Source organism: Kitasatospora sp. NPDC005856 (assembly GCF_040629945.1).
Classification (GTDB): domain Bacteria; phylum Actinomycetota; class Actinomycetes; order Streptomycetales; family Streptomycetaceae; genus Kitasatospora.
This window is the reverse complement of the sequence record NZ_JBEXWT010000008.1, coordinates 115344-161159: the sequence shown is the minus strand read 5'-3', so window position 1 is coordinate 161159 and position 45816 is coordinate 115344. Positions and strand designations below refer to the sequence as shown.

The window sequence follows — 45816 nt, the reverse complement described above, 5'->3', positions numbered from 1 at the left end:
ACCACACCCGACTGGACCACCTACCACTCCCACCAACAACGCCACCGCATCCCCCTCCCCACCTACCCCTTCCAACACAAGCACTACTGGCTCGAGCCCCAGATCCCGCAGGCGGCGGTCCAGCGCACGCCCGGCCCGCACCCGTTGCTGGACCAGGTCCTGCTCCGGTCGATGGGCCAGTCCGTCTTCCTCACCGAGTTCTCGCTGGAGCTGCACTGGGTACTCTCCGAACACAAGCTGCTCGGAGAGGCGATCGTCCCCGGAACCACTTACCTGGAGATGGCCCGCGCCGCCGCCTCCCTGCACTTCGGCCGGCCGGTCACCGAGCTCTGCGACGTCACCTTCCTCGTCCCGTTGCTGGTGCAGGAAGGAGCCCCACGTACCGCACACACAACCGTCCGGGAAATCGACGACCTGCAGGCCGAGTTCACCGTCGCCAGTCACGACCCGGCGAGCGACCACTGGACGGTGCACGTCCAGGGCACGGTGAGTGTCAAGCCGCACACCGCACCCGCGCCGCTGCAGGATCCGGCAGCTCTGCGTGAGCTCTGCTCACTGGAGAGCGTGGACATCGCCCGGCGACAGACCGAGCACAAGGTGATGGAGTTCGGCGATCGCTGGCGGAGCAGCCTCCCGACCGTGCACCTCGGCATCCAGGCCGCCCTCGGCATACTCGACCTGCCCGAGCAGTACCGGGCCGAGTGCCAGGACCACCTCCTGCACCCGACCCTGCTCGATCAGGCCACCGGCTTCAGTGGCTTCGCCGTCCTGGAGACTCCCGATGACCGTCGACTCGCCCTCGGCGAGAGGGACTTCTTCCTCCCGGTCGGCTACGACTCGCTGCTCCTGCACGGCCCGCTGCCCGCTCGGGGCCTGAGCTTCGTCCAGCCGCACCCGGGCTACGTGAACAACGCCGAGTTCCGCAAGGTCGACGTGGTGATCTGCGACGAGTCGGGGGCCACCGCGGCCGAGATCCGCGGCTTCACCGTCAAGCGCGTCACCGACGCCAAGCGCACGGTCGCCCGGCTGCGCCCGCACAACCGCCACCACACCCTCCGCTGGGTCCCGGCACCGGCGCCCGAGGAGCCCCAGGCCGCACCCGCCCGGGTCCTGGTGATCGGCGAACAGGGCGGCATCGGGGCCGAGTTGAGCTCCGCACTGCGCGCGCACGGCATCAGCGTCACCGAGGCGGCCCTCGCGGACCGATGGCAGCAGTCCGCTCCGGACCGGTACGAAGTGCCGCCCACCCAGGAGGGTTTCGGCCGGCTGCTGGACGCACTCGGTGCGGAGCTCCCGGACGAGGTCGTGCACGTCGCAGCCCCTGCCGACGGCGGCGTCCAGCAGGATCTGGCGGTCCTGGAGGCGAGGCTCGACCACGGCGTCCACAGCCTGTTCCACCTGGCCCGCAGCCTCTCCGAGCGCGGCGTCGGCCCGGCCAGGCTCAGCGTGGTCGCCCCCTCGGTGGCCCGGGTGACCGGCACCGAGCCCGAGACGGCCGCGGTCCACGCGACGCTCTTCGGACTGGCGAAGGTGATCGGCCAGGAGCACGAGAACACCGACGTGTTCTGCCTCGACATCGCCGGCGACACCGGCGCCGAGGCCGTCTGCGCCGAACTGCTCGGAGCCCGGACGCCCACCTCCGTCGCGTTGCGCGACGGGCTCCGCTACGTCGCGGAGCTCGCGCCGGTGCAGCTGCGGGAGCAGCCGAGGTCCGTGCCGGTGCGCCCGGACGGGGTGTACCTCATCACCGGCGGCCTGGGCGGACTCGGACTCGCGGTCGCCCGCCATCTGAGCCGCTCGGGGCCGGGTGTACGGCTGGCCCTGGTCAACCGCACCGAACTGCCGCCGCGCGAGCGGTGGGACGAGGTCACCGACGCCAAGCTGCGCGGGCAGATCGAGGCACTGCGTGAACTGGAGCGGAACGGCGCCGAAGTTCGCAGTTACTCCGGTGATGTCACCGACCTGACGGTCATGGAGGGAGTCGTCGCGAAGATCCGCGCCGATCTCGGCGCGATCGGCTGCGTCGTCCACGCGGCCGGCGTCGCCGGGGACGGCTTCCTCTTCCGCAAGGACGCGGAGACCTTCCGTCGTACTCTGAACCCCAAAGTGCTCGGCGCCACCGTGCTGGACCTCGTCACCCAGGACGATCCGCCGGATTGCATGGTCAACTTCGGTTCCACGGTGGCGATCTTCGGCGCGGCCGGGCAAGGCGACTACACTGCCGCCAACAGCTACTTGGACCAGTTCGCCGAGCAGCGCTCCGCGCGCGGCCGGTGGACGGTGACGGTCGACTGGAGCGACTGGCTGGAAACCGGCATGGCCTTCGACCACGGAGTCCAGCAGGACCAGGGCTTCTTCCGGTCGGTGTCGGTCGAGGACGGTCTCAGCAGCTTCGAGGAGATCCTCGCCTCGGCCTGCACCCCGGTGATCGTCGGCGAGGTCAACTACCGCAAGCTGGGCGGGTCCAGCGAGCTCGCGGAGCTGCTGCGTCGCGCGCCGCTGGTGCTGGCCGTCCCGATCCAGCAGGCCATCGCCGCGGCCCGCAGCAGTGCCGGCGAATCCGCCGCGCCGTCGGACGGCGCGGCGTCCGACGGCGAGCCAAAGCTCTTCGGCAAGGAGAGCGGCGAGTTCAGCGACACCGAGCGCGCGCTCGCCCGGATCTGGGCCCGCGAGCTCGATCTCACCGAGCTCAACGTGCATGACACCTCGTTCGCGCTCGGGGTGGACTCGCTGGCCGCACTCCGGATCGCCCAGAGCATCCAGAAGGTCATGGACATCCGGATCTCCATGGTCGACCTGTTCCGCTATGTCACGATCGCGGATCTCGCCGATCACCTGGACACCAGGGACGCCCAGGCCTGACCAGGCACCCCCACTCCCCCTTCTATCCCGCAAAGGCGGTATCCCCGTGAGCATCCGAACCGTAGGAGTGATCGGCGCCGGCACGATCGGCCGCGGCGTCGCCCAGTCCTTCGCGGAGTCCGGGTTCGAGGTGATCCTCGTGGACATCTCACCGGCTCAGCTCGACAGCGCGGTGGCCCAGATCGGCCGTGACCTGCTGGTCCAGCCGATGCTGCTCGGCAAGCCGCTGAAGGAGGACGCCAAGACCGTCCTCGCCCGGATCACCACCGGCACCGAGCTCACCTCGCTGGCCGACGCCGACTTCGTGGTCGAGAACGTCACCGAGGACTGGGACGTCAAGCGCAGGGTGTACGAGCAGATCGACACCATCTGCCGCCCTGGAGTGATCTTCGGCGTGAACACCTCGGCCGTGCCGATCACCCGGGTGGGCTCGGTCACCGGGCGACCGGCCGAGATCCTCGGGCTGCACTTCATGAACCCCGTCCCGATGATGGACACCGTCGAGGTCGTCCGTGGCCACTTCACCAGCGAGGAGACGCTGAGCACCGCGCTCGGGCTGCTGTCGGACATGGGCAAGGAGGGCATCGTCGTCCAGGACGCCCCCGGCTTCATCACCAACCGGGTCCTCATGGTGACCATCAACGAGGCCATCTTCTGCGTCCAGGACCAGATCGCCTCGGCCGAGGACGTCGACAAGATGTTCCGCGGCTGCTTCGGCCACAAGATGGGGCCCCTGGAGACCGGCGACCTGATCGGCCTCGACACGATCCTGAACTCGATCACGGTCATGTACGAGAGCTACAAGGACAGCAAGTACCGCCCTGCCCCCCTGCTCCAGAAGATGGTCGACGCACGACTCCTGGGTCGCAAGACCGGCCAGGGCTTCTACACCTACTGATCATCGAACTACCCAAGGAGAAACCTGATATGACGAACGACGACGTGCGCGCCCGGGTCCGCGAGTTCCTCGCCCCGCACCTGGCCGGCCAGCCGCTCGCCGACAACGACGACTTCTTCGCCCTCGGCTACGTCAACTCTCTCTTCGCGATGCAGCTCGCGCTCTTCGTGGAGAAGGAGTTCGCCCTGACCCTCAGCCCGGCGGACATGGACTTCGACAACTTCCGCACGGTCGACGGTCTCGTCCGCCTGGTCACGTCGCGGACGGCTACGGCGGCCTAGTCCCACCTACGGACGCGCGGCGGCCACGCCGCCGCGCGCCGGCCCGTTCGACCGTTCTCCCATCGGCGAGGAAAGAACCACGATGACGCACCCCAACGAGGTCCTCACCCGGATCGACCTTCACAGCCCGATCCCCGAAGCGCTGGCCGCCGAGATCGAGCGCCGGCTCTTCTTCGTGTCGCCCGAGATCACCGGCTTCGTGGTGCCCGTGGAGGGCGACGAGGTGCGCTCCGTGACGCTCCGCTCCGAGCAGCCGCTCCCGCACGACGCCCTGACCGAGAAGGTCAACTCCATGGTGGACAACGACGTCCGGAGGCAGTGGGTGACGCCGGCCAAGGCCGTCTGGACCTCGCCCCACCAGCGCACCCCGCACCAGGACGTCTTCGAACTCCTCTCCGAGACCGGCGCGGTGACGGAGGTCGGTGAGGGTCAGGTCGCCGTCGGCGAGCCGCTGCTCTCTCTCTTCACCTACTTCGACCGGGCCGTCTGTGACCTCCTGGCCGAGGACCACGAAGTCCGGGAGTACCGTTACCCGACTCTGATCAGAACGAAGGCGCTGGAGACGGCGGGCTACTTCAAGGCCTTCCCGCAGCACCTGATGTTCGTCACCAGGCTGCGCAACGACCTCGACGTCTACCGCGCCTTCCAGGAGCGGCAGGCCGTCACCGGCATCGACTCCGCGGTGCTGGACTCCTGCGGCAACGTCGACTACTGCCTGCCGCCCACGATGTGCTACCACACCTTCAACCAGTACAGCGACCGCACGCTGGAGGCGGGCCGGCTCCACGTGGTCACGTCGCGCGGCAAGTCGTTCCGCTTCGAGGCGGCATACGCCACCAGCCTGGAGCGGCTCTGGGACTTCACCATCCGGGAGATGGTCTTCATGGGCTCCCGGGAAGACGTGCTGGACTCCCGTGAGCGCTTCATGCGGAAGGTCTTCGCCTTCGTCGAGGAGCTCGGCCTGAGCGGCTTCTGCGAGGTGGGCAACGATCCGTTCTTCTGCGGCACGGACACCTCCGAGCGGATCTGGTCCCAGCGGCTGATGGAGCTCAAGTACGAGCTGCGGCTCCACGTCGCGCCCGGGAAGACGATCGCCGTCGGCTCCTTCAACTTCCACAACGACCTCTTCGGCAAGGCTTTCGGCATCGACCACGGTGCGAACGGCCCGACCCAGAGCGGCTGCGTCGGATTCGGCCTGGAGCGGCTCGTCTACGCCTTCCTCTGCCAGTACGGCCTCGACACCGCGGCGTGGCCCGCCCGGGTCCGCACCGCCGTCAGCGGGAGCTGACCATGAGTGAGAAGAAGGGTCGCGCCCCGCGAGGCCAACGGGAGGAGATCCTCTGCGCAGTGTTCGCCCAGGTGCTCGGGCTCGACCGGGTCACCATCGACGACTCCTTCTTCGAGTTGGGCGGCCACTCCCTGCTGGCCACCCGGCTCGCCGGTCGCATCCGGGCCGCCCTGGACGTGGAGGTCCCGGTCCGGACGATCTTCGAGGCCCCGACCGTCGCCCAACTCACCGAGCACCTGGAGCAGGGCTCCGGCAGCCGACGCCCGCCACTGCGCCCCCGGGGCCGTCCGGCGGAGATCCCGCTCTCGCAGACCCAGCGGCGCCTCTGGTTCCTGAACCGCCTGCACGGCGCGGCCGGACACTACAACATGCCGATAGCCTACCGGCTGCGCGGCGACCTCGACCTGTCCGCCCTGCGACTCGCCCTCGACGACCTGGTCACCTGGCACGAGAGTCTGCGCACCGCTTACCCCGACTGGGACGGCCGACCCCAGCAGGTCGTCCTGGACCCGGACGAGGCTCCGGTCGAGCTGCCGGTCGACGGCGTCACCGAGGCAGGCCTGTCCGAAGCGCTGAGCGCTGCGGCCGGTTACGCCTTCGACCTCACCGCCGAGACGGCACTACGGGCCCAGCTGTTCCGGCTCTCCGCGGACGAACACGTCCTGCTCCTGACCATTCACCACATCGCCTGCGACGGATGGTCGCTGCTCCCCCTGAACCGCGATCTGGCACTCGCCTACGCCGCGCGCCGTCTCGGACAGGAGCCGGCCCGGCCCGAACTACCGGTCCAGTACGTCGACTACACGCTCTGGCAGGACGATCTCCTGGGCGCCCCGGAGGACCCCAACAGCCTGGTCAACCGCCAGCTCTCCTTCTGGGAGAGCGAGTTGGCGGGAATGCCCGACCGCCTACGGATCGATGTGGCGGCCCCGCGTCCGGACACCCCCTCACACCGAGGCGGCCGAGTCCCCTTCCGCGTCACGCGGGCGACCCACCGGGCACTGCACCAGCTGGCGCGGGAGACCGGCACCAGCGTCTTCATGGTCGTGCAGGCCGCCCTTGCGACCCTGCTCACCAGGCGCGGAGCCGGCACCGACATCGCCATCGGCATCCCCACCGCCGGGCGCACCGACGAGGGCCTCGACGACCTGATCGGATTCTTCGTCAATACGCTGGTGCTGCGCACCAGGACCGACAGCGACCCGACCTTCCGGGAGCTGCTGTTCCGGGTGCGCAGCACGGACCTGGCGGCCTTCGCTCACCAGGAGGTGCCGTTCGACCACGTGGTCCAGACCATCAACCCGCCGCGCTCCCCCGCGTGGCACCCGCTCATCCAGGTGATGCTCGCATTCCAGAACAACGCGAGCGCCGAGCTCCACCTTCCCGGCCTGGAGGTCCGGACCGAGCCGGTGACGGAGGGGATCACCCGCTTCGACCTCCGCTTCGAGCTGTTCGAGGGCTTCACCGAACAGCGGAGACCGGACGGCATCGACGGCAGCCTCACCTACGCCCTCGACCTGTTCGTCCCCGCGGAGGCCGAGCGGCTGGCCCGGGAGTTCACCGAGCTGCTCGACGCCGTGGCCGCCGCTCCGGGTCGCCGGCTGAGCGAACTCGGCGGGGCAGCCGTCCGTGAGCCGACCAGCAGCCCGTCCGCCGGGCCGGAGCTCGCCGCTGCGGACGGCACCCGGATCGCCTTCGTCTGCTCCCCCTACGGCCAGCAGTGGGTCGGCATGGGGCGGACTCTGTTCCGCACCGAACCCGCCTTCCGCTCGGCCCTGGAGGAGTGCGACAGCGAGCTGGCCCGGCACACCGGCTGGTCCCTCGTCCACGAGCTCTTCCTTGACGAACCCGAAGCCAGGACGAACGACGTCGGCGTCATGCAACCCATCGTCTTCGCCATCCAAGTGGGCATCGCCCGCTGGCTGGAGGAGGCGGGCGTCCGGCCGGCCGCTGTCACGGGTCACAGCGTCGGCGAGATCGCCGCCAGCGTCATCGCAGGCATCCTCGACCTGCCGGACGCGGTCCGGCTCGTCCACCACTACAGCGATCAGCAACGCCGCGTGGCGAGCCCTCACAGCGGCATGGCCGTGGTGGAGCTCTCGGCCGTCGACCTCTCGAAGCACCTGCGAGGGCTTGAGGGGAGCGTGTCCGTCGCCGCGCGGAACGGCCCGCGGACCACCGTGCTGGCCGGTGACCGGTCCGAATTGGAGGCCGTCGTCGCCGAGCTCCAGGCCGCGGACGTGCTGTGCGCGATGGTCCGAGTCGACCTGCCGGCCCATAGCCCGGCGATCGATCCGATCCTGGCGGACCTCGAACGGGCCATAGGCGAGCTCACCCCCAGGCCCGGCCGGATCCCGATGGTCTCCTCGGTCACGGGGCAGGCGCTTGACTGGCGGCAGGCCACCGCGGGCTACTTCGCCCAGAACCTGCGGCGGCCCGTCCTGCTGGCCGACTCCACCGCCGAGCTCCTGACGGGCCATGACGTACTGGTCGAGGTCAGCGCTCACCCGGTGCTCGCCCCGGCACTGTGGCAGAGCGTCGAGGAGTCCGGTACCGCCGCGACCGTCCTGACCACCATGCGCCGCGGCCAGGACGACCGGACGGGCCTCATCGAGGTACTCGACGCCCTCGAACAGCTCGGCCTGAAGGTGGACTCCTCGGGCCGGCAGACTCGGTCGGCGTAGGTCCGACGAGCCGCGCCCACGCCGCAACCCTCAGGAAGTCTGCCGGCCGCTCGGCCGTCACTGCTGGAAGGGGCTGCGCTCCCAGGCCTTCCCTCCGATCGGGTAGCTGTAGAGCGGCCGGCCCTTGACCGCGCTGGTGCGGAACGGCGTGCCCGCGCCGGGGCCGATGGTCAGCGTGCCCTTGCGGTTGCCGCTGGTCCACTCCAGTTCCAGGTACCAGCTGACGTCGTGGGAGGTGGTCTTGGCGGTCACCTCGATGACCTCCGGGTCCCGCTCGCTCACCTTGACCGGCAGGCCGGTGCTGCCCTCGATCAGGACCGGACGGGGGCGGGCCGCGTCCAGGTCGAGGTTGAAGGAGTTGACGCCGACTCCGCCCCCGCAGCCGTCGCCCATCGCGTAGGCGTTCCAGGGCAGCGGGGCCGCGATCCGGGCGATGCGGACGTTGAGGGCGGTCAGCACGACGGTCTCGCTGCCGGTGCCCTGCACGGTGAGGTCGATCGACTGGTAGGTGCCGGGGACCGCGCCGACCCGGGAGACCCAGGCCGGGACGTCCACCAGCGCGGGCGGGCGGGGGACTTCCGACGGCGGACGGTCGACCACGTACCTGTCGCACTCGGTGCCCCCGCGCGAGGGATGGACCGCGACGGCAATCGGGGCGCTCACGCCCTGGTCCGCGGCGCCGGTCGGCCCCGACGGGGTCGCGCCCGCACTGGTGGAGGTGACGGCGCCGACAGACTTGTCGACAGGGGCCGGCGTCGGGAATTCGGCGGACGGACCGGCCTCGACGGCCCGGGCGGGCACGGAGGCGGGCGAACCGTCCGAGTGGGTCTCAAGGCCGGTGGCGATGACCCCGATGGTGGCGAGGACCGCTGCGGCCGTCACGGCGGCGAGTGCGCCCCGGCGCACGCGCCGCTGCGGCGGTACGGCGGGGGCACGCTCCGCGGGCTCGGGTTCAGCCGCGGGCTCGGGTGTGGGTGCGAGTGCGGGTGCGGAAGCCTGCCGGTTCGCCCGCGCCGCGTGGGCGATGCCCCACAGCCGGTAGAGCTCGATGCGCTCCTCCGGCGTCGCCCTGCACAGCCGCGCGAGGCGCTCCAACGGGGCGAACTCCACCGGCATCACATCACCGTTGCAGTAACGGTGCAGCGCCGACGTGCTCACCTGCAGCCGCTTCGCCAGCGCGCCGTAACTGAGGCCCGACCGGCTCTTCAGCTCCCGGAGCAGCCGCGCGACCTCGTCCGTCTCCCGCACATCCCCGATCCCCTCTGGCACTGTTCCTCCACCCCTCCTGAACCCCCTCGGCGGCGCCCCCGGCTCCGGCCGTCGCCGGCCGCCGGACCACCCGGACGCGGGCCGACACGAGCTCCGGCAGACAAGCACGCCGCAGACCGTCCCACGGTTCCCCCGAGGGCCCCTCCGGAACCGGCCGCGCCGTCCCGGAGCCCCGCTCACGCGTCCCAGGAAGGTTACGTCTTCCCAGCTCAAACCGGGTAACGGCGTCCCCGCGTCCCTGATCGCCGGCCCACCGTTGCGGCCGGGACGAACCGGCGGACAAGCTGACGGCGAAACATCGAGAGGGAGCAACTGTGAGCACTGTTCGGGCGGCCCGGGCCGCGATACGCACCAGCGACCGTCTCCACCGCGGGACGGTGGCGCTGGCGATGGGCGGGGTCCTGCTGATGACCGCGGCCTGCGGCGACGGCAAGGGCGAGGGCGGCGGTGACGCCGCGTCGGCCGGCGCCGCCACCTCCGGGGCCGCTTCCGGATCTGCTTCCGGATCTGCTTCCGGAGCCGCTTCCGCGGGGGCGTCCGACGTGGCGGCGCCGAGGACGTCGACCGCGGTGCTGGACGTGGAGCCGAAGGACGGGACCCAAGGAGTCGCGCCGACCGCGCTCCGGGTGTCCGTCTCCCACGGCAAGCTCACCGCCGTCGACGTGACGGACAAGAACGGCAAGCCCGTCCAGGGCTCGATCACCCCGGACGGCACCGGCTGGATGCCCGCCGCCGCACTCGCCCCCGGCACGGCGTACACGGTGAACGCCGAGGCGAAGGACGCCGACGGTCTGGTCGCCGCGGCCACCAGCGCCTTCACCACTGCCTTGCCCGGCAAGCAGGTGTCGACCAACGACAACATCGCCGACGGCCAGACCTACGGCGTGGGCATGATCGTCAAGGTGGACTTCAGCACCAAGATCGTGAACAAGGACGCCGTCGCCAAGGCCATCACCTTCGAGACCGACAACGGCACCGAGGTGAAGGGCCACTGGTTCGGCGACAACCGGATCGACTTCCGCCCGGCCGAGTACTGGAAGCCGAACACCAAGGTCACCATCCACTACCGGCTGAAGAACGTCGAAGTCGCCCCCGGCGTCTGGGGCGACGTCGACAAGGACGAACCGTTCACCATCGGCCGCTCCCAGATCTCGACCGCGGACGCCGCGAAACACCAGATGACGATCGTGCGGGACGGCAGGTCCACCACCGTGCCCGCCACCCTCGGCGACGACCAGCACCCCTCCTGGGGCGGAACCATGGTCATCATGTCCAAGGAGCCGGTCACCCACATGAACTCCCAGACCGTCGGCCTGGGCAACGAGTACAACATCCCCGACGTCCCGCACGCGATGCGGCTGACCAGGTCCGGCACCTACCTCCACGGCAACTACTGGTACGAGGGCGACCCGTTCGGCAAGGCCAACACCAGCCACGGCTGCGTCGCGCTCAAGGACGTGGAGGGCGGCAGCGACGCCTCCGTCGCCGGGTCGTTCTACAACAGCTCACTGATCGGCGACGTCGTCACGATCGTCAACACCAAGGAGAAGACCGTCTCCCCCGACAACGGCCTCAGCGGCTGGAACCTCCCCTGGGCCACCTGGTAGCCCGCTGGACGCCCTACCTCACCGCGGACGCGGCGCTCGTGCTCGCGCCGGGCCCGAGTCGGTCGGTGAACACTCGGCCTGCCGAGTCCGTATCCGGGGGAAGCACGTCCTCGCGAGCGGCAGAAAGGAAGCGGCGGCCGGGGAGGCCGTCGCGTGACCCCTGGAATCGTGATGAATTCCCACTCGATCCGAATCGCACTTCTGGGGACTGCGGTAGCCAGTGCCGTGGCGAACGCCGTGGTCCATCTGATCCTGGTCCCCTCGCACCTGGAGGAGAAGCCCTACATCGGCGTCCTGTTCGTGATCGGGAGCACGGTGATGCTCGGCGTGGCCGTCGGTCTCGTCGCCCTACGGCGGCCCGTCGGTGCCTGGCTGGTCGGGTCGGCGACCAGCATCGGCATGATCGTCGGGTTCCTGCTGTCCCGTACCGTCGGACTGCCGGGCTACCACGAGGAGGGCTGGGAGCAGCCTTACGGCCCGCTCTCCCTGCTGGTGGAGGCACTGTTCGTCGTCACGTTCGCCCTCTGGCTCGGCCGACCCCACGCCGCGCGCGTCGCCGAGACACGCCCTCGAGCAGCCCGCGTGAAGGCGTCGTCCGGCGCCGCGCGGTGAGGTCGGGGTCGTCCGGCTCACTCCGGCGCCTACCCCGCCCACATCGCCCGACACGTTCGGCGTGACGGCGCGGATTTCGGGGAACCCGCAGCACTGTGGGGCGCTACGGAAAGCGAGGTGCCGGAGCGATGACGGTCGACACGATCATCTCCAGGCTGCTGTCCGACCACGGCCGGACGTACGCCGAACAGGCAGGCATCACACTGCGCGACAAGCCCGCGCCGCTGTACCGGCTGCTGGTGCTCACGGTGCTCTGCTCGATCCGCATCAAGGCCGACACGGCCACCACCGCCGCGCGGGAGCTGTTCCGGGCCGGCCTGCGGACACCCAGGGTGATGGCCGACTCCGACTGGCAGGACCGCGTGGACGCGCTGGGGCGCGCCCACTACGTGCGGTACGACGAGAGCACCGCCACCGCCCTCGGCGACGGGGCCCAGCTGGTGCTCGACCGCTGGCACGGCGACCTCCGCCGGATGCGGGAGCAGGCCGACGGCGACCTGGACGCGCTGCGCGACCTGCTGCGGGAGGTCCCGAGGATCGGCCCGGTCGGCGCGGACATCTTCTGCCGGGAGGCCCAGGCCGTCTGGCCGCAGCTGCGCCCGTTCTTCGACGACCGGGCCTGCGGGACGGCGAAGGACCTCGGCCTGCCGCACACGCCCCGCGGGCTCGGCAGCCTGGTGCCGCCGAAGGACCATGCGAGGCTGGCCGCCGCCCTGGTGCGGGTCAGTCTGTCGAAGGACGCGGTGAAGGAGCTCCAGACCGTGTGACCCACCGTCACCGGGAGACGACGACGGGTCTTCCGCTCTCAACCGGGTCTTCCGCTCTCAACCGGGTCTGGTGCTCGTCCACCGGGCGCGCGGCCTCTCCTTGGTCAGGCCCGATCGGCCTTCCACTCCCGGGCGAGCGTCGCGTAGACGTACTCGCTGCCCCAGCGCACCTCGTCGAGGTCGTTCTCGACGAGGTGCGCCTCCCGGCGCATGCCGAGGCGCTCGCACACGCGCACCGACCCGGTGTTGAGCACGTCGAGGCGGGCGAAGAGCCGGTGGACACCCAGCTCGGCGAAGGCCCTCCCGGCGGTCGCCCGCGCCGCCTCGGTCGCGTAACCCCGGCCGCCGTACGCCGGGTTGAAGGTCCAGCCGATCTCGGCCTGGCGCGCCCGCGCGCTCGCGAGCTTCAGGACGACCTCGCCGACGACCTTCTCCTCGCCGACCGGGCAGACGGCGAGCGCGAGGGCGTCACCGTCCTCGGCCCACGCCGTGCCGGCCGCGCGCCGCGTCAGGCTCTGCGCGCACTGCTCACGGGTGAGTGGCGGCCGGTAGAGGTAACGAGCGACTTCGGGGAGGCTCTGGTACGCGTACAGGTCGTCGACGTCGTCGGGCGTGAACGGGCGCAGCAGGAGCCGTTCGGTGCTGAAGGGCAGCGAGAGCGTGGTCATCGATCCGGTGTTCCTCCCCGAGGGCCGCCCGCCGGCCCGAGTGACCGGACCGCGGGCCCCCGACGACTCGTCATGGGCAACAACGCCGTTGTAGATCCCCGGCCACCAGCTGCGCAACCCGATTTCCTTCACCGCCCGGGCCGCGGACGTCGGTGGTCACCGGGCGCCGACGGCCGTCGATGTCCGGTCCGGCCACGGGAGTTCGCCGACGCGGGACGGCCGTCCGGGTCGCGCCGTGCGGGCACGCCGGGCCCTCCGGAGGAAGCGACGCCCGAACGTGGCGGTCACAGGTCGTTGCCCGCGTAGGACAGGTTGAAGCTCTTGTTGGTGAGGGGGAAGTCGGGGACGATCGTGTCGGCGAGGGCGACGGGCAGGGCGGGCCAGTTGAAGAAGGACGGGTCGACGACCTTGACCCGGGCGAGGGTGGCATCGGCTCCGAGTTCGATTCGGGTGACGATGGTGCCGCGCCAGCCCTCGGCGATGCCGACGCCGCTGCCGCGAGCGGGCCGGTGCGGGCTGAGGTCGACGACGGCTCCGGGAGACAGGCCTTCGGCGAGGTGCTCGATCAGGGTGAGGGCGTCGCCGGCTTCCTGGGCGCGGATCCGGAAGCGGGCGAGGACGTCGCCGGTGTCGAGGGTCCGGCCGGTCAGGAGTTCGCCGAGGTCGTGGTGGGGGTGGGCGCGCCGGGCGTCGGTGGGCAGGCCGCTGGCGCGGGCGACGTAGCCGAGGCAGCCGAGGTCGTGGGCGGCCCGGGTCGGCAGGATCGCGGTGCCGGTGAAGCGGTCGTGGATGGTGGGGTGGTCGAGGGCGAGACCGGCGAGGTCGTTCAGGTCGGCACGGATCCGGGCGAGTTCGGTACGGTCCGGGAGGTGGCGCAGGACGGCACCGCCGGGGACGACGCCGCCGCGCAGCAGGCGGTGGCCGGTGACGGTGTGGTTGAGGCGGAGCAGGCGCTCGCGGATGCGCCAGGCGTGGGAGTTGAGGACGCCGTGGCCGACGTCGTTGCACAGGGCTCCGAGGTCGGTGACGTGGTTGTGGAGGCGTTCGAGCTCCAGCAGCAGGGCCCGGGCTCGCTGCGCCCGGGCGGGTGCCCGCAGACCGGTGGCCTCCTCGACGGCGAGGCAGTAGGCGAGGCCGTGGCCGACGGCGGTGTCGCCGCTGATCCGTTCCGCCAGCGGCACGGCGTGCTCGGGGTAGCGGCCTTCGAAGAGCTTCTCGATGCCGCGGTGGACGTACCAGAGGCGGGCCTTGAGTTTGAGGATGGTCTCGCCGACGACGGAGAAGCGGAAGTGTCCGGGTTCGATGAGGCCGGCGTGGACGGGGCCGACCGGGATCTCGTACACCCCCGGCCCTTCGACGGTGAGGAACGGGAACGGGCCTTCGGGGGTGCCGAATTCGGGTGGGGGTCCGGCATCGGGGCGCATCGGGTACCAGCCGCGGGGCCAGTGCGGGTGGCGGACGAGGCGGTGGGGCAGTGGGTGGCCGAGCGGGACGACGCCGTGCAGGTCGCGCATCTCGCGTTCGAACCGGCCTGCGGGGAAGGAGAGTCGGGCGAGGGTGGGGACGGCGGGTGCGCGGGCGTCCAGACGGACGTGGAGCTCGGTGCGGGTGTCGGGCGGGCCCTGGACGAAGAGGTAGACCACGCGGACGGCGGCGGGGTCGTCGTGGTGGGCGGCGACGAGGGCGAGCCGGTGGCCGTCGGCGAGCAACCGGGCGGCGTGCTCGGGGAGTTCGTCGGGTTCGAGGTCGGTGGTGGTGCGCTGCACGGGGTCAGTGCCCTCCGATCGTGGCGGCGGCGTCGAGCAGGTCGCGCAGGGGGGCGACGGTGACGCCGAGCGCGGCGCAGGCCGCGAGTGCGGCGGCGGGCGGCAGCCACGCGCTCGCCCCGGAGACGACCGGGGCGGCGGGCCCGGGTGGTGGTCCGAGCAGCATCCGGGCACCGCGCACCGCGATGGCGGCGAAGGCGACCAGGACCAGGACCAGGGCGAGCACGACGCTCCAGCCGAGTCCCGCGTCGAAGCCGGCGCGGGCGATGCCGAGTTCGGAGGCGAAGAGGCTGAAGGGCGGCAGGGCGAGCAGCGCGAGCAGGGCGAGGCCGAGCACGGCGCCGAGTGCGGGGGCGCGGCCGAGGAGGCCCCGGACGCGTCCGATGCGGGTGGTGTGCACCAGGTGCGCGACGTGTCCGGAGGAGCAGAACGCCGCGCCCTTGGCCAGCCCGTGGCCGGCCATGTGCAGCAGCAGTGCGGCCGTGGCCAGGTGGGTGCCGACGCCCGCGGCGAGGGCGATCAGGCTCATGTGCTCCATGCTGGAGTAGGCGAGCATGCGCTTGTAGTCACGCTGGGCGAGGAGCAGGGCCGCGGCCAGGGCGAGGGTGGCCAGGGCGACGGCGAGCAGCAGGGCGCGGGCGAAGCCGGTGCCGAGGGTGGAGTCGGCGAGCACCTTGTGGCGCAGGACGGCGGTGAAGGCGACGGCGAGCAGCACGCCGGACATCAGCGCCGAGACCGGCGCGGGGGCCTGGCTGTGGGCGTCGGGCAGCCAGGCGTGCAGGGGGACGAGCCCGGCCTTGGCGCCGAACCCGAGGACGGCGAGGGCGGTACCGAGCCGCAGGGTCGGCTGGTCGAGCCGGTCGGCGTGGGCGATCAGGGTGGGCCAGTCGAGGGCGCGGGACTCGGGGATGCCGGCGTGCCGGGCCGCGAAGTAGACCAACACGGTGCCGAGGAAGGCGAGGGCGATGCCGACCGAGCAGATCACCACGTACTTCCAGGCGGCCTCGACGCCGGCGCGGGTACGGCGGTGGCCGACCAGGAAGGCGGTGACGATGGTGGTGGCCTCGATGGCGACCCAGAGCACGCCGAGGTTCGCGGTGAGGGTGGCCAGGGCCATCGCGGCGAGGAAGAGGTGGACGAGCAGACCGTAGCGGCGGGCGTCGACGGGGTCGGTGCGTTCGGCCGCGAGGTAGGCGGGGCCGGCGGCGCACGCCAGGGCGCCGACCGCGCCGATGCCGAGCAGGATCCACACGGTCAGGGCGTCGGCGCGCAGCAGGCCGTCGTAGGCGGTGACGGAGCCGTGCCGGAGGACTTCGGTGGCCAGCGCTCCCGCGCAGGCGAGGACGGCGGCGGGTGGGAACAGTCCGGCCCAGGCGGTCGCGGGCCGCCAGCCGACGGCCGGGTAGAGCGCCGCGACGGCCAGTGGAGCGGCGACGGGGCCGGCGAGGAGGAGGGCGTCGGGCATCAGTCGTGCAGCTCCCGCAGGTCGTCGAGGTCGGTGCCGCCGAAGGCCGCGCGCATCCGGGCGGTGAGCACCTGGAGGACCAGCACCGCGAACAGGACGTCGAAGGAGACGCCGAGTTCGACGATCAGCGGGACGCCGGAGGTGGCGAGGAAGGCGACCGCGGTGATGCCGTTGTCCACGAGCAGGAAGCCGACCACCTGGGAGAGCGCGCGGCGGCGGGTGGCGAGGGTGAAGAAGCCGATCAGGACGACGGCCAGGCCGATCGGCAGGGCGCGGGTGGCGGGGGTGGGCGCCAGTTCGGTGAGCGGTCGGGTGACGGCGTAGGCGAGCAGGGTGAGGGCCGCGGCGGTCAGGAGTGAGGCGGTGACGTTGACCAGGGGCTCGCTCTCGTGCGTCTCGCCGCCGGCGGTGAGGGCGCCGCGCATCAGCCGCGGCAGGAGGCCGGCGCGCAGGGCGGCGATCAGCACGGCGACGCCGAGCAGGTCCCACCGGTGTTCGTGCAGGGCGAGGAGTGCGGCGATGGCGGCCAGTGCGATCCCTTGGGCCGCGAACACCCGGATGAAAGCCGCGAGTTGGCGCCGCCACAGCACCAGGACGGCGGCGAGCAGGAACACCCCGCAGGCGAGGTCCAGGAGTTGGGTGTACAGGCTTTCGCTCAACGCGTCACTCTCCGGTGAGGAAGTAGGAGGCGGCGACGGCGAGCAGTGCCAGCAGGAAGGAGCCGGCGAGGAGTTCGGGGACCCGGAAGAGCCGGATCTTGGCGAGGAACACCTCGGCGGCCGCCAGCAGCGCGCCCAGCAGGGCCACCTTGACGGTCACCACGACCAGCGCGAGGACGAGGGCGGCCGCGCCCGTCCCGGTGGCGATGCCCCAGGGGGTGAACAGCGAGGCCAGCAGGCCGAGCAGGACGGTGAGTCGCAGCTGGGCACCGAGTTCGATCAGTGCGAGGTCGGGGCCGGAGTACTCCAGCACCATCGCCTCGTGGATCATCGTCAGTTCCAGGTGGGTGGAGGGGTTGTCCACGGGCAGCCGGCCGGTCTCGGCGAGGGTGACGGCCACCAGGGCGACGGCGGCCAGCAGCCCGGTGGGGGTGGCGAGCCGGGCCGGGTCGTGGACGGCGCCGGTGACGATGGCGGCGAGGTTGGTGGAGTCGGCCGGGATGGACAGTGCGAACACCGACATCAGCAGGGTCGGTTCGACCAGCGCCGCCACCGTCATCTCGCGGCTGGCGCCCATGCCGCCGAAGGCGGTTCCGGTGTCCAGACCGGCCAGCGCGAGGGAGACGGTGCCGAGGGCGAGCAGCGCGACCACCACGATCAGGTCGGCGTCGCCGCTGACCGGCGTGCGGGTGGAGACGAGCGGCACCAGTGCCGCGGCGACCACGGCGGTGGCCACCACGACCAGGGGGGCGGCGCGGAAGGCCGGCCCGGTGCCGGTGGCGGTGACGGGCTGCTTGTGGAGCAGTTTGCGCAGGTCCCGCCAGGGCTGGCCGGGCCCGGCGCCCACCCGTCCTTCGAGTCGGGCGCGGACCTGGCGCATCAGCCCGGCCAGCCAGGGTGCCCCGGCGCAGGCGAGGACGACCTGGGCGACGACGGCCACGGTGCCGACCGGGTTCATGTCCCCACCCCGTCTCCCCCGGCGGGGGCGTCCCCCGACCTGTGCCTCGCGCCGATGGGCTCGCGCCGCGCGCTCACCTGGTCACCACCAGGGCGAGCAGCACGGCGACCAGGGTGGTGAAGCCGTAGCCGAGGTAGCGGTGGACGCTGCCGTCCGCGAGCCGCCGCCCGGCGCGGCCGGCCCGTGCCAGCAGGCGCAGGAGGGGCTGGTAGAGGCGGTGCTCGATCCGGTCCGGGACGCGGTGCTGGTAGCGCACCCGCTCGACCAGGTAGGCGGATTCGCGGACCGGGGTGACGTCGACGTCCTGCTCGGGGGCGAGGACGTCGTCGAAGACGCGCTGGAGCGGTTCGGCGAACGAGGTCGCGGTGTACTCCATCCGCGCGGTGGGCGCTCCGGCCCCGCAGGCCCACAGCGGGGCACCGGTACGGCGCGGGCCTCGGGCGAGGGCACGGACGAGCAGCAGGACGGCGGCCACGGCCGCGACCAGGGCGGCGGCGATCCAGAGCGGGGCCAATCGGCCCGACAACTCGGTGAGCCGCAGCCGCAGTTCACCTCCTCCGATCGGTCCACCGCCCGCCGCTCCGGCACCGCCCGTCGGTCCGGCACCGCGCAGCCCGGCCGCGGCGGCGGCTCGGCCCAGCCCGTCCGCGAGCACGCCGGGCACCAGGGCGAGGGCGACGCAGGCGGCCGCGCTCAGGCCCGCGCCGGCGAGCATCGTGGGCGGGCTCTCGTGGGCGCGTGCGGCGGCGGCGCTACGCGGGCGGGCGAAGAAGCCGACGCCGAGGGCCTTGACGAACGCGGCGGCGGCCAGCCCGGCGGACAGGGCGATGGCGGCGATGGCCACGGGCAGCATCACGGCGGTGGCCACGCCGGGCGCGGCGAGTCCGTGGATCAGGGACTGGAGCAGCAACCACTCGCTGATGAACCCGTTGCCCGGGGGCAGGGCGATCGCGCCCAGCGCGCCGACGGCGAACAGCGCGGTGGTGACCGGCATCCGGGGGCGCAGGCCGCCGAGGGCGTCCAGGTCGCGGGTGCCGGTGGCGCGCACGACGGATCCGGCCGCACCGAAGAGCAGGGCCTTGAAGGCGGCGTGGTTGACGACGTGCAGCAGGGCCGCCACGAGGGCGAGGGCGGCGAGAGCGCAGTTGCCGCCCGCGTCGAACAGCAGGGCGGCACCGATGCCGATCAGGACCAGGCCGAGGTTCTCACTGGTGGAGTAGGCGAGCAGGCACTTGAGGTCGGTGGCCACGGCCGCCTGCACGATCCCGTACACCGCCGTGACGGCGCCGAGCGCCACGGCGAGCAGTCCCCACCAGCGCGGCCCGCCGCCCAGCAGGTCGAAGGCGGTGCGGATCAGGCCGTACGCGCCGAGGTTCGCCATCGCCGCGCTCATCAGCGCCGAGACGTGGCTGGGGGCCTCCGGATACGCCCGGGGCAGCCAGGCGTGCAGCGGCACCATGTCGGCCTTGGACCCGAATCCGGCCAGCGCGAGGACGAAGACCGTACCGCGCACCGCCGGTGACAGGGTGTCGGAGGCGGCACGGAGGGCGGGGAAGGTCTCACCGCCGGCCCTGGCGGCGAACAGGACCAGGGCGATCAGCAGGCAGACGAGGCCGAGGTGGGTCATCACCGCGTACCAGACACCGGCTTCCCGGACGGCGGCCCGCTTCCGGTGCTCGGCGACCACGAGCAGCAGCGAGCTCGCCGCCATCAGTTCCCACAGCAGCAGAAAGGTCGAGACGGCGGCGCCGGCGGGGACCATGACCAGCGTCCAGGCGAACAGCGGCAGCACGGCCTGGACACCGCGCCCGGCCGGCCCCTGCCGGGAGTAGCCGATCCCGTACACGGCGGCGACGACGATCACCCCTCCGGACACCGCGGTGAACAGCCCGGACAGCGCGTCGAGGGCGAGGTGCACCCCGGCCAGCGGCAGCAGGTCCGGTAACGACGCCGACCACCGCTGCCCGCCCAGGGCCGCGCCCCCGGCGGCCAGCCCGGCGGCACCGACCCCGGCCGTGCACACCCCGACCAGCGCCGGGCGGAGGCGCTCGGGGGACACCAGCCCGGCCGCCGATCCGGCGGCGGCCAGGCCGCTCGCCGCCGCCAGCGCGGGAGCGATCGCGTTCACCGCCCGGTCACCCGTCGCAGCGCCGCGACGATCGCGGCCGGCTCCGGCGGGCAGCCCGGTACCTCCAGGTCCACCGGCACGATGTCGGCCACGGCCCCCGCGACGCCGTACGCCCCGGCCAGCAGACCGCAGTTCATCGCGCAGTCGCCGACCGCGACCACGACCTTCGGCTCGGGCACGGCCCGGTGGGTGCGGCGCAGCGGCTCGGCCATGTTCCGGGTGACCGGACCGGTCACCAGCAACACGTCGGCGTGGCGCGGCGAGGCGACCAGTCGCGCCCCGTACCGCTCGGCGTCGTACACCGGGCCGAACGCCCCGCCGATCTCGATCTCGCAGCCGTTGCAGGACCCGGCGTCGACGTGGCGCACCTGCGCCGAGCCGTGCAACTCGCGGGCGGAGGGCGGGACTTCGCCTTCGGGGTGGGGCGGGGCCGGTTCGGCGACCCGGCCGATCTCGCGGATCTTGCGCAGCAGATCCATCGCGGACCTCTCCGTCTCGACGCACGTTTCGGGGATGTGCTGTCCGGGGTCCGGCGGTCCGGCCCACAGGGCCTGACGGCCTGCCGCAACGGCGGGCGCGCACAGCGGACCGAGACCGGAACACAGAGTGCTCGGTCCGCTACGGCGAGAGACTATAGACCTGTCGGAGACCTGTCGGCGAGGCGGCGGAAACACCCACGTACCCGGAGGCGCCCACCGCCACCCTCGGGCGACCACGTCCGAGAGCGGCGGCGGGCAGGCGGCCCCATCGGCCGCGGACACCACGGGAGGACGGGGCGACCGGGCCGTCCGCGGCGTTCCCGCGAGCCCGCGCCATGGAGCACAACTTCCATGCCGCCGGCCCATGCCTGCCGTCCCGCCACGAGCCGCCCGGTGGGATACGTGCCCCGTCCTCCCGCACCTCGCAGTTGCGAATATTAGCAACTGTTCAGATGTTCGGGCGAACGCTTCACGGCGCCGGCCCGGCGAGCCCGCTCGCACAGGAGATCGCGATCATCCGAATCCACCACATGCCGAACAATCGAGTTGCGAAATTCTTCATCTCCGCACATCATGGTGCACTGTCCGACAGGCGCAGCGTGCCCGCGGCCGTCCCGAGGCGGACAGCCGGGGCGAGGGAGGGTGGCGATGACCGAGGCCTTCGAGCAGGAGCTGCGCGAGCAGCTGGACCTGGCGCACCAGGCGCTGAGCGACGCGCAGGCCGCGAGCGACCACGAAGGCGTCGCCGCCTACGAGGGCCGCGTGTCGGCGCTGCTCGCGATCGCGGACCTGAACGGCATCGACGTCGCGGGCTGAGTCGCGGGCCGAACATCCCGAGCACGACGCAAGGAAGAAGGCTGAGTCATGGCCGTCCCGCTGTACCAGGCGAAGGCGGAGTTCTTCCGCACCCTGGGCCACCCGGTGCGCATCCGGGTACTGGAACTGCTGCAGAACGGCCCGACGCCGGTGCGGGAGCTCCTCTCCGCCCTCGACATCGAGGCTTCCAACCTCTCCCAGCAGCTCGCGATCCTGCGCCGGTCCAACCTGGTGACCGCCACCCGCGACGGCGCCACCGTCGTCTACGCGCTCTCCACCCCGGACGTGGCCGAGCTGCTGATGGCCGCCCGCCGGATACTGAGCACGGTCATCAGCGGCCAGGGGCAGCTGCTGGCCGAACTGCGCGCCGGGGCCGAGGAGGTCCAGGCGTGAACGCCGTCCTCGACCGGATACGGGCGGTGCTGCCCACCCGGGCGATCCTCGCCACCATGGGGCGCTCCCCGCGCAAGGACCTGTTCGCCGGCCTGACGGTGGCGATCGTGGCGCTGCCGCTGGCCCTCGGGTTCGGGATCTCCTCCGGGGCGGGCGCCGAGGCCGGACTGGCCACCGCCGTCGTGGCCGGGGCGCTGGCCGCCGTCTTCGGCGGCTCCAACCTCCAGGTGTCCGGACCGACCGGCGCCATGACCGTCGTCCTCGTCCCGATCGTCGCCCGCTACGGCACCGACGGCGTGCTGACCGTCGGCCTGCTCGCCGGGGGCATCCTGGTGGCCCTCGCCCTGGCCCGGGCCGGCCGCTGGATGGCCTACGTGCCCGTACCCGTGGTGGAGGGCTTCACCCTCGGCATCGCCGGGGTCATCGCCCTCCAGCAGGTGCCCGGCGCGCTCGGCGTCACCAAGCCCGAGGGCGACAACCCGGCCCTGGTCGCCGCCGAGGCCGTCCGCGCGTTCGCCGCCGCACCGCACTGGGCCGCCGCCGGGACGGCGCTCGCGGTGGCCGCCGTGATGCTGGCCGGCGCGCGGCTGCGGCCCGCGCTGCCGTTCTCGCTGATCGCCGTCGCCGCCGCCACCGCCGTCACGGAGCTCGCCGACCTGCCGGTCGCCACCATCGGTCACCTGCCCACCGGCCTGCCCGCCCCCTCGCTCGGCTTCCTCGACCTCTCCGCCGTCCCCGCGCTGCTGCCCTCCGCGTTCGCCGTCGCCGCGCTGGCCGCGCTGGAATCGCTGATGTCCGCGACGGCCGCCGACGCCATGAGCGTCTCCGAGCGCCACGACAGCGACCGCGAACTGTTCGGCCAGGGCCTGGCCAACCTGGCCGCCCCGCTGTTCGGCGGCGTCGCCGCGACCGGCGCGATCGCCCGCACCGCCGTCAACGTGCGCTCGGGCGCCGCCTCCCGGCTCGCCGCCCTCGTCCACGCCGCCGTCCTCGCGGTCATCGTCTTCGCCGCCGCCCCGCTGGTGGCCGGCATCCCCCTGGCGGCACTGGCCGGGGTGCTGATCGCCACCGCCGTCCGCATGGTCCAGACCGGCTCGCTGCGGGCGCTGGCCCGCACCGGGCGCGGGGAGGCCGCGGTGCTGGCGCTGACCGCCGCCGCCACCCTGGCCTTCGACCTGGTCACCGCCGTGGTCGTCGGCATGCTCGTCTCCGGTGCCCTGGCACTCGCCGCCGTCGCCAAGGCGACCAGGATCGAGCAGGTCCCGCTGCACGCCGACCTCCCGCCGGCCGACCACCACGAGGAGGAGCAGGCGCTGCTCGCCGAGCACATCGTCGCCTACCGCATCGACGGCCCGCTGCTGTTCGCCGCCGCCCACCGCTTCCTGCTCGAACTCACCGAGTCCACCCAGGTCGGGGTCGCGATCCTGCGGATGTCACGGGTCAGCGCCATCGACGCCAGCGGCGCCACCGTCCTCGGCGACGCCATCACCGAACTCCGGCGGCGCGGCACCCTCGTCCTCGTCTCCGGCATCCGCGACGAACACCACCGCCCGCTGGACGCCCTCGGCATACTCGACCGCCTGCGCGCCGACGGCCACGTCTTCGCCACCACCCCCGAGGCCATCGCCCACGCCCGCACCCACCTGCACGACCCGCTGATCCCGGCGGGCCGCACCACCAGCGAGACCGCCGCCGCAGGAGCGACCAGTTGACCTCTTCCCCCGAGGAACATCCGTGATCCGCCGGCGGGGCCGGGGCCGCGGGCACCACGACCCCGGCCCCGCCATGCCGCCCCAACCCGTCGACGATCGCCGGCACTACCGGATGAGTCTGGACAGCACCTGGGCCGCCGCCCGGATCGTGCGCCGGATCACGGTGACCCTCCTCACCAACTGGCGCATCCCGCCGAGGACGACGGCCCACGACGCCGCCGTCTTCGCCGTCACCGAACTGGTCGGCAACACCGTGCGGCACGCCGGACGGCGGTCCCCGTCCTTCGAACTGCTCATCGCCGCCACCGGCACCCACCTGGAAGTCGCCATCCGTGACGGCGACCCGGCCCTGCTCGACCTCCCCGAACCGGACGACACGGGCGGTCTGGCCGCCGTCGCCGACCTCGCTCGCAACCTCGGTGGGCACCTCGGTGTCCATCCCGACCCGAGCGGCGGCAAAACCGTCCACGTCCTCCTGCCCCTCGACCCCTGACACCCCGCCGGTCCCCCGCCGCGACATCGGCCCGGTGTCCGCCGAGGCCGTTCGAAGACCCGTGGTCCGGCGCGGCGGCAGGAGGCGGCCCTAAGCCCCGGGCGGGACCGTCCCGGTGTCGCCGCGCAGCTCGTCCAGGAGTTCGGCGCGGTCGGTCAGCAGGGTACCGAGGATCGACCGGGCGACCGCGAGGAGGTCGGCGACCTCGGGTGTGGTGAGGCGGTAGAGCACCGTGGCGCCCTCCCGACGGGAGGCGACCAGCCCGGTGCGACGCAGGATCGCCAACTGCTGGGACAGGTGTGCCGCCTCGATCCCGACCTCGGGCAGCAGCTCGGCGACGGCCTGCTCACGCTCGCTCAGCAGCTCCAGCACCCGGATCCGGGCCGGGTGACCGAGCGTCTTGAAGAACTCGGCCTTGTGCTGGTAGAGCGGCACGCTGACGACCGACGGCTGTCGCGGGGCGGGCGTGTCCACCGGGCTCACCGTCCCTGTCCAGTGCGGGCCGTGAAGAACATCATCACCGCCGACTCTAGCAACTCCACCGGCGGATGATCATCCCGCCGCCATCGCGGCGAGCGCGACGTCCGGGCCCGGGCCCGGGCCCGGGTCCGGGAGGAGTCGGATCCCGCCGAGGCCGTGGCACCCCGGCAGCGCTTCCAGCGCCCGTCGGATGCTCACCGCCGCCCCTCTTCAGCACACGCGGGGCGACGGTGAGCCGCCGCGAGGAGCCACCGGCTGCCCGCCGGCGGCTGGGGATCAGGACAGTCGCCCGGTGTGCGCGGATCCCGCCCCCGTGCGGCCGAGCCTCCGAACCGGCCCGGCACCACGGACGGAGCGAGCGGCACCCGAACACACCGACGCGAAGAGACACCCATCCCGACCCCCCTCGCAGTTGCCAATCTTAGCAACTGCTAAGATTTGAATCACGGTGGCACTGCCGGAAGCGTGCCACCGCCCAGGGCGGCCCTGCCGGAACCGACGCCGGCACGGGCCGCCCTGTCGCATGCTCGCGCCCAAGAGGCCGCCGACGATCGGCCGCGACCCCGGCACAATCCGGCGGAGGCGGCGAAGGAAGACGGCGAGGCGGTGACCGGCCGGGCGTCGGAGTCCGGTACGGGGCGCCGATCGGCGGGCCGGCCCGGCCGCTGCCCGCGATGGCCCGATGTGACAGATCCTGGTCGTTGCGGCCGCGTCCGATCGGGCGGAAGGATCAGGCCATGCCCCAACCGCACCACGTCGTGATCGTCGCCTTCCCCGGCATCGAGCTGCTGGACGCCACCGGACCGGCCGAGGTCTTCTCCGTCGCCTCCAGGGTCGCCACAGCCGACCGGCCCGGCTACCTCGTGCGGATCGCGACGCCCGACGGCGGGCCGGTGACCACCTCCAGCGGCCTGCGACTGATGGCCGATCTGGCCTTCGACGACGTGGCCGGCCCGATCGACACCCTGCTGGTGTCGGGGGCGATCGAACTCGTCGACGGCGGGGTGGAGCCGGTGATCGACCACCAGGTCACCACGTGGCTGCGCCGTGCGGCACCCCGGGCCCGGCGGACCGGCTCGATCTGCGCCGGGGCGCACCTGCTGGCCGCCGCGGGGCTGCTGGACGGCCGGCCCGCGACGACCCACTGGCTCACCGCCGGCCGACTGGCCGCCGAGCACCCGGACGTCCGGGTCGATCCCGATCCGATCTTCATCCGGGACGGGCGGATGTGGACCTGCGCCGGCGTCACCTCGGGGATGGACATGGCGCTCGCCATGGTCGCCGAGGACCACGGCCAGGACCTCGCGCTCGCGACCGCCCGGATGATGGTGATGTACGTCAAACGCTCCGGCGGGCAGAGCCAGTTCAGCGTGCCACTGTCCGTCCGTAGTTCCGTCCGTGGCTCGGAACGGAACTCCTCGGACGACCGGATCGACGAGCTGCGCCGGTGGATCGGCGAGCACCTCACCGAGGACCTCTCCCTGGAGGCCCTCGCGGCCCGCACCCACCTGAGCACGCGGCACTTCACCCGGCTGTTCCACCGGCGCACCTCCACGACACCGGCCGCCTATGTGGAGGCGGCCAGGCTGGAGGCCGCCCGGCGACTGCTGGAGGACACCGACCGGAGCCTGCCGGAGGTCGCCGCCGCCAGCGGCCTCGGCTCCGTGGAGACGCTGCACCGCGTCTTCCGGCGGCGGCTGGGCACCACCCCGGCCGAGTACCGCCGCCGCTTCTGACCTCCCGACCCACACCACCTGCCGGCCGCCGGGCGCACTCGCGCACCGGCCGAGCCCCGCCATGCCCGCACGCGCGGCATCGACCAGCACCCCTCGGAGGAGAACCATGCGCCGCACGAAGGTCGTCCCGATCCCGGTCATGGGCCGGCACAACATCAACGCCTACCTGCTGCTCGGCCGCCGACCGGTCATCGTCGACGCCGGAACCCCCGGCAGCGGCCGGAAGATCCTGGACCGGGTCACCGCCCACGGGGTCGACCCCGCCGAGGTCTCACTGATCGTCATCACCCACGGCCACATCGACCACTTCGGGTCCGCCGCCGAACTGCACCGGCTCACCGGCGCGCCCGTCGCCGGCCACGTCGCCGACCTCGGGCCGTACCGCTCGGGCCGGGTCCGCGAACCCTACCTGCCCACCGGCCCGATGGGCCGCCTCATGAACCGCAACCCCAAACTCCATGCCCGGGCCGAGCCGTTCGAGCCCACCGTGCTCCTCCGCGGCGAGACGAGCCTGGAGGACTTCGGCCTCGCGGCGCGCGTCATGCCCACCCCCGGCCACACCGCCGGCTCGGTCTCCGTCCTCACCGACGACGGCGACCTGATCGCGGGCGACCTGATCGCGGGCTCCTTCATGGGCCTCGTTCCCGGCAAGCCCGCCAACCCGCCCTTCCACGACGACCCCCGGCAGAACCTCGCCAGCCTCCGCGAGATGCTCGCCCTCAACCCGACCACCCTCCACGTCGGCCACGGCACCCCACTGGATCCCGACCGGGTACGGCAGTGGGCCGAGCGGGAACACGCCCGCCTCGCACGGCTCGACGCCGCCGGCCGCCTCGCCGCCCGCGGTGAGTGACGCGGCCTCCGCGGCCCCGGCCGCAGGGCGGGCTCCCGGCGCCGCCGTCCGAGTGGCGCCGACGTGCGACGAAGCGGACACTGATGGTAGTTGGCATGCAGACCATGCCCGCGGTGTCGCGCTCTGCTGCGTACAGCGTGCGGGCGCCGCGGACAGGACGCGGCCCCGGTGGACGGCCCGCTCGTCTGTCAGCGGTTTCGCTCGACGCAGCAATCGTCTCGCACTTCCCGATCGGCGGCCGAGTCGTCGCGGGGAACCGGTCGGCCAGGCAGACCAAGTCACGGACGCAGCCGCATGGAAAGCCACACGCATCTCCCCTTGGTGCCACAACCCTACGAACGGCAGGGGCGAACCCGGAAAGGAAGGTAGAGCCGCATGAGTTCGCCGAGTTTCTTCAGCCAAGCCGGGAATTTCGCCAGCGCGGTGTCGGGCGGCGTCGATCCCCGAACCGGCCTGTTCAACGTCCAGATCACGCTGGGCCACCTCGTCGGCAACCGCAACCTCGGTCCGACCCTGCCCCTGGAGCTGAGCTACTCGCCGCTCAACTGGACGAACTCCGGCTTCGGCCAGGGATTTTCGCTGGGCCTGACCGTCTACGACACCGACGCCCACCTGCTGAGCCTCGCCAGCGGCGATCAGTACAAGGCGGAGGACGTGCCGGAGAAGAAGAAGGTCAACCTCTTCCAGAACCCCCTCGTCACGGCCTGTATGACCATGGAGGACACCTCCTACAAGATCGTCCACAAGTCCGGCGACGTGGAGATCCTCACCGGCCCGAAGAACGGCTACGCGCTGAAGGTCCCCACCGCCCTGGTGACGCCTGCCGGCCGCCGGCTGGAGCTGGAGTGGATCTACAAGGGGTCCCAGCCGCGTCTGTCGAAGATCTCGGACGAGAACGAACCCCTGCTCACCGTGGACTACAGCGATCAGGCCAAGAGCATCCTGACGATCCTGCCGGGCCAGAGCGAGGCCTTCGACGTCGAGCTGTGGTTCTCGGACGACCGGCTCACCCACGTACGCCACCACGGCCCCGGCAGCGAGGAGGTGCTGGACTGGGGCTTCACCTACGGCGACATGGGTCAGACGTGGGGTTCGTGGATCACCGCCGTGTCCATGCCCGGCGGGATGAGCGAGAGCGCCACCTACGACCCCACCGGGCACAAGTTCCCCACCAAGGCCGACCTGCCGGACCTCCCCTATGTGACCGAACTCGTCCAGGTGCCGGGGTGTGACCAGCCGGCAGTGAGGAAGACCTACACCTACAGCGACGACAACTTCGTCGGCGGGCACTCCGGGATGGACTGGAGCGCGCAGGAGGACTACCTGTACGGGACCGCGTCGGACTACACCTACTGGTCCATCGAGTCCCGGCCCTGTGGGGACCAGACCGCACACGTCAAGCGCACCTACAGCAACTACCACCTGCTGACGGACGAAACCGAGTGGCAGAACAGCTGCTCCAGGACCACCCACACCGACTACCACGTCGACCCGGGCAAGCCGTTCGACAAGCAGCCGCCGCCGTTCCAGCTCCCCAGGACACGGACCGTCACCTGGAGCGAACCCGACCCCCAGAAGCCGGGATCGACGAAGACCCGCCCCGAAGTCACCGAAACCGTCTTCGACGACCAGGGCAACCCGGTCAGCCGGAAGGATCCCGACGGCACTCTCACCGAGTGGGCCTTCTATCCCGCGAGCGGCAGCGAGGACGAGGCCCACAAGGACTGCCCGCCCGACCCCAACGGCTTCACCCGCCTGCTCAAGAGCGTCACCCGGACCCCGCCGGACACCGGGTTCAGCGCGCCCGTCTACGTGACCACCTATACCTACGAAGCCGCGAGCACCAAGGAGTCGCGGGTCCCCATCGTCGTCCTGAAGTCGAAGGAGTCCCACCAGGGAGGCGGTGCGCTCCTCAACGAGAGGACCTACAGCCACGAGACGAGTGACGCCAAGGAGTTCGGCCGCATCACCGGCATGGTCGAGACCGAGTACCCCGATGGCAGCAGCGGCACCTCCTACGAGACGACCCACACGTTCACATTCTCCGTCACCGGCGACGCCCTCCAACAGAGCCACAGCCTCACGGTCGACGACAAGGCCGAGAAGCTCACGGTCACGCGCTCCCAGACGCGTTCGCGCTTCACCGGGCGTCTGCGCTCGGCCAAGGACCCGCAGGACAACGAAACGGCGATGACCTACGACAACCTGGGCCGCCTCGTCGAACGCACCGCGAACCCCGGCACACCCCACGCCGCCACGCAGACCCACCACTACGCGATCGGCCCCGGCGGCAAAGGGTTCGTGGTCACGTCCACCGACACCCGAGGCAACCAGGTCCGCGACACCCTCGACGGCGCAGGCCGGGCCGTAAAGGCCGAACGCCTGGACATCGACGCCATCGGCGACGGCGACTGGTACACGCTGAAGACCATCGGCTACGACGAGCAGGGCCGCACGGCCACCACCACGACCTTCGACCGAACCCGCGACGGCACTGCCGCCGAGCTGGGCCAGACGTTCGCCTACGACGACTGGGGCCAGCCGCTGACCGTCGAACGCACCGACGGCCCCACCCACCTCACACGGGGAGACCCCGTCGAGCAGACCGTCACCACCCAGATGCTGCACGACGGCACCGAGGCCACAGGCACCCAGGTCACCACCCGCGACCTGCGCCTGAGACCGGTGAGCATCGAACGGTTCGCGCGCGACTCCGCCCACACTCCGCGGGGCAAGCGCACGATGGAGTACGACGGCTGGGGCCGACTCCGCCGGGCGACCGACGAACTCGGCAACCGGACACTCCACGACTACGACGTGCGCGGCCGCCTCACCCTCACCACCCTCCCCGACGGCACCACCCACCCCGAGGGCACGAAGATCGGCCGCAGCTACGCACCGTTCTCCGCCCAGCCGCTCGCCACCGACGTGAGCGTCGACGGGACGTCCTACGGTACGCAGACCTTCGACGCCTTGGGCCGGCGCACCTCCACCACCGCGGGCCAACGCACCTGGTCCTACACCTACGCCCAGGACGCCGACCCCCGCCCGGCCGGGGTCACGGCGCCCGACGGCCAGGCCAGCAGCTACCGGTACGAAATCGAGCTGGGCAACGCCCTCACCGAGGTCAGCACCGCCCCGATCACCCAGACGTTCACCCGTGACCCGGCGACCGGAGCCCTGACCGAGGCCGTCGAGGGCACCGTCACCCGCACCCGCGACTACTACCCCTCCGGCCTGGTCAGCGCCGACACCACCAAGACCGGCACGAACACCCTCACCACGAAGGCCTCCTACACGGTGGCAGGCCTGGAAGGCAGCTACACCGCGGTCGACGGGGTCGTCCAGAAGACGACCCGGGACGAGTACGGCCGCATCGCGGCACTCGTGGACGGTGACGACGCACAGACGATCGTCGACTACGACGACACCGGCCGCGTCAGCGGATGGACCGCCACCGACACCACCGGCCACAAGCTGACCACCGAACTGGCCCTGGACGACTTCGGCCGCGAAGTGAAGCGCACCATCACCGACGACAACAGCACGTCCTGGACCCTCACCCAGGAGTGGAACGACAACGACACCCTCAGCCGCCGCACCCTCACCCGCGGCACCACCGAACTACGCGACGAGAAGTTCACCTACGACGGCCGCAACCGCCTCACCGCCTACAGCTGCGCCGGCACGGCGCCCCCCAAGGACCACCGTGGCAACACCGTCACCGCCCAGGCGTTCACCTACGACGCCTACGCCAATGTCACCACCTGCACGACCACGTTCTCCAGCGGCTCCGACACCGCGACCTACCACTTCTCCGCCACCGACCCGTGCCAGCTCACCCGCATCGAACACACCCACGCCGACTACCCGAACGCCACCCTGAGCTACGACAAGGCCGGGCGCCTGACCACCGACGACACCGGACGCACCCTCACCTACGATGCCCTCGGCCGCCTGCGCACCGCAGGCAGCGACAGCGCCACGAGCTCCTACGGCTACGACCCGCTGGACCGCCTCCTCACCCAGACCACCAGAGCCGCCACCACCGTCCTGTCCTACCGCAGCGGCACCCTGGCCGCGGTCACCGGGGACAGCACCGGCATCCGCCTGCTCCAGCTCGGCTGGGCGTGCACCGCCCAGCACCGTACCGACGGCTCCCAGCAGACCGACACCCGCCTGCTGGGCACCGACGCCCAGCGCACCGTTCTGCTCGCCACCGGCTCGAACCAGCCTGAGGAGTACGCCTACACCCCCTACGGCGACCGACCCGCAGAGGCGGCCGCCAGCATCCTCGGCTACACCGGCGAACGCACCGACCCCGACCTCGGCTGGCTACATCTGGGCAACGGCTACCGCCCCTACCACCCCGGCCTCATGCGCTTCACCGCACCCGACAGCCTCAGCCCCTTCGGCCCCGGCGGCATCAACCCCTACACCTACTGCGCCGGCGACCCCGTCAACCACACCGACCCCAGCGGCCACCTCAGCTGGGGAGCCTGGCTGGGCATCGGCCTCGGCGTCCTCGGCCTGGCCGCGGCCGCCTTCACCGGCGGCGCCTCCATCGTGGCCGCCGGCGGACTCATCGCAGCGCTGGAGAGCGCCTCCGCCACCAGCCTCGTCTTCGGAGCCCTCGCGGCCACCGCCGACATCACCGCCATCTCCGGCGGCGCGCTGGAGAAAGCCTCCCCCAAAGCCTCCTCCGTCCTCGGCTGGGTCTCCCTCGGCACCGGCCTCGCAGCACTGGGCGGCCTGGCCTCGATCGGCCGGGCCACAGAAGGCATCGAGGTCGCCACGGAGGCCAGAGCGGTCGCCACGGAGGCCACGGACGCCGCCACGGAGACCGCCACCGCTGCCGAACTTCCCACCGGAGTCCGGGGCGACGCCTCCCTCGCACGGTGGTACTACGCGCAATACGGGGAGAACACATTCGGCGCAGGTGAGACCGGCCTGCGCACATCCCCCAACTTTGCGCTTCCGGAAGGTCGCATGTATTCCGAGGAGATCTACTCCCCGCCGACCGGATCGGATTGGAGCACCCTGAAGGCAAGAGTCAGATCGGCGGTCTACGAACTCAACTCCAACCGGACGCCGATGCAAAGGGGCAGGCTCCGGATGGCGGCAGGGATGCAGATAGGCGATGACATATTCGTAGGCACGAGCGGAGGCCCCGAGGTCGCAGGAAGCACAAATTTCACAGCCCCGAGATTCTCCGCCCTGAAGGCGATCACCGAAAACTTGGAGGCAGATTCCGCAAGCGGCTGGAGATGCGCCGAGATCCACTGCATGGAGCGGGCATTGGATGCGGGATACACCATCGAGGACTTCAGGGGAGCTCGCATGGTCGCCATGTATCCCATGTGGCGGAGCAGCACGTTCAACAGGCTCGCCAGAGTGGTGGAGGAATGGCGCGAGCCCTGCCACGCCGACAAACACCTCCTCGGACACCTCGGGATCCTGTGGTAGCACACGCCGGCTGCCAGGCCTGAGTGGCAGCCGGAAAATCGCAACAAACATCGGCGAGTTCCGGCCGGGCATCGAGCTATCTGGAGGGCAGAACCATGCCGAACCCATGGGACAGTGTCTCGAATCTCAAATTGACCGTCACGGACACCGGGCAGCCGGCCTGTGACATCTACGCAAACGGGCTGAACAGAATCAGCGTGACGGTCTTCATCAATCCGATCGACGCGGACCACAACAGCGTAGAGGTGGACCCCAAGCATCTCGCCGCCAACACATGGCTCATCAACTACGCCACCCAGGCGAAGCTCAACCGGGACGGATCATCCGGCTGGTGCTACACGGACACCCCGAACCAATTCGGCGCAATCCCCAACCCCAGCACGACCCACGAGGCGAAAGGCGACGGCTACGAAGTCACCTTCTACATCTACTGCACCCCCGATGCCCCATCCGACCAGGAAATCGGCGTTCTGGTTCACACCGACACGGGGAAAGACGTCTACAATTCTGACAGCGGCGACTGGCACACGCCGGTCACTTTCACGGCGTTGCCGACCTTCACCTACAAGAAGGGCGACATCACCTGGGACCACGAGCCGGCGAAGGTCACCTCTGGCTGGTGTCTCGCCCACCACTTCTACCTGACATGCGCAAAGACCGGTCACCATTTCGTGACGTTCTCGGTCGATGGTTACTGCACCGGCGACCCGAATCTCGACGGGCTGATGGGATGGCAGCTCACCGGTGTAGCCCAGGATCGCCCCGGAATGAAAACATACCAGTACTTCTACGGAGCCTATGCCTGGTGGCGGGAACCGCACACGAGAAAAGACAACCAGCGGGTCTCCTATTTCTACGCCCCTGACCCCTACGACGATCCGTTCTGGGATGAACTGGAGATCTACAACAAGAGCTCCATCGAAAACGAGCGCAGCCTCAGCTGCACCTGGATATGCCATCAGGCCCAGGATGCCGATATTCCGTACACCCCGAACGGAGGTGAGATGACGGAAGACCACCACTCCTACTCCCCGAAAATCGTCGCATACGACTCCTACGGGAATTCAGGAGACTTCTGGCCGGACGCGGAAAACCTCGTGCCGGACCAGGGCGAGGGGCCGAAGCTCGATATCTATGACTACAACCCGCATCCCTGAGGAGCGATGGCCCCCCGCCTCCGATGACCGACTGCCCGAGCTGTAGCCGAGAGCACTTCGCGGTAACTCCCTCACGGGCCCGAAAGCCCGAGATACGGCTCGCGCCCGCCGTACGGGCCAGCGACCCCGGCCGGGCGCGGCCACCGTTCCACGTGGCCTCACGGCCGTTCCCTCGCGCCACCCCGGCCGCCCAGGCCCGGCCCGGCTGCGCCGCTCCGGTCGTCAGCCGTCCGTCTCGGAGGGGTACACCGCCGTGTGCACCGCCCGGAAGAGGGCGGTGACCTCCTCGCCGGTGAGCCCCTGGGACCGCGCCTCGTCCATCCAGTCGGTCAGCGAGGCCCGCAGCGGGGAGTCGGGACCCTCCTCGGCCGGGGCCAGGGAGCGGGTGATGAAGGTGCCCGCTCCCTGCCTGACCTCGGCGAGTCCCGCGCGCTCCAGCTCGCGGTACGCCTTGAGGGTGGTGTTCGGGTTGACCTTGGTGTCCGCCGCGACCTGAGCGGCCGTCGGCAGCCGGTCCCCCGCCTCCAGGGCGCCCATCCGCAGGGCCTGCTCCACCTGTCGCACGATCTGGAGGTACGTCGCCACTCCGCTGCGTCGGTTGATGCGGAACACGACCATTCGTCTCACCTCCTGTTTCGTACTGCCGAAACCATACGCATGTCGCGCCCGGTCCGGCCCTACGCCTTCCCGGACACCCAGCGCACCGTGAACGCGGTGAGTACCGCGGTGGCCGCGAGCAGGATGCCCGCGCCGGTCCACTGCATCGCCGGCATCTGACTGAAGTCGAGGTACTCGATGACGTCGTTGACGATCCCGAGCTTCTCCCTGCAGGCGTCCGCCGCCGCTTCCGTCGATTTGGCGCAGGTTCCCCAGCCGTAGAGGCGGCCGTCGGCGGTACCGATCCAGCTGTCCAGTTCGAACGGATCGTTCAGCTGCTCGCGGATGCCGCCCCCGTACGGGTGGCTGAACATCCGTGACGGCGCGAGGTGGACGCGCAGCTGTCCCCAGACGATCCGGACGACCATCGAGAACGCGAAGGTGACCGCCATCGCCGGGACGACCCGGCGCAGCAGCATGCCGACGGTGACCCCGGCGGCGGTGAGGAAGAGGCACATCGCGGGGAGCATCGGGCCGGTGTGGTCGAAGACGTTCCCGTCGTACCACCGGCCCGGGAACACTCCACGGTAGTGCTTCCACCACCAGGTGAAGAACGCCGAGAGCACCGCACCGGCCAGCAGCGCCGTCGCGTAGCACCAGGCGAGCTTGGCCGTGAGCCACCGGCGGCGGGACACCGACTGGGTGGTGACCAGTTGCAGGGTGCCCCGCTCCTGGTCGCCCGCGATCAGCGGGGCGCCGAGGAAGACGCCGAGGAGGACCGGCAGCATGCCCAGGGCGGTGGTGGTGAGGCTGATGCCCGCCGAGCCGGGCACCGGCATCGGCGGTTCCTTGTCGGGCCAGCCGAGCTCTTCGAGGACTCCGGCCAGGCGGTTGCGCTGGTAGACGATCCAGGCCGATCCGAGCACGACCGCGGCGGCCACGGTGAGCAGCACTGCCCGGTGCTGGCGCACCACGAGCCAGTTCAGCCCACCCAGCAGCCTGCGTCGGGTCTCCCGGGTCGCCGTCCGGGGCGTGTCGGTCAGGGTGGTGCTCATGAGGTGGGGGCCCCTTCGGCCTCGTGACGGGCGCTGGCTGTGTACAGGGCGGGCGCGTCCGGCGAGCGCAGGTGTGCCAGCAGCACTTCCTCCAAATTGGGCTCGGCGACGGCCCATTCGGGGCGCAACGGGCCGTTCGGTCGGATCAGCGCCTGGAACTGCCGCCCCTGGGAGCGGTGTTCGACGACGGTGTGCGGGGCCAGCGGGGCGAGCGGGTCCCCGGCGGTGACGAGCCCCGTCACCAGCGCGTGGGCCGGGACGAGCGCCTCCGTGTCACCCGCCAGCCGGACCCTGCCTCCCGCGAGGACCAGCAGGTAGTCGCACATGTCCTCCAGTTCGGACAGCAGGTGCGTGGACATCAGGACGGTGATGCCGCGTTCGACGGCCTCCGCCATCAGCAGGGAGCTCAGGTCGTGGCGGGCCAGTGGGTCCAGATCGGCCATCGGCTCGTCCAGCATCAGCAGATCGGGCCGTTTGCCGAAGGCGAGCGCGAACGCGACGCGGGTGTGCTGGCCGCCCGAGAGCGTGCCGATCCGGGCGTCCATCGGCACCCGGCCCGACCGGACGATCCGCTCGGCCGAGTCCATGTCCCAGCCGGGGTTGAGCTCGGCGCCCATGCGCAGCGTCTCCGCCACGGTGAACCCCTTGAACAGTGGCTTGTCCTGGCCGAGGAACGCGATCCTCGGCCTCGTCGCCCCATCGCCCGCCGGGACGCCGAACAGCCGCAGCTCCCCCTCCGTCGGCCGCACCTGCTGGGCAGCGAGCCCCAGCAGCGTGCTCTTCCCCGCCCCGTTGGGGCCGACGAGCCCGCAGATACGCCCGGCCGGCAGCCGGAACGAGCAGTCGCGCAGCGCCCAGCCGCGGCGATAGCGCTTCCCCAGACCGCGGGCTTCCATGGCCCAGGCCTCGGGCGAGCCGCCCGGAGCCAATGCGTCTGTCATGCCGCCCACCCTCAATTCCACTAGTCAACTAATGGAATCATGGTCTTGGTGGCGAGAGGGTGTCAAGGCGGGCCGGGAAGCCCCTCGGGCGCACGGGGCGATGAGGGGCCGGCGAGATCGACCTCGCGATCGAACAGGCGCGGAAGCCGATCTCGCCCCGCGACCGCGGCCGGGCGACGCGGAACTGGCGTGCCAGCGCCGCACGTTGGGTCGGCATGGTGATGACGGTGGGTCTGCTCTTCATGGCGGTGCTGGTGATCGTGCCCTTCACACTGGCCTCGATGCGGCATCTCGTGCTGCGATCCGGCCGTCCGGGATGGCTGCACCGCCGACTGGCCGCTCGAGCGCGCAGCAGTGGACTCGGCCTCGGCGCCACCGCGACCGAGGAGTTGCACGCCTTCTTCAACGCCAACAAGCGCGTGCAGATCGAGCAGCGGCGGACTCAGCTGGTCATGCGGGACGACGACCACGCCGGCGCCCCGCCTCGCACGGGCATCGACCTGGACGGCGGCACCGCGGTCCTCCGGGGTCGGAGGTAGAAGAACCTCATGATACGCGTAGCCGGGAAGTGAATTGACGATCCATCAGCACCAGATGGCGCTGACGGATCGCGCTGACGGATCGCCCTCACGTTCCGCCCGCTCCGGACACGCCGGAAGGGCAGAACACCTCCTGTCGAGGCCGCATGCCCATCCCGGACGGGTTCATCACGAGCGGCGGGCGACGGCCCGACGGCCCGACGGCGCGACCGCTCAGGACGGCAGGAAGCGGGCGCCCGGGCCCGGGCTGCGGTAGACGGATTCCGGCGCCAGGCCGGTGTGACCGGCGGCGCAGGCCAGGACGAGGGTGACGGGTTCGTCGCAGTCGTGGTCCTCTGCGGTGCCGTGGCGGACGACGACCGACGGGCCCTGCTCGTCGGCGAGGTGCTTGTCACCCCACTCCAGCAGGGCGATCACGGTGGGCCTCAGGTCGGCGCCCTTCTCGGTGAGGCGGTACTCGAAGCGCTGCCGGTCCCCGGGCTCCTGGTACGCCACGCGGTTCATGACGCCCGCGGCGACGAGGCGGTCGAGCCGGGTGGACAGCAGGTTGCTGGCGATGCCGAGCCGGGCGCGGAACTCCCCGAAGCGGGTGACGCCGTCCAGCGCCTCCCGCACGATCAGCAGCGACCACCGCTCCCCGACCTCCGCGAGGGCACGCCCGACCGAACAGTTCGCCGGGTCGATCCGCCGTGTGTGCCGCTGCTCCGTCATGGCTCGATCCTAGACCGCCCGGAGCATCTGGGTTGACAATCTCCACTCAGCCCCGGCTAGGCTCCGAGCCACCTGAGTTGAGAACTTAAATCCAGGAGACGACGGCCATGCCGATGCTCGACGTCCACATCCCCGAAGGCGCACTCCACCCGGAGGCGGAAGCGGCCCTGCTCAACCGCATCACCGAGATCCTGATCCGCCACGAGGGCTTCGACCCCGCCGACCCGGTCACCCGCTCGGCGTCCTGGCTCTTCCTGCACCGGCCCACCGCCGTCTACGTCGGCGGCGAGATCGCGGACGCCCCGCGCTACAAGGTCGTCCCCTCCGTCCCCGAGGGCCAGCTCGACGCCCGCAAGCGCGCGGGCGTCATCGCCGACGTCACCGAGGCGATCCTGGACGCCGAGGACGACGCCTGGCCGCGCGACCCCGGCCGGGTCTGGGTCTTCCCCACCGAGATCCCCGAGGGCCACTGGGGCGGCTACGGCAGGATCAGGCCCCTCGCGACGATCCTCGCCCGGCTCACCGGCCACGACCGCGACCGGGCCCGCGACCTCGCCGCGCAGCGCATCGCCGAGAGCCGCACCGAGCACACCCGACTGCCGTAGGCGGCGCCGGCCACCTCATGGGCACCATGCGCATGGGCACCGGCCCGGGCAGATCGGCGGTCGACCCCACCGGTCAGTCCCACGCCCACCGCGGCGTGCGGGTCGTCGGCTCCTCCGGCTTCCCGATCTCCGGAACCGCCAACCCCACCCTCACCCTCGTCGCCCTCACCCTCCGCACCGCCGACACCCTCGCCACCGCCCTGTCCTGACGGGCGGACCGCCGACGAAGGACCGCGCCGCGGGCGTGGACCCGGGCGGGGCCCCGCGTTCAGTAGACGACGGCTTCGTCCGACGGCTCGTCGTCGGGAGCGTCACTGAGCCCGAGCCGCTGGTGCTCGATGTGGTAGACGGCCTGGTCGAGCAGCGCGGCGACGTGGTTGTCGAAGAGCGCGTAGACGACCTGACGGCCGTTGCGACGGCCGACGACCAGGCCGAGGTTGCGCAGCAGACGCAGCTGGTGGGAGCAGGCGGACTGTTCCAAGCCGACCTCGGCGGCGAGCTCGGTGGCCGCGCAGGGGCCCTCGCGCAGGCGGGAAAGGATCAGCAATCGGGAGGGGGTGGCGAGCGCCTGGAGGGTGGTCGCCACCCGGGCGGCACTGTCGGCGTCCAGGCGCGTGCGCGGGACGGCGGTGGCGGGAGCGGCTCCATGACCCATGGGGCAATACTACAACCCACACATGAAGAGGTGTTCATATGTTCCTGTATGGTGAATGAGTCCGCCCTCCTGCCGTGTGAAGGGTCCCTTCGCCATGTCCTCCACCGTGATCGAGCGGCCCTCGCCGACGGTCCCGCGCCCGGATTCCCCGCCGCGCCGCCGCACCCGGGTGCTGTCGCTGCCGGAGGCCCGCTGGGCCGCCGCCGCGACGGCGCTCTTCCTGCTCGCGCTGCCGCTCCAGCTCACCGGCGCCCCGGCCTGGGCCTGGGGCCCGCTGTACGTCCTCGCGTACGCCACCGGCGGCTGGGAACCCGCCTGGGCCGGGCTCCAGGCGCTCCGGGAGAAGACCCTCGACGTCGACCTGCTGATGATCGTGGCCGCGCTCGGCGCCGCCGCCGTCGGGCAGGTCATGGACGGCGCGCTGCTGATCGTCATCTTCGCCACCTCCGGAGCCCTGGAAGCGCTGGCCACCGCCCGCACCGCCGACTCGGTGCGCGGACTGCTCGACCTCGCCCCCGCGACCGCCACCCGGCTGCTGCCCGACGGCGGCGAGCAGACCGTGCCGACGGAGGAGCTGGCCGTCGGCGACACGGTCCTCGTCCGGCCCGGCGAGCGGATCGGCGCCGACGGGCGGGTCCTGGACGGAGCGAGCGAGGTCGACCAGGCCACCATCACCGGAGAGCCGCTGCCCGTCGCCAAACAGCGGGGTGACGAGGTGTTCGCCGGCACCCTCAACGGCACCGGCGCCCTGCGGATCGAGGTCGAGCGGGACGCCTCCGACTCGGTGATCGCCCGGATCGTCACGATGGTCGAGGAGGCCTCCGAGACCAAGGCCCCGACCCAGCTGTTCATCGAGAAGGTCGAACAGCGCTACTCGATCGGCATGGTCGTCGCGACCCTCGCCGTCTTCGCGATCCCCCTCGCCCTCGGCGCCGCCTTCACCGGCTCCCTGCTGCGCGCGATGACCTTAATGATCGTCGCCTCCCCCTGCGCGGTCGTGCTGGCCACCATGCCGCCGCTGCTCTCCGCCATCGCCAACGCCGGACGGCACGGCGTGCTGGTCAAGTCCGCCGTCGTCATGGAACGCCTCGGCCAGGTCGACGCCGTCGCCCTCGACAAGACCGGCACCCTCACCGAGGGCACCCCCCGCCTCACCGACCTCCGCCCGCTCCCCCGATCCGGCCTCACCGATGCGCAACTGCTCGCGCTCGCCGCCGCGGCCGAGCACCCCAGCGAGCACCCGCTCGCCCGCGCCGTCGTCGACGACGCCCGCACCCGCGGCCTGGACCTCGCCGCCACCGAGGACTTCACCTCCACCCCTGGCATCGGCGTCACCGCCACCGTCGACGGCCACGCCGTCGCGGTCGGCGCCCCCGCCCGGCTGCTGACCGGCTCCGAGAGCCCCGCCGCCGCCATCGTCGCCGAGCTGGAGCAGGGCGGCCGCACCGCCGTCCTGGTCGAGGTGGACGGCGTGCCGGCCGGTGTGCTCGGCATCGCCGACCGGCTGCGCCCGGACGCAGCCGCCACCGTCACCGCGCTGACGACGCTGACCGGCAGCGCGCCGATGCTGCTCACCGGCGACAACCCGCGGGCCGCCGCCCACCTGGCCTCGGAGGTCGGCATCACCGACGTCCGGGCCGGGCTGCTGCCGCAGGACAAGGTCGCCGCCGTCCGGGAACAGGAGACCGCCGGCCGCAAGGTGCTGGTGATCGGCGACGGCGTCAACGACGCCCCCGCCCTGGCCGCCGCCCACACCGGCATCGCCATGGGCCGGGCCGGCTCCGACCTCGCCCTGGAGACCGCCGACGCGGTGATCGTCCGCGACGAACTCGCCACCGTCCCCACCGTCGTGGCACTCTCCCGGCGGGCCCGCGGCCTCGTCGTGCAGAACCTGGTGATCGCCTCGGTGTTCATCACCGTCCTGGTGGTCTGGGACCTGGTCGCCACCCTCCCGCTGCCGCTGGGCGTACTCGGCCACGAGGGCTCCACCGTCGTCGTCGGCCTCAACGGCCTGCGCCTGCTGCGCGACGCCGCGTGGAAGCAGGCCGGGGAGAAGAACCCGGGCCGGTGAGCCGCCGCACACGCCGCTCCGGCAGGCCCGCCGCACCCGCACCGGGTGCGGCGGGCCGCCGCGGCGGCTGCTGAGGCCCGGCCCGTCTGTCGCGGGTGCCGAAGCCCGCGCCGCGTAGAGGGGGTGTCCCGTAGCGTTTGCCTTCCACCCCGGGGACCCGTGGTGTCCGAAGCGGAGGCTCACATGAACTCGCTCTTCTCGAAAGCCCGTTGGTTAGGCACCCTGGCGGTGGGTGCGGCACTGCTGCTCACCGGGGCCGGCTCCGCCGGCGCCGTCACCGGCACGTCCGACGGGCCGGTGACGGGTATCCCGCGGACCGTCGAGCTCGACTCCTCTCCCGCCTCGGTGGCGGTCAGCCCGGACGGGCGCAAGGCCTACGTCGCGGTGAAGGACAGCATCAACGGCGCCAAGGTGAAGGTGGTCGACACCCAGAGCGGGGCGATCACCGCGGTGGTGACGCTGTCCACCGGGCTCGGGGCCGGCCCGGGACCGCTGGCCGTCAGCCCCGACGGATCGCGCGTCTACGTGCTGTTCTCGACCGCCCGCAAGGCGCCGCTGTCCGACCTCGGCGCCATCGACACGGCCACCGACACGATCGTCTCCAGCACGGCGGCACCGGACCAGCCCCGGCCCGAGGGGACGCTCCCCGGGGCCCTCACCGCACTGGCGGTCAGCCCGGACGGCAGCAGGGTCTACGTCGGGCAGAACGGGCCGGCGCGCTACCACCGCCCGGCCGAGCCGAGCGCCCGGGTCCTGTCCTTCTCCCCGCAGCAGCAGGGCTTCACCGCCGCCGTACCGGTGCCCGGCCGCTACCTGGGCTCGATCGTCACGCCGCCCGTCGGTGACACCGTGTACGCCGCCACCGACGAGAACCTGGTCCGCCTGGACATCGGCACCGGGACCCCGACCGTGGCCGGCGCCATCGCCGCCCCGATCGGCTCCGTCCCGAGCCTGGCCCTCTCCCCGGACGGCACCCGGCTCTACGGCGTGGGGAACGACGGCAACGGCTACGCCGTCGACCTCGCCACCGACACCCTCTCCACCATCGACATCACCCCGGGCCAGTGGCTGCAGAACCCGTCGGTGGGCGCGGACGGCACCCGGCTGTACATGGTCCAGCAGGACCTCACCAGCACCGACGGCAAGGCCTCGGTCCTCGCCCTGGACACCGCGACCAACACCCTCCTCCCGGCAGAGGGCATCACCGGCCTCAACTGGGTGACCGGCCTGGCCCTCGGCCCCGACGCCCACACCTTCTACCTCACCGTCAACTCCACCTTGCAGATCGTCGGTTTCTGACCGGTTCCGCGCCGCCCCGCACCGACGGCGGGACGGCGCGGACCCGAGACCCCGGTCCGGAGCCCAAGGACCAGCGGGCCGATCGGCGACGTCGAGGCAGCCGGGGTGGTCGGCGTGAAGGACCGCGCGCCGATCCCGTGGCCCTGCGAGGACCCCGGGCGCGTGGACGAGCGCCGTGCGGAGGTCGGAATACCGCCGTTCGCCGAGTGCATCGCTCAGTTCTCCACCGCCTGAGTCGCTCCGGCATCCGGCGGATCACGCTCACGCCCGATCCGCCGGACGGACCCTAGTCCCGACCGTCGGGCTTCAACGGCTTGCCCTCCAGGGATGTGGTCGTGAGCGAAGCGCGGAGCTCGGTGGTGACGTCGGCGTGACTGGCAACCGCGCACGTCATCTCCAGCAGCACGAAGCCCACGCGGTGCTTCCCGCGCACCATGACGCCGGAGTCGACCATGCCGTCCATGCCCTCGCACAACCAGTCGTAGACGCTCTGTGCGTCGCCGTCCTGCCACCCTTCGAAAGCCGCCGCCTCGATGCCGAGGGCCAGCTTCTCGGCCAGGTACTCGGGGTCGTAGACGCTGTTGAAGCGGATCGTCAGGCGCTCGAACTCGTGTCCCGCGCCGAACTCCCAGAGCGCCCACAGCTCGTCGACGCCGTCCGCCCTGGGCGTGGCTTCGAGGAACCAGTCGTACCGCTCGATGAAGGGTGCGTGGAGGTCCAGCCATCGGTCGCGTTCGTGCGGCAGAACCATCCAAGGGCTCGGGACCTCTTCGAAGGCCGGCCAGACCACCTCGGGGCAGTCCCAACGCCCCGTCCACGAGCGGACCTTCTCCCGGTTGGCGAGGAACTTCGCGCGTGCTCCATCGGCTTCCCGCCGCTTCCGCCTGCCCAGGACCATGAGCACCCGCCTTCCCCGATCGCTCCCGTCGAGGCACCCCCGCGCTCATCCGCGACTCGAGCCCGGCAGGTGGGAGCTGGATCAGCGTATCGACACACGGGTCGTTCGAAAACCGTTACTGCGCACCGGTGTTGTCGGCCGGTGCCGCACTCGGTCGTATCGGCTCACCCCGGCTCAGCCGTGCACCCGGCCTGCCACGGATTCGGACACCTCGACGAAGGCTCGCACGAGGGGGCGGTCGTCTCCTCGGCGGGTGGCCAGGAGGCCCGCGGCCGGAACGCCGCCCCCGCGTCCGTGAGGCGGACGCTTCGGGAGGTCCGCCGGAACAGCTCGACGCCGACGATCTTCTCGAGCTGCCTGATCTGCTGGGACAGCGCCGGCTGGGCGATGTGCAGCGACTGGGCCGCACGGCCGAAGTGGAGCTCTTCGGCCAGCGCCAGGAAGTACCGCAGGTGGCGGAGCTCGATTCGCTGATCCATATCTCCAGCCTATTGATCGGGGCCCGTGTGCGTATTGGACAGATGGGTGGGCGCGGCCGGAGGCTGACGTGGTGCCGGACAGGACAGGAAGGGAACCCGCCTGATGTCGTACGCCTCCGCCCCGACCGTGGTCTCCTCGATCGCCTCACAGAGCGACGCCGACGCGTTCCGCGCGCTGAACGAGGAGTGGATCTCCCAGCTGTTCACCCTGGAGGAGGAGGACAGGGCCGTTCTCGGGGATCCGTTCGGCCGCATCGTGGGCCCGGGCGGCGACGTGCTCCTGGCCCGCGAGCCCGGAGGCGGTGCCATCCTGGGGTGCGTGGCTCTTCTGGCCTACCCGGACGCCGTGTTCGAGCTGGCGAAGATGGCCGTGACCCCCGCCGCGCGCGGGCGCGGCATCGGCCGCCTGCTCGTGGCCGCGGCGGTCGACCGGGCCCGCGCGCTCGGCGGGGCCCGACTGTTCCTCGGCACGAACAGCAGGCTGGCTCCCGCCGTCCACCTCTACGAGGACGCCGGGTTCGTGAGGATCACCCGCGACCGCCTCCCGGTGGCCGACTACTACGCCCGTGCCGACATCCTCATGGAACTGGGCTGAGCCCCACCCGAGGGCACGGGCGGCACGCGCGGGCGTCGGTGGGTCGGGCGGAGAACACGAACGGAGATGGTCGGCATGGACGGTCACCACCTTGGCGACGGCAATGACTCCTGGCTCAGCAGTGTCGTCGGCGGCGGCGACGGGCCCTTCGGAAGCGGCGGCAAGGGCGGCGGTCCGCTGGGGACCCTTCTCGTGATCCTCCTGGTCTTCGGTGTGCCGATCCTCGTCGTGCTCCTGCTGGCCGACTGACGGTCGGCGGTGGTCGCCGGGCCGGAGGCGAGGCCGCGAGCCGGGTGCGTCGGTCCCGTCCGCGAGGCGCTTCGGCGGGGCCGGGCGATCCCCAGAAATTGGTCTACTCCAATCTGTCCTGAATACGTCGTCACAGCGGGCACCGGCCTGCCGTTCACTGTTCCTCCCGAGCGGCCGGATTCGCCGCCGCACAACCGGTCGACGTGGAGGCGGGATGCGAAGGGCCTTGCGCTGGCTGGTCGTTGGGATTGCCACCGTGTTCGGAGCCGGTGTGCTGGTAGCCGTGCACGTCGACGGCCGGCTGCCGCCCCTGCCTGCCCTGTGCGTGGACGGGATCGTCGGGGTCGGCTGGCTGTCGCTCGTCGCCCTGGCCGTGCCGCCGCGACGGTCTTCGGGGGCGCCGGTGGACGACGGCGACGGGCGGCCGGAGCGGGCCGGCGTCCCGTACCGGACGGACGGCGAGCCTCGCGCGACGGCGCACTGGAGAGGGCGCCACTGGCCCTGACCCCGGCCCTGACTCGGGCCCGAACCCGGTCCCGAACCCGACCCTACGGAATCCGGCCGAGGTCGCGTCGCGGCCTTTCCGCCGTGGGCGGCTCCTGCCACCATGACGCGAGGACCCCGGAGCGAGGGAGAGCTGTGGTACCGACGGTGCGCGTGAGTTCGGCGGTCATGACCCACCCGGTACGCCTGGTTCAGGCCCGCGAGCTGGCCGAGCGGCTCGGGCTGGACGGCCTGGCGCTCGATCCGGAGCCGGACGGCCCGCCCTCGGCCCTGCGGACGGCCCTGGTCGCCTGGGCGGCGGCGGACTCCGGGGGAAGCCATCATCTCGTCGTCCAGGACGACGTGTCCGCCCCGGAGAACCTGGTGGGGCTCGTCGGCCGCGCGGCCACCCGGTTCCCCGACGAGGCCCTGGTGTTCTACACGAACTGGCACGCGCGCAACGGCGGCGCCGCCCGGCTCGCCGCGCTCGCCGGCGCCGCCTGGGTGCGGGCGGTGCCCGACGAGTTCACGCCGTCCCTCGCCGTCTGCCTGCCACTCGACACGGTGGAGGACTTCCGCCGCTTCGCCACCGGCAGTGCCGAGCGGCACGACGACGAGCTGTTCTCCGTCTTCTTCCGGGCCCGTGGCCGGATGAGTCTGATCGCCGTGCCCAACGTGGTGGAGCACATCGGCACCAGCAGCATCAACGGCCATGCCACCCAGGGGATCCGGCTCGCCGTCTGCCCCGTGGACGCCGCCGACGCCGCGCCGCTGCTGGAGCGGGGCCGCGTCCTGGAGGAGCCGGGGTGGATCCCGTACATGCGGTACGGCGAGGGCTACGTGCGGCTCGTCGGCCAGGAGCAGGGCCCGGACGGCGGTCGTGGTCATCACCGCTGGCGCGACGCCCTGCCGGCGACCGGCATTCCCGAGCGGGCCGTGCGCGACGCGGTGGCGGCGGACATGCCGGAGGACCTGGCCTCGGAGGTGGCCGGGCGGTTCGGCCGGAGCTTCGCCGAGGAGCTGTGGATCCACTGCCTCCTGCTCGGCCGGCAGGCGGCCGAGGCCGCCCGCCGGCTGGGCACCGGCCCCGGGGGCACCGACGACACCTGGGGCACCGGCGACGTCCCGCCGACCGCCCTCGC

The 45816-nt window shown here is 71.8% G+C and carries 40 protein-coding genes and 1 pseudogene (1 of these 41 cut by a window edge); 24 read left to right on the top strand and 17 right to left on the bottom strand.

All coding sequences use genetic code 11. The features are described 5' to 3' along the window. From ABZ449_RS08020 to ABZ449_RS08000, 5 genes are all read left to right on the top strand, one after another. On the top strand, positions 1-2862 hold a 2862-nt coding region (locus ABZ449_RS08020; RefSeq protein ID WP_360342014.1), incomplete at its 5' end, for an SDR family NAD(P)-dependent oxidoreductase. Positions 2863-2908: 46 nt separating this feature from the next. Further along, the gene (locus tag ABZ449_RS08015) at positions 2909-3760 is read left to right on the top strand and encodes a 3-hydroxyacyl-CoA dehydrogenase NAD-binding domain-containing protein (RefSeq protein ID WP_360342011.1); all 852 of its coding nucleotides are present in this window, start codon (positions 2909-2911) and stop codon (positions 3758-3760) included. Between the two features lie 29 nt (positions 3761-3789). After that, positions 3790-4041 (top strand): acyl carrier protein, encoded by a 252-nt coding sequence (locus ABZ449_RS08010; RefSeq protein WP_360342008.1) that lies wholly within the window; start codon positions 3790-3792, stop codon positions 4039-4041. An 82-nt stretch (positions 4042-4123) separates the two neighbouring features. Continuing rightward, a complete protein-coding gene (locus ABZ449_RS08005) occupies positions 4124-5329 on the top strand; it encodes a hypothetical protein (protein WP_360342005.1) in 1206 nt (401 codons plus the stop codon). A 2-nt stretch (positions 5330-5331) separates the two neighbouring features. Continuing rightward, positions 5332-8013: a condensation domain-containing protein gene (locus tag ABZ449_RS08000; protein ID WP_360342002.1), complete on the top strand. Its 2682-nt coding sequence runs from the start codon at positions 5332-5334 to the stop codon at positions 8011-8013. A gap of 57 nt (positions 8014-8070) precedes the next feature. Here the strand turns inward: ABZ449_RS08000 and ABZ449_RS07995 are convergent, their stop codons facing one another. After that, on the bottom strand, positions 8071-9261 hold the full coding sequence (locus tag ABZ449_RS07995; protein WP_360341999.1) for a helix-turn-helix transcriptional regulator: 1191 nt from the start codon (positions 9259-9261) through the stop codon (positions 8071-8073). A gap of 335 nt (positions 9262-9596) precedes the next feature. Between ABZ449_RS07995 and ABZ449_RS07990 the strand changes: the two genes are divergently transcribed. From ABZ449_RS07990 to ABZ449_RS07980, 3 genes are all read left to right on the top strand, one after another. Continuing rightward, a complete protein-coding gene (locus ABZ449_RS07990; RefSeq protein ID WP_360341996.1) occupies positions 9597-10889 on the top strand; it encodes an Ig-like domain-containing protein in 1293 nt (430 codons plus the stop codon). 225 nt (positions 10890-11114) lie between these two features. Beyond that, entirely contained in the window at positions 11115-11501 is a 387-nt protein-coding gene (locus tag ABZ449_RS07985; protein WP_360341993.1) for a hypothetical protein, read from the top strand. A 128-nt stretch (positions 11502-11629) separates the two neighbouring features. Continuing rightward, on the top strand, positions 11630-12268 hold the full coding sequence (locus tag ABZ449_RS07980; RefSeq protein ID WP_360341990.1) for an endonuclease: 639 nt from the start codon (positions 11630-11632) through the stop codon (positions 12266-12268). Between the two features lie 104 nt (positions 12269-12372). Here ABZ449_RS07980 and ABZ449_RS07975 read toward each other — a convergent pair whose 3' ends face one another. From ABZ449_RS07975 to ABZ449_RS07945, 7 genes are all read right to left on the bottom strand, one after another. Next, entirely contained in the window at positions 12373-12936 is a 564-nt protein-coding gene (locus tag ABZ449_RS07975) for a GNAT family N-acetyltransferase (protein WP_360341987.1), read from the bottom strand. Positions 12937-13220: 284 nt separating this feature from the next. Continuing rightward, a complete protein-coding gene (locus tag ABZ449_RS07970; protein WP_360341984.1) occupies positions 13221-14702 on the bottom strand; it encodes an NADH-quinone oxidoreductase subunit C in 1482 nt (493 codons plus the stop codon). 4 nt (positions 14703-14706) lie between these two features. After that, positions 14707-16167, bottom strand: a complete 1461-nt coding sequence (locus ABZ449_RS07965; protein ID WP_360341982.1) for a proton-conducting transporter membrane subunit — start codon at positions 16165-16167, stop codon at positions 14707-14709. Continuing rightward, positions 16167-16826: a hypothetical protein gene (locus ABZ449_RS07960; RefSeq protein WP_360341979.1), complete on the bottom strand. Its 660-nt coding sequence runs from the start codon at positions 16824-16826 to the stop codon at positions 16167-16169. Before ABZ449_RS07960 ends, ABZ449_RS07965 begins: the two co-directional genes overlap by 1 nt. A 4-nt stretch (positions 16827-16830) precedes the next feature. Further along, a complete protein-coding gene (locus ABZ449_RS07955; RefSeq protein WP_360341976.1) occupies positions 16831-17784 on the bottom strand; it encodes an NADH-quinone oxidoreductase subunit H in 954 nt (317 codons plus the stop codon). Between the two features lie 73 nt (positions 17785-17857). Beyond that, positions 17858-19912 carry a proton-conducting transporter membrane subunit gene (locus ABZ449_RS07950; RefSeq protein WP_360341973.1) on the bottom strand — a complete coding sequence of 685 codons (2055 nt, stop codon included), beginning with the start codon at positions 19910-19912 and terminating at the stop codon, positions 17858-17860. Continuing rightward, positions 19909-20391, bottom strand: coding sequence for an oxidoreductase (locus tag ABZ449_RS07945; protein ID WP_360341970.1), 483 nt, complete (start codon positions 20389-20391; stop codon positions 19909-19911). The genes ABZ449_RS07950 and ABZ449_RS07945 overlap by 4 nt, the downstream gene beginning before the upstream one ends. A 648-nt stretch (positions 20392-21039) precedes the next feature. On the opposite strand from ABZ449_RS07945, the gene ABZ449_RS07940 reads away from it, so the two are divergent. From ABZ449_RS07940 to ABZ449_RS07925, 4 genes are read left to right on the top strand one after another with little or no spacing between them, the layout of a single operon-like run. After that, the gene (locus ABZ449_RS07940; protein WP_360341967.1) at positions 21040-21207 is read left to right on the top strand and encodes a hypothetical protein; all 168 of its coding nucleotides are present in this window, start codon (positions 21040-21042) and stop codon (positions 21205-21207) included. Between the two features lie 48 nt (positions 21208-21255). Beyond that, entirely contained in the window at positions 21256-21600 is a 345-nt protein-coding gene (locus ABZ449_RS07935) for a metalloregulator ArsR/SmtB family transcription factor (RefSeq protein ID WP_360341964.1), read from the top strand. A gap of 56 nt (positions 21601-21656) precedes the next feature. Further along, positions 21657-23312: a SulP family inorganic anion transporter gene (locus ABZ449_RS07930; protein ID WP_360342038.1), complete on the top strand. Its 1656-nt coding sequence runs from the start codon at positions 21657-21659 to the stop codon at positions 23310-23312. Between the two features lie 22 nt (positions 23313-23334). Further along, the gene (locus ABZ449_RS07925) at positions 23335-23805 is read left to right on the top strand and encodes an ATP-binding protein (protein WP_360341961.1); all 471 of its coding nucleotides are present in this window, start codon (positions 23335-23337) and stop codon (positions 23803-23805) included. 90 nt (positions 23806-23895) lie between these two features. Here the strand turns inward: ABZ449_RS07925 and ABZ449_RS07920 are convergent, their stop codons facing one another. Together ABZ449_RS07920 and ABZ449_RS07915 are read right to left on the bottom strand one after the other, a co-directional pair. Then, positions 23896-24279, bottom strand: coding sequence for a metalloregulator ArsR/SmtB family transcription factor (locus ABZ449_RS07920; RefSeq protein ID WP_360341958.1), 384 nt, complete (start codon positions 24277-24279; stop codon positions 23896-23898). Positions 24280-24357: 78 nt separating this feature from the next. Continuing rightward, complete coding sequence (locus ABZ449_RS07915; RefSeq protein ID WP_360341955.1) at positions 24358-24483, bottom strand: hypothetical protein; 126 nt, start codon at positions 24481-24483, stop codon at positions 24358-24360. Between the two features lie 539 nt (positions 24484-25022). Here ABZ449_RS07915 and ABZ449_RS07910 point away from each other — a divergent pair. The 4 genes from ABZ449_RS07910 (at position 25023) to ABZ449_RS07895 (ending at position 33497) form a co-directional block, all read left to right on the top strand. Further along, complete coding sequence (locus ABZ449_RS07910; protein ID WP_360341952.1) at positions 25023-26021, top strand: helix-turn-helix domain-containing protein; 999 nt, start codon at positions 25023-25025, stop codon at positions 26019-26021. A gap of 106 nt (positions 26022-26127) precedes the next feature. Then, entirely contained in the window at positions 26128-26874 is a 747-nt protein-coding gene (locus tag ABZ449_RS07905; protein WP_360341949.1) for an MBL fold metallo-hydrolase, read from the top strand. Between the two features lie 375 nt (positions 26875-27249). Next, a complete protein-coding gene (locus tag ABZ449_RS07900) occupies positions 27250-32340 on the top strand; it encodes an RHS repeat-associated core domain-containing protein (protein WP_360341946.1) in 5091 nt (1696 codons plus the stop codon). A 131-nt stretch (positions 32341-32471) separates the two neighbouring features. After that, a complete protein-coding gene (locus ABZ449_RS07895; RefSeq protein WP_360341943.1) occupies positions 32472-33497 on the top strand; it encodes a hypothetical protein in 1026 nt (341 codons plus the stop codon). A 222-nt stretch (positions 33498-33719) separates the two neighbouring features. Here ABZ449_RS07895 and ABZ449_RS07890 read toward each other — a convergent pair whose 3' ends face one another. Genes ABZ449_RS07890 through ABZ449_RS07880 form a run of 3 tightly spaced genes read right to left on the bottom strand, consistent with a single transcriptional unit; the run spans position 33720 to position 36090 of the window. Then, positions 33720-34115: a GntR family transcriptional regulator gene (locus tag ABZ449_RS07890; protein WP_360341940.1), complete on the bottom strand. Its 396-nt coding sequence runs from the start codon at positions 34113-34115 to the stop codon at positions 33720-33722. A 59-nt stretch (positions 34116-34174) separates the two neighbouring features. Then, positions 34175-35149, bottom strand: coding sequence for an ABC transporter permease subunit (locus ABZ449_RS07885; protein WP_360341937.1), 975 nt, complete (start codon positions 35147-35149; stop codon positions 34175-34177). After that, positions 35146-36090, bottom strand: coding sequence for an ABC transporter ATP-binding protein (locus tag ABZ449_RS07880; protein WP_360341934.1), 945 nt, complete (start codon positions 36088-36090; stop codon positions 35146-35148). Before ABZ449_RS07880 ends, ABZ449_RS07885 begins: the two co-directional genes overlap by 4 nt. Positions 36091-36305: 215 nt before the next feature. Here ABZ449_RS07880 and ABZ449_RS07875 point away from each other — a divergent pair, with 215 nt between their 5' ends. Next, positions 36306-36629: a DUF6191 domain-containing protein gene (locus ABZ449_RS07875; RefSeq protein WP_360341931.1), complete on the top strand. Its 324-nt coding sequence runs from the start codon at positions 36306-36308 to the stop codon at positions 36627-36629. Between the two features lie 213 nt (positions 36630-36842). Here ABZ449_RS07875 and ABZ449_RS07870 read toward each other — a convergent pair whose 3' ends face one another. After that, positions 36843-37340, bottom strand: a complete 498-nt coding sequence (locus ABZ449_RS07870; RefSeq protein WP_360341928.1) for a helix-turn-helix domain-containing protein — start codon at positions 37338-37340, stop codon at positions 36843-36845. A gap of 244 nt (positions 37341-37584) precedes the next feature. Between ABZ449_RS07870 and ABZ449_RS07865 the strand changes: the two genes are divergently transcribed. Next, complete coding sequence (locus tag ABZ449_RS07865; RefSeq protein ID WP_360342035.1) at positions 37585-38154, top strand: GMC oxidoreductase; 570 nt, start codon at positions 37585-37587, stop codon at positions 38152-38154. Between the two features lie 59 nt (positions 38155-38213). Here ABZ449_RS07865 and ABZ449_RS07860 read toward each other — a convergent pair whose 3' ends face one another. Then, on the bottom strand, positions 38214-38600 hold the full coding sequence (locus tag ABZ449_RS07860; RefSeq protein ID WP_360341925.1) for a metalloregulator ArsR/SmtB family transcription factor: 387 nt from the start codon (positions 38598-38600) through the stop codon (positions 38214-38216). Between the two features lie 94 nt (positions 38601-38694). Here ABZ449_RS07860 and ABZ449_RS07855 point away from each other — a divergent pair, with 94 nt between their 5' ends. After that, positions 38695-40671 carry a heavy metal translocating P-type ATPase gene (locus tag ABZ449_RS07855; protein WP_360341922.1) on the top strand — a complete coding sequence of 659 codons (1977 nt, stop codon included), beginning with the start codon at positions 38695-38697 and terminating at the stop codon, positions 40669-40671. A gap of 183 nt (positions 40672-40854) precedes the next feature. Then, complete coding sequence (locus ABZ449_RS07850; RefSeq protein WP_360341919.1) at positions 40855-41970, top strand: YncE family protein; 1116 nt, start codon at positions 40855-40857, stop codon at positions 41968-41970. Between the two features lie 286 nt (positions 41971-42256). Here ABZ449_RS07850 and ABZ449_RS07845 read toward each other — a convergent pair whose 3' ends face one another. Further along, on the bottom strand, positions 42257-42721 hold the full coding sequence (locus tag ABZ449_RS07845; RefSeq protein ID WP_360341916.1) for a hypothetical protein: 465 nt from the start codon (positions 42719-42721) through the stop codon (positions 42257-42259). 422 nt (positions 42722-43143) lie between these two features. Next, positions 43144-43335, bottom strand: a pseudogene (locus ABZ449_RS07840) (LysR family transcriptional regulator); the annotation flags it as partial. A 115-nt stretch (positions 43336-43450) separates the two neighbouring features. On the opposite strand from ABZ449_RS07840, the gene ABZ449_RS07835 reads away from it, so the two are divergent. From ABZ449_RS07835 to ABZ449_RS07820, 4 genes are all read left to right on the top strand, one after another. Then, positions 43451-43942, top strand: coding sequence for a GNAT family N-acetyltransferase (locus ABZ449_RS07835; protein ID WP_360341913.1), 492 nt, complete (start codon positions 43451-43453; stop codon positions 43940-43942). Positions 43943-44017: 75 nt separating this feature from the next. Further along, positions 44018-44191 (top strand): hypothetical protein, encoded by a 174-nt coding sequence (locus ABZ449_RS07830; protein WP_360341910.1) that lies wholly within the window; start codon positions 44018-44020, stop codon positions 44189-44191. A 214-nt stretch (positions 44192-44405) separates the two neighbouring features. Beyond that, positions 44406-44696, top strand: coding sequence for a hypothetical protein (locus ABZ449_RS07825; RefSeq protein WP_360341907.1), 291 nt, complete (start codon positions 44406-44408; stop codon positions 44694-44696). Positions 44697-44848: 152 nt separating this feature from the next. Beyond that, positions 44849-45816, top strand: partial view of a hypothetical protein gene (locus ABZ449_RS07820; RefSeq protein ID WP_360341904.1) — the 5' portion only. It continues 148 nt past the right edge of the window; only the first 968 of its 1116 coding nucleotides appear in the window; the start codon lies at positions 44849-44851; its stop codon lies off the right edge, out of view.

Excerpts from the sequence above, each read along its gene's own strand:
- ABZ449_RS07975 (WP_360341987.1), bottom strand. The coding sequence starts at position 12,936 with ATGACCACGCTCTCGCTGCCCTTCAGCACCGAACGGCTCCTGCTGCGC.
- ABZ449_RS07980 (WP_360341990.1), top strand. The coding sequence starts at position 11,630 with ATGACGGTCGACACGATCATCTCCAGGCTGCTGTCCGACCACGGCCGG.
- ABZ449_RS07945 (WP_360341970.1), bottom strand. The coding sequence starts at position 20,391 with ATGGATCTGCTGCGCAAGATCCGCGAGATCGGCCGGGTCGCCGAACCG.
- ABZ449_RS07930 (WP_360342038.1), top strand. The coding sequence starts at position 21,657 with ATGGGGCGCTCCCCGCGCAAGGACCTGTTCGCCGGCCTGACGGTGGCG.
- ABZ449_RS08005 (WP_360342005.1), top strand. The coding sequence starts at position 4,124 with ATGACGCACCCCAACGAGGTCCTCACCCGGATCGACCTTCACAGCCCG.
- ABZ449_RS07830 (WP_360341910.1), top strand. The coding sequence starts at position 44,018 with ATGGACGGTCACCACCTTGGCGACGGCAATGACTCCTGGCTCAGCAGT.
- ABZ449_RS07935 (WP_360341964.1), top strand. The coding sequence starts at position 21,256 with ATGGCCGTCCCGCTGTACCAGGCGAAGGCGGAGTTCTTCCGCACCCTG.
- ABZ449_RS07910 (WP_360341952.1), top strand. The coding sequence starts at position 25,023 with ATGCCCCAACCGCACCACGTCGTGATCGTCGCCTTCCCCGGCATCGAG.
- ABZ449_RS07845 (WP_360341916.1), bottom strand. The coding sequence starts at position 42,721 with ATGGTTCTGCCGCACGAACGCGACCGATGGCTGGACCTCCACGCACCC.
- ABZ449_RS07825 (WP_360341907.1), top strand. The coding sequence starts at position 44,406 with ATGCGAAGGGCCTTGCGCTGGCTGGTCGTTGGGATTGCCACCGTGTTC.
- ABZ449_RS07850 (WP_360341919.1), top strand. The coding sequence starts at position 40,855 with ATGAACTCGCTCTTCTCGAAAGCCCGTTGGTTAGGCACCCTGGCGGTG.
- ABZ449_RS07965 (WP_360341982.1), bottom strand. The coding sequence starts at position 16,167 with ATGCCCGACGCCCTCCTCCTCGCCGGCCCCGTCGCCGCTCCACTGGCC.
- ABZ449_RS07940 (WP_360341967.1), top strand. The coding sequence starts at position 21,040 with ATGACCGAGGCCTTCGAGCAGGAGCTGCGCGAGCAGCTGGACCTGGCG.
- ABZ449_RS07880 (WP_360341934.1), bottom strand. The coding sequence starts at position 36,090 with ATGACAGACGCATTGGCTCCGGGCGGCTCGCCCGAGGCCTGGGCCATG.
- ABZ449_RS07890 (WP_360341940.1), bottom strand. The coding sequence starts at position 34,115 with ATGGTCGTGTTCCGCATCAACCGACGCAGCGGAGTGGCGACGTACCTC.
- ABZ449_RS08000 (WP_360342002.1), top strand. The coding sequence starts at position 5,332 with ATGAGTGAGAAGAAGGGTCGCGCCCCGCGAGGCCAACGGGAGGAGATC.
- ABZ449_RS07870 (WP_360341928.1), bottom strand. The coding sequence starts at position 37,340 with ATGACGGAGCAGCGGCACACACGGCGGATCGACCCGGCGAACTGTTCG.
- ABZ449_RS07885 (WP_360341937.1), bottom strand. The coding sequence starts at position 35,149 with ATGAGCACCACCCTGACCGACACGCCCCGGACGGCGACCCGGGAGACC.
- ABZ449_RS07860 (WP_360341925.1), bottom strand. The coding sequence starts at position 38,600 with ATGGGTCATGGAGCCGCTCCCGCCACCGCCGTCCCGCGCACGCGCCTG.
- ABZ449_RS07900 (WP_360341946.1), top strand. The coding sequence starts at position 27,250 with ATGAGTTCGCCGAGTTTCTTCAGCCAAGCCGGGAATTTCGCCAGCGCG.
- ABZ449_RS07875 (WP_360341931.1), top strand. The coding sequence starts at position 36,306 with ATGGTGATGACGGTGGGTCTGCTCTTCATGGCGGTGCTGGTGATCGTG.
- ABZ449_RS07835 (WP_360341913.1), top strand. The coding sequence starts at position 43,451 with ATGTCGTACGCCTCCGCCCCGACCGTGGTCTCCTCGATCGCCTCACAG.
- ABZ449_RS07955 (WP_360341976.1), bottom strand. The coding sequence starts at position 17,784 with ATGAACCCGGTCGGCACCGTGGCCGTCGTCGCCCAGGTCGTCCTCGCC.
- ABZ449_RS07905 (WP_360341949.1), top strand. The coding sequence starts at position 26,128 with ATGCGCCGCACGAAGGTCGTCCCGATCCCGGTCATGGGCCGGCACAAC.
- ABZ449_RS07855 (WP_360341922.1), top strand. The coding sequence starts at position 38,695 with ATGTCCTCCACCGTGATCGAGCGGCCCTCGCCGACGGTCCCGCGCCCG.
- ABZ449_RS08010 (WP_360342008.1), top strand. The coding sequence starts at position 3,790 with ATGACGAACGACGACGTGCGCGCCCGGGTCCGCGAGTTCCTCGCCCCG.